59 protein-coding genes and 1 pseudogene (1 of these 60 only partly in view) are annotated in these 55,515 nt (G+C 64.1%); 30 read left to right on the top strand and 30 right to left on the bottom strand.

Annotated features, from left to right (window positions below; all coding sequences use genetic code 11):
* Positions 1–128 precede the first annotated feature (128 nt).
* The 3 genes from FHS84_RS14220 to recA all read right to left on the bottom strand — a co-directional run bounded on the left by FHS84_RS14220 (position 129) and on the right by recA (position 5,337).
* On the bottom strand, positions 129–1,370 hold the full coding sequence (locus FHS84_RS14220) for an ion transporter (RefSeq protein ID WP_166935452.1): 1,242 nt from the start codon (positions 1,368–1,370) through the stop codon (positions 129–131).
* Positions 1,371–1,375: 5 nt separating this feature from the next.
* Positions 1,376–4,021: an alanine--tRNA ligase gene (gene alaS, locus FHS84_RS14225; protein WP_166935454.1), complete on the bottom strand. Its 2,646-nt coding sequence runs from the start codon at positions 4,019–4,021 to the stop codon at positions 1,376–1,378.
* A 236-nt stretch (positions 4,022–4,257) separates the two neighbouring features.
* On the bottom strand, positions 4,258–5,337 hold the full coding sequence (gene recA / locus FHS84_RS14230; RefSeq protein WP_166935456.1) for a recombinase RecA: 1,080 nt from the start codon (positions 5,335–5,337) through the stop codon (positions 4,258–4,260).
* A gap of 315 nt (positions 5,338–5,652) precedes the next feature.
* Between recA and FHS84_RS14235 the strand changes: the two genes are divergently transcribed.
* The 4 genes from FHS84_RS14235 to FHS84_RS14250 all read left to right on the top strand — a co-directional run bounded on the left by FHS84_RS14235 (position 5,653) and on the right by FHS84_RS14250 (position 7,869).
* The gene (locus FHS84_RS14235; RefSeq protein WP_166935458.1) at positions 5,653–6,054 is read left to right on the top strand and encodes a bacteriohemerythrin; all 402 of its coding nucleotides are present in this window, start codon (positions 5,653–5,655) and stop codon (positions 6,052–6,054) included.
* 154 nt (positions 6,055–6,208) lie between these two features.
* The gene (locus FHS84_RS14240) at positions 6,209–6,616 is read left to right on the top strand and encodes a bacteriohemerythrin (RefSeq protein ID WP_166935460.1); all 408 of its coding nucleotides are present in this window, start codon (positions 6,209–6,211) and stop codon (positions 6,614–6,616) included.
* 146 nt (positions 6,617–6,762) lie between these two features.
* Positions 6,763–7,170: a bacteriohemerythrin gene (locus FHS84_RS14245; protein WP_166935462.1), complete on the top strand. Its 408-nt coding sequence runs from the start codon at positions 6,763–6,765 to the stop codon at positions 7,168–7,170.
* A gap of 330 nt (positions 7,171–7,500) precedes the next feature.
* The gene (locus FHS84_RS14250) at positions 7,501–7,869 is read left to right on the top strand and encodes a DUF8058 family membrane protein (protein WP_166935464.1); all 369 of its coding nucleotides are present in this window, start codon (positions 7,501–7,503) and stop codon (positions 7,867–7,869) included.
* On the opposite strand, the gene FHS84_RS14255 is transcribed toward FHS84_RS14250, so the two are convergent.
* The 5 genes and pseudogenes from FHS84_RS14255 to FHS84_RS14270 all read right to left on the bottom strand — a co-directional run bounded on the left by FHS84_RS14255 (position 7,844) and on the right by FHS84_RS14270 (position 13,939).
* Positions 7,844–8,983, bottom strand: a complete 1,140-nt coding sequence (locus FHS84_RS14255; RefSeq protein ID WP_341801831.1) for a PepSY-associated TM helix domain-containing protein — start codon at positions 8,981–8,983, stop codon at positions 7,844–7,846. The two genes, FHS84_RS14250 and FHS84_RS14255, sit on opposite strands and share 26 nt — an antisense overlap.
* Positions 8,980–11,064, bottom strand: coding sequence for a TonB-dependent siderophore receptor (locus tag FHS84_RS14260; RefSeq protein WP_166935469.1), 2,085 nt, complete (start codon positions 11,062–11,064; stop codon positions 8,980–8,982). The genes FHS84_RS14255 and FHS84_RS14260 overlap by 4 nt, the downstream gene beginning before the upstream one ends.
* Before the next feature lie 229 nt (positions 11,065–11,293).
* On the bottom strand, positions 11,294–11,653 hold the full coding sequence (locus FHS84_RS23100) for an SH3 domain-containing protein (RefSeq protein WP_425061566.1): 360 nt from the start codon (positions 11,651–11,653) through the stop codon (positions 11,294–11,296).
* 9 nt (positions 11,654–11,662) lie between these two features.
* Positions 11,663–11,860, bottom strand: a pseudogene (locus FHS84_RS23105) (DUF4236 domain-containing protein); the annotation flags it as partial.
* A gap of 3 nt (positions 11,861–11,863) precedes the next feature.
* Positions 11,864–13,939 (bottom strand): ATP-binding protein, encoded by a 2,076-nt coding sequence (locus FHS84_RS14270; RefSeq protein ID WP_166935473.1) that lies wholly within the window; start codon positions 13,937–13,939, stop codon positions 11,864–11,866.
* 137 nt (positions 13,940–14,076) lie between these two features.
* On the opposite strand from FHS84_RS14270, the gene FHS84_RS14275 reads away from it, so the two are divergent.
* Both FHS84_RS14275 and FHS84_RS14280 read left to right on the top strand, forming a co-directional pair.
* Positions 14,077–15,306, top strand: coding sequence for an SGNH/GDSL hydrolase family protein (locus tag FHS84_RS14275; RefSeq protein WP_166935475.1), 1,230 nt, complete (start codon positions 14,077–14,079; stop codon positions 15,304–15,306).
* Positions 15,303–16,202 carry a polysaccharide deacetylase family protein gene (locus FHS84_RS14280; RefSeq protein ID WP_166935477.1) on the top strand — a complete coding sequence of 300 codons (900 nt, stop codon included), beginning with the start codon at positions 15,303–15,305 and terminating at the stop codon, positions 16,200–16,202. The genes FHS84_RS14275 and FHS84_RS14280 overlap by 4 nt, the downstream gene beginning before the upstream one ends.
* Here FHS84_RS14280 and FHS84_RS14285 read toward each other — a convergent pair whose 3' ends face one another.
* The 7 genes from FHS84_RS14285 to flgB are packed head-to-tail and all read right to left on the bottom strand — an operon-like array spanning position 16,203 to position 20,578.
* Positions 16,203–17,165 carry a nucleoside hydrolase gene (locus tag FHS84_RS14285; protein WP_166935479.1) on the bottom strand — a complete coding sequence of 321 codons (963 nt, stop codon included), beginning with the start codon at positions 17,163–17,165 and terminating at the stop codon, positions 16,203–16,205.
* Positions 17,166–17,225: 60 nt separating this feature from the next.
* Entirely contained in the window at positions 17,226–18,302 is a 1,077-nt protein-coding gene (gene flhB, locus FHS84_RS14290) for a flagellar biosynthesis protein FlhB (RefSeq protein WP_166935482.1), read from the bottom strand.
* A 12-nt stretch (positions 18,303–18,314) separates the two neighbouring features.
* Positions 18,315–19,082: a flagellar biosynthetic protein FliR gene (gene fliR / locus FHS84_RS14295; RefSeq protein ID WP_166935484.1), complete on the bottom strand. Its 768-nt coding sequence runs from the start codon at positions 19,080–19,082 to the stop codon at positions 18,315–18,317.
* A gap of 22 nt (positions 19,083–19,104) precedes the next feature.
* Complete coding sequence (locus tag FHS84_RS14300) at positions 19,105–19,368, bottom strand: flagellar biosynthetic protein FliQ (RefSeq protein ID WP_166935486.1); 264 nt, start codon at positions 19,366–19,368, stop codon at positions 19,105–19,107.
* Positions 19,369–19,378: 10 nt separating this feature from the next.
* Positions 19,379–19,699, bottom strand: a complete 321-nt coding sequence (gene fliE / locus FHS84_RS14305; protein WP_208393883.1) for a flagellar hook-basal body complex protein FliE — start codon at positions 19,697–19,699, stop codon at positions 19,379–19,381.
* An 8-nt stretch (positions 19,700–19,707) separates the two neighbouring features.
* Positions 19,708–20,118: a flagellar basal body rod protein FlgC gene (flgC, locus tag FHS84_RS14310; protein ID WP_166935488.1), complete on the bottom strand. Its 411-nt coding sequence runs from the start codon at positions 20,116–20,118 to the stop codon at positions 19,708–19,710.
* Between the two features lie 34 nt (positions 20,119–20,152).
* Positions 20,153–20,578 (bottom strand): flagellar basal body rod protein FlgB, encoded by a 426-nt coding sequence (flgB, locus tag FHS84_RS14315; RefSeq protein WP_166935490.1) that lies wholly within the window; start codon positions 20,576–20,578, stop codon positions 20,153–20,155.
* 144 nt (positions 20,579–20,722) lie between these two features.
* Here flgB and FHS84_RS14320 point away from each other — a divergent pair, with 144 nt between their 5' ends.
* From FHS84_RS14320 to FHS84_RS14345, 6 genes are all read left to right on the top strand, one after another.
* Entirely contained in the window at positions 20,723–21,034 is a 312-nt protein-coding gene (locus FHS84_RS14320; protein WP_166935492.1) for a flagellar biosynthetic protein FliO, read from the top strand.
* Positions 21,031–21,825, top strand: coding sequence for a flagellar type III secretion system pore protein FliP (gene fliP, locus FHS84_RS14325; protein ID WP_166935494.1), 795 nt, complete (start codon positions 21,031–21,033; stop codon positions 21,823–21,825). The genes FHS84_RS14320 and fliP overlap by 4 nt, the downstream gene beginning before the upstream one ends.
* Before the next feature lie 312 nt (positions 21,826–22,137).
* Positions 22,138–23,088: a CDF family Co(II)/Ni(II) efflux transporter DmeF gene (gene dmeF, locus FHS84_RS14330; protein WP_166935496.1), complete on the top strand. Its 951-nt coding sequence runs from the start codon at positions 22,138–22,140 to the stop codon at positions 23,086–23,088.
* Positions 23,089–23,135: 47 nt separating this feature from the next.
* Complete coding sequence (locus tag FHS84_RS14335) at positions 23,136–24,062, top strand: ABC transporter ATP-binding protein (protein ID WP_166935498.1); 927 nt, start codon at positions 23,136–23,138, stop codon at positions 24,060–24,062.
* Complete coding sequence (locus FHS84_RS14340; protein WP_166935500.1) at positions 24,059–25,570, top strand: ABC transporter permease; 1,512 nt, start codon at positions 24,059–24,061, stop codon at positions 25,568–25,570. The genes FHS84_RS14335 and FHS84_RS14340 overlap by 4 nt, the downstream gene beginning before the upstream one ends.
* 38 nt (positions 25,571–25,608) lie before the next feature.
* Complete coding sequence (locus FHS84_RS14345; RefSeq protein ID WP_208393884.1) at positions 25,609–27,894, top strand: glycoside hydrolase family 31 protein; 2,286 nt, start codon at positions 25,609–25,611, stop codon at positions 27,892–27,894.
* Here FHS84_RS14345 and FHS84_RS22260 read toward each other — a convergent pair whose 3' ends face one another.
* The 3 genes from FHS84_RS22260 to rpsU form a co-directional block, all read right to left on the bottom strand.
* Complete coding sequence (locus tag FHS84_RS22260; RefSeq protein WP_166935504.1) at positions 27,895–29,220, bottom strand: DEAD/DEAH box helicase; 1,326 nt, start codon at positions 29,218–29,220, stop codon at positions 27,895–27,897. It abuts the gene before it with no gap.
* A gap of 183 nt (positions 29,221–29,403) precedes the next feature.
* Positions 29,404–30,804, bottom strand: a complete 1,401-nt coding sequence (locus tag FHS84_RS14355) for a nucleoside hydrolase-like domain-containing protein (RefSeq protein ID WP_166935506.1) — start codon at positions 30,802–30,804, stop codon at positions 29,404–29,406.
* Between the two features lie 259 nt (positions 30,805–31,063).
* Positions 31,064–31,276 carry a 30S ribosomal protein S21 gene (rpsU, locus tag FHS84_RS14360; protein WP_166935508.1) on the bottom strand — a complete coding sequence of 71 codons (213 nt, stop codon included), beginning with the start codon at positions 31,274–31,276 and terminating at the stop codon, positions 31,064–31,066.
* 209 nt (positions 31,277–31,485) lie between these two features.
* Between rpsU and def the strand changes: the two genes are divergently transcribed.
* From def to FHS84_RS14385, 5 genes are all read left to right on the top strand, one after another.
* Positions 31,486–32,043, top strand: a complete 558-nt coding sequence (gene def / locus FHS84_RS14365; protein WP_166935510.1) for a peptide deformylase — start codon at positions 31,486–31,488, stop codon at positions 32,041–32,043.
* Between the two features lie 103 nt (positions 32,044–32,146).
* Positions 32,147–32,746, top strand: coding sequence for a hypothetical protein (locus tag FHS84_RS14370; RefSeq protein WP_166935512.1), 600 nt, complete (start codon positions 32,147–32,149; stop codon positions 32,744–32,746).
* 132 nt (positions 32,747–32,878) lie between these two features.
* Positions 32,879–33,388, top strand: coding sequence for a COQ9 family protein (locus tag FHS84_RS14375; RefSeq protein ID WP_166935514.1), 510 nt, complete (start codon positions 32,879–32,881; stop codon positions 33,386–33,388).
* Positions 33,388–33,810 carry a cupin domain-containing protein gene (locus FHS84_RS14380; protein WP_166935516.1) on the top strand — a complete coding sequence of 141 codons (423 nt, stop codon included), beginning with the start codon at positions 33,388–33,390 and terminating at the stop codon, positions 33,808–33,810. The genes FHS84_RS14375 and FHS84_RS14380 overlap by 1 nt, the downstream gene beginning before the upstream one ends.
* Positions 33,811–33,819: 9 nt before the next feature.
* Positions 33,820–34,272, top strand: coding sequence for a cupin domain-containing protein (locus FHS84_RS14385; protein WP_166935518.1), 453 nt, complete (start codon positions 33,820–33,822; stop codon positions 34,270–34,272).
* A gap of 9 nt (positions 34,273–34,281) precedes the next feature.
* On the opposite strand, the gene purE is transcribed toward FHS84_RS14385, so the two are convergent.
* Positions 34,282–34,761 (bottom strand): 5-(carboxyamino)imidazole ribonucleotide mutase, encoded by a 480-nt coding sequence (gene purE, locus FHS84_RS14390; RefSeq protein ID WP_166935520.1) that lies wholly within the window; start codon positions 34,759–34,761, stop codon positions 34,282–34,284.
* A gap of 122 nt (positions 34,762–34,883) precedes the next feature.
* Here purE and FHS84_RS14395 point away from each other — a divergent pair, with 122 nt between their 5' ends.
* Complete coding sequence (locus FHS84_RS14395) at positions 34,884–35,606, top strand: GGDEF domain-containing protein (RefSeq protein ID WP_166935522.1); 723 nt, start codon at positions 34,884–34,886, stop codon at positions 35,604–35,606.
* 95 nt (positions 35,607–35,701) lie between these two features.
* On the opposite strand, the gene FHS84_RS14400 is transcribed toward FHS84_RS14395, so the two are convergent.
* A complete protein-coding gene (locus tag FHS84_RS14400) occupies positions 35,702–35,914 on the bottom strand; it encodes a YdcH family protein (RefSeq protein WP_166935524.1) in 213 nt (70 codons plus the stop codon).
* The gene (locus FHS84_RS14405) at positions 35,904–36,536 is read right to left on the bottom strand and encodes a UbiX family flavin prenyltransferase (protein WP_341801832.1); all 633 of its coding nucleotides are present in this window, start codon (positions 36,534–36,536) and stop codon (positions 35,904–35,906) included. Before FHS84_RS14405 ends, FHS84_RS14400 begins: the two co-directional genes overlap by 11 nt.
* A gap of 115 nt (positions 36,537–36,651) precedes the next feature.
* Between FHS84_RS14405 and FHS84_RS14410 the strand changes: the two genes are divergently transcribed.
* Entirely contained in the window at positions 36,652–36,825 is a 174-nt protein-coding gene (locus tag FHS84_RS14410; protein WP_166935528.1) for a YdcH family protein, read from the top strand.
* 63 nt (positions 36,826–36,888) lie between these two features.
* On the opposite strand, the gene FHS84_RS14415 is transcribed toward FHS84_RS14410, so the two are convergent.
* Together FHS84_RS14415 and FHS84_RS14420 are read right to left on the bottom strand one after the other, a co-directional pair.
* Positions 36,889–38,109 (bottom strand): TCR/Tet family MFS transporter, encoded by a 1,221-nt coding sequence (locus FHS84_RS14415; protein ID WP_166935530.1) that lies wholly within the window; start codon positions 38,107–38,109, stop codon positions 36,889–36,891.
* 231 nt (positions 38,110–38,340) lie between these two features.
* Entirely contained in the window at positions 38,341–38,940 is a 600-nt protein-coding gene (locus FHS84_RS14420) for a PAS domain-containing protein (RefSeq protein WP_166935532.1), read from the bottom strand.
* A gap of 286 nt (positions 38,941–39,226) precedes the next feature.
* Between FHS84_RS14420 and FHS84_RS14425 the strand changes: the two genes are divergently transcribed.
* Complete coding sequence (locus FHS84_RS14425) at positions 39,227–39,844, top strand: YqaA family protein (RefSeq protein ID WP_166935534.1); 618 nt, start codon at positions 39,227–39,229, stop codon at positions 39,842–39,844.
* 51 nt (positions 39,845–39,895) lie between these two features.
* Positions 39,896–41,131 (top strand): MFS transporter, encoded by a 1,236-nt coding sequence (locus tag FHS84_RS14430; RefSeq protein WP_166935536.1) that lies wholly within the window; start codon positions 39,896–39,898, stop codon positions 41,129–41,131.
* An 18-nt stretch (positions 41,132–41,149) separates the two neighbouring features.
* Here the strand turns inward: FHS84_RS14430 and FHS84_RS14435 are convergent, their stop codons facing one another.
* From FHS84_RS14435 to FHS84_RS14450, 4 genes are all read right to left on the bottom strand, one after another.
* Entirely contained in the window at positions 41,150–41,593 is a 444-nt protein-coding gene (locus FHS84_RS14435) for a chemotaxis protein CheW (RefSeq protein ID WP_166935538.1), read from the bottom strand.
* Positions 41,594–41,596: 3 nt separating this feature from the next.
* Complete coding sequence (locus FHS84_RS14440) at positions 41,597–43,462, bottom strand: methyl-accepting chemotaxis protein (protein ID WP_243851088.1); 1,866 nt, start codon at positions 43,460–43,462, stop codon at positions 41,597–41,599.
* A gap of 369 nt (positions 43,463–43,831) precedes the next feature.
* On the bottom strand, positions 43,832–44,497 hold the full coding sequence (locus FHS84_RS14445) for a DUF1013 domain-containing protein (protein ID WP_208393885.1): 666 nt from the start codon (positions 44,495–44,497) through the stop codon (positions 43,832–43,834).
* Between the two features lie 118 nt (positions 44,498–44,615).
* Complete coding sequence (locus tag FHS84_RS14450; protein ID WP_166935542.1) at positions 44,616–45,590, bottom strand: NAD(P)H-quinone oxidoreductase; 975 nt, start codon at positions 45,588–45,590, stop codon at positions 44,616–44,618.
* Positions 45,591–45,659: 69 nt separating this feature from the next.
* Between FHS84_RS14450 and FHS84_RS14455 the strand changes: the two genes are divergently transcribed.
* Together FHS84_RS14455 and rcdA are read left to right on the top strand one after the other, a co-directional pair.
* A complete protein-coding gene (locus FHS84_RS14455) occupies positions 45,660–45,857 on the top strand; it encodes a DUF1192 domain-containing protein (RefSeq protein WP_166935544.1) in 198 nt (65 codons plus the stop codon).
* Positions 45,858–46,083: 226 nt separating this feature from the next.
* On the top strand, positions 46,084–46,593 hold the full coding sequence (gene rcdA / locus FHS84_RS14460) for a protease adaptor protein RcdA (RefSeq protein WP_166935546.1): 510 nt from the start codon (positions 46,084–46,086) through the stop codon (positions 46,591–46,593).
* 305 nt (positions 46,594–46,898) lie between these two features.
* Here rcdA and rpmE read toward each other — a convergent pair whose 3' ends face one another.
* Entirely contained in the window at positions 46,899–47,123 is a 225-nt protein-coding gene (gene rpmE, locus FHS84_RS14465; RefSeq protein ID WP_166935548.1) for a 50S ribosomal protein L31, read from the bottom strand.
* Positions 47,124–47,254: 131 nt separating this feature from the next.
* Between rpmE and FHS84_RS14470 the strand changes: the two genes are divergently transcribed.
* Together FHS84_RS14470 and FHS84_RS14475 are read left to right on the top strand one after the other, a co-directional pair.
* Positions 47,255–49,090: an ABC transporter transmembrane domain-containing protein gene (locus FHS84_RS14470; protein WP_166935550.1), complete on the top strand. Its 1,836-nt coding sequence runs from the start codon at positions 47,255–47,257 to the stop codon at positions 49,088–49,090.
* A 183-nt stretch (positions 49,091–49,273) separates the two neighbouring features.
* Positions 49,274–50,221: an SMP-30/gluconolactonase/LRE family protein gene (locus FHS84_RS14475; RefSeq protein WP_166935552.1), complete on the top strand. Its 948-nt coding sequence runs from the start codon at positions 49,274–49,276 to the stop codon at positions 50,219–50,221.
* Here the strand turns inward: FHS84_RS14475 and kdoO are convergent.
* Positions 50,218–51,048 (bottom strand): Kdo hydroxylase KdoO, encoded by an 831-nt coding sequence (gene kdoO, locus FHS84_RS14480; RefSeq protein ID WP_243851107.1) that lies wholly within the window; start codon positions 51,046–51,048, stop codon positions 50,218–50,220. The genes FHS84_RS14475 and kdoO overlap by 4 nt on opposite strands.
* A 117-nt stretch (positions 51,049–51,165) precedes the next feature.
* Positions 51,166–51,861 (bottom strand): response regulator transcription factor CtrA, encoded by a 696-nt coding sequence (gene ctrA / locus FHS84_RS14485; protein ID WP_166935556.1) that lies wholly within the window; start codon positions 51,859–51,861, stop codon positions 51,166–51,168.
* A 262-nt stretch (positions 51,862–52,123) separates the two neighbouring features.
* Between ctrA and fliI the strand changes: the two genes are divergently transcribed.
* The 5 genes from fliI to FHS84_RS14510 all read left to right on the top strand — a co-directional run.
* Entirely contained in the window at positions 52,124–53,449 is a 1,326-nt protein-coding gene (fliI, locus tag FHS84_RS14490; protein WP_166935558.1) for a flagellar protein export ATPase FliI, read from the top strand.
* Between the two features lie 6 nt (positions 53,450–53,455).
* The gene (locus FHS84_RS14495) at positions 53,456–53,884 is read left to right on the top strand and encodes a flagellar FliJ family protein (protein WP_166935560.1); all 429 of its coding nucleotides are present in this window, start codon (positions 53,456–53,458) and stop codon (positions 53,882–53,884) included.
* A 159-nt stretch (positions 53,885–54,043) separates the two neighbouring features.
* On the top strand, positions 54,044–54,469 hold the full coding sequence (locus tag FHS84_RS14500; RefSeq protein WP_166935562.1) for a DoxX family protein: 426 nt from the start codon (positions 54,044–54,046) through the stop codon (positions 54,467–54,469).
* The gene (locus FHS84_RS14505) at positions 54,470–55,177 is read left to right on the top strand and encodes an alpha/beta fold hydrolase (RefSeq protein ID WP_208393886.1); all 708 of its coding nucleotides are present in this window, start codon (positions 54,470–54,472) and stop codon (positions 55,175–55,177) included.
* Between the two features lie 81 nt (positions 55,178–55,258).
* Positions 55,259–55,515 carry the 5' end (the start) of an AraC family transcriptional regulator gene (locus FHS84_RS14510; RefSeq protein ID WP_166935564.1) on the top strand. It continues 643 nt past the right edge of the window, so the window shows 257 of its 900 coding nt (coding positions 1–257); its start codon is at positions 55,259–55,261; its stop codon lies off the right edge, out of view.

The raw sequence follows: 55,515 nt of genomic DNA on the forward strand, positions 1-55,515 counted from the left end.
CCCCACGGGCTCTTGAGGCCCCAGGTGGACACGATCTTCCGTCCGCCACCGCGCCGGTCAGCTTAACCGATCTGCGGGACTTCAAGTTACAAGGTGGATCATCGCGAAGCGATGAGACGGAGGGGGCGTCAATCGTCTTCGCGGTATTCGTAACGGCGTTGGGCGGCGGCGGCGATCTCCACCGAGGCGATGTCGCCGCGTCCGGCGCGGGCCAAGTGCTCCTTGGCCGCTTCCGCGATGTGCTGGCGTAGTTCGGGGTGTTTGCGGGTCAAGGTGGTGAAATCCTCGGCCGATAGCGCCAGCAACCGGCAGTTCGACAGTGCCACGATGGTGGCCCGCCGATGGGTGTCGTGTAACAGCGCCAGTTCGCCGAAGAAATCGCCCGGCCCGAACTGAACGCGGCGGCTGGCGAGTTCGACTTCGACCTCGCCCGACACGATGAAATACATCGCGTGCGCCGGCGCGCCCTTGACCGAGATGATGGTGCCGCGCGACACGCTTTGCGAGCGCAGCACGTTCATGATCTCGCCCAACAGGCGGGCATCGAGATCCTTGAACAGCGGCACCCGCGCCAGCATGCCGAAGGTGACGATGAATTCGCGCTGGTGGATGGTGTTCATGAAGCCGTTGGCGACGATGCCGACCGGCAGCGCCAAAATGCCGAGCCCCGTCACCATGGTGCAGCCGGCGATGATGCGGCCGAGCAGCGTCACCGGCACTTCGTCGCCATAGCCTACGGTCGTCAGCGTGGTGATCGCCCACCACATCGAGCCGGGAATGGTGCCGAACTTGTCCGGCTGCACGGCGCCTTCGGCGGCATGCATGGCGGCGGCCGCGAACACGGTGGTGCAGATGATGAGAAGCAGGGTGCCGACCAGCGCGCGGCGTTCCGACATCAGGACGCGGCCAAGGTTCGACAGCGCCGGCGAATAGCGCGCGATCTTCAGGAGCCGCAGCAAGCGCACCATTCTGAGGAAGCGCAAGTCGAGGAACGGGAAGAAGACCGTGAAGTAGACCGGCGCGAAGGCGAAGAAGTCGATCACCATGGTCGGCTTCAGCGCGGCGGACAGCCGGCCTTTCCAGCGGCCTTGGACGGCGACCAGCGGGTCCTCGATCGTCACCCACAGTCTGAGCACGTATTCGATGGTGAACACCGCCACCGAGAAAATCTCGAAGGCCTCGAGGTCGAACCAATACGGCTCGCGGATCGACGGTACGCTTTGCAGCGTGAACGCCACCACGTTGGCAATGATGAGGACGATCAGGAAGACTTCGATCAGCGCGCCGAGCGTGCCGTGTGCCGGCCCGCCTTCGAGCACGAGATACACACGGCGGCGGAACCCTTTGTAGCGGTCGCGCGCCTGTTTCACTCCTGTCACCCGGCGGCGAGCTTGGCCTCGATGGCAGCAAGCGCCGCGGCCGCTTTGGTGCCGTCGGGACCGCCGGCCTGGGCCATGTCGGGACGGCCGCCGCCGCCCTTGCCGCCCAAGGCTTCCGCCCCCGTCCGCACCAGATCGACCGCACTGACCTTTTTCGTCAGGTCATCGGTGACGCCCACCACGATCGAAGCCTTGCCGTCGCTGACCGCCACGAAGGCGACCACGCCGGAGCCGATCTTGGTCTTGGCCTCGTCGGCCAGCCCCTTCAAATCCTTCGGCGACACGCCTTCGACGACGCGCGCCACCAGCTTGAGACCGCCGACCTCTTTGACGTCGCTCTCGGCGCCGCCTTGGGCCGGACCGGCCAGTGCCAGCGCCTTCCTGGCTTCCGTCAGTTCGCGTTCGAGACGGCGGCGTTCGTCGGCGAGTTGCGCCACGCGCGCCGGCAGTTCGGCCGGACTGGTCTTGAGGGCCGCCGCGGCTTCGCGCGCCAATTCGGACTGATGCGCCAGATACCGGCGGGCGCCTTCCGAGGTCAGCGCCTCGATGCGGCGCACGCCCGATGCCACCGCGCTTTCCGAAAGGATCGTGAACAGGCCGATGTCGCCGAGGCGATGGACATGGGTGCCGCCGCACAGCTCGACCGAGTACGGCTTATCGCCGTCCACACCCATCGTCAGCACGCGCACTTCGTCGCCGTATTTCTCGCCGAACAGCGCCATGGCGCCGGAACTGATCGCCTGCTCGGTCGGCATCAGCCGGGTCGCGACGTCGGAGTTCTGGCGGATGACGGCATTGACCATGTCTTCGACCCGCGCCAGCTCCTCCGCCGTTACCGGCTTGGGATGGCTGAAGTCGAAGCGCAGGTGTTCGGGGCCGACCAGCGAGCCCTTTTGCGCCACATGGGGGCCGAGGACGCGCTTCAGCGCGGCCTGCAGCAAATGGGTCGCCGAATGGTTGGCGCGGGTGGCGCGGCGGCGTTCGCCGTCGACCTTGAGATCGAGCGAGTCGCCGACGGCGATTTCGCCTTTGGTCACTTCGACCACATGCACATGCAAGGCGCCGAGCTTCTTCTCGGTGTCGATCACCGTGCCGGCGGCCTTGGGCGAAGCGACCGTGCCGTGATCGCCGACCTGGCCGCCGGATTCGCCGTAGAACGGGGTCTGGTTGGTCAGGATGAGCACGGTATCGCCCGTCTTGGCCGACGTGATGCGCTCGCCGTCCTTCAGGATCGCCAGCACCGTGCCTTCGGCCTCTTCGGTGTCGTAGCCGAGGAACTCGGTCTTGCCGAATTCGTCCTGCAGCGCGAACCACTGGGTATCGGTCGCCGCTTCGCCGGAGCCGGCCCAGGCCTTGCGCGCTTCGGCGCGCTGGCGGTTCATCGCATCGGTGAAGCCGGTGACGTCGACACCGATGTGGCGCGCCTTCAAGGCGTCCTGGGTGAGATCGAGCGGGAAGCCGTAAGTGTCGTAAAGCTTGAAGGCGGTTTCGCCGTCCAGCGTGTCGCCTTTGCCCAGCGTGGTGGTGGCTTCGTCGAGCAGCTTGAGGCCGCGTGCCAGGGTTTCGCGGAACCGGCTCTCTTCCAGCTTCAGGGTTTCGACGATCAGCGCCTGGCCGCGGGGAAGCTCGGGATAGGCCTCGCCCATTTCGGCGACGAGGGCCGGCACCAGGCGGTACATCAGCGGGTCTTTGGAGCCGATCAGATGGGCGTGGCGCATGGCGCGGCGCATGATGCGGCGCAGCACGTAGCCGCGGCCTTCGTTCGACGGCAGCACGCCTTCGGCGATCAGGAACGAAGCGGCGCGCAAATGGTCGGCGATGACGCGATGGCTGGCGCGGATTTCGTCGGTATTGCCGCGCGCGCCCGAGAACTCGACCGATGCCGCAATCAGATGGCGGAACAGATCGGTGTCGTAATTGTTGGTGACGCCTTGCAGGATGGCGGCGATACGCTCCAGTCCCATGCCGGTGTCGATCGACGGCCGCGGCAGCTCCACGCGGGTGTTCTCGTCGACCTGCTCGAACTGCATGAAGACGAGGTTCCAGAATTCGAGGAAGCGGTCGCCGTCTTCTTCCGGCGAGCCGGGAGGGCCGCCCCACAGGCTGGGGCCCTGGTCGATGAAGATTTCCGAGCAATAGCCGCACGGGCCGACCGGACCCATGGCCCAGAGATTCGACTCGTGGCCGATGATGCGGTCGTCGGACAGGCCCGAGATCTTCTTCCACAAGCCGCGGGCTTCCTCGTCCTTCGGATAGACCGTGACGAAGAGCTTGTCCTTCGGCAGATCGATCGTCTTGGTGACGAAGTCCCAGGCGAAGGTGATGGCCTGTTCCTTGAAGTAGTCGCCGAACGAGAAATTGCCCAGCATCTCGAAGAAGGTGTGGTGCCGGGCGGTGTAGCCGACATTGTCGAGATCGTTGTGCTTGCCGCCGGCGCGGACGCATTTCTGCACCGAGGTGGCTTTGGTGTACGGCCGCTTTTCCGCGCCCGTGAACACGTTCTTGAACTGCACCATGCCGGCATTGGTGAACAGCAACGTCGGGTCGTTGCGCGGCACCAGCGGCGAGGAGGGGACCACGGCGTGATCGCGATCGGCGAAGAACGCCAGGAATGCGGAGCGGAGATCGGCAAGACTTGTCATGGAGACCTTTTAGCCGTGGCTCAAATCCTTGTCATCCCGCGCTTCGTCCGAGCAGCCGGGCCGCGGCAAAACGGCCGTTCGGCCGCAGGCGCCCCCGGAACGGGAAGGGGCGCAGCGGTCGCCCGCTACGCCCCCGGAGTCGCTCCCTCATGCCAACAAGGGAACAGACACTTTTTTGGGTCGCGCAGCCGGGCGGAAAACCGCTCTACACTTTTCCTGGCTGTCGCTCCCGGAAATTATCCTTCCGCCGCCTCCGAATCTTCGCCGCCGAGGGCCAGAGCCTGACCGATCAGACCGGCATTCTGGCGGATTGCCGCCTCGATAGCGTTCGCTACGTCCTGGTTGGCGCCGAGATAGGCCTTGGCGGCCTCGCGGCCCTGGCCGATGCGGGTGCCGTCATAGGAGAACCAGGAGCCCGACTTCTCGACGATCCCGGCCTTGACGCCGAGGTCCAGAAGCTCGCCGGTCTTGGAGATGCCCTGGCCATACATGATGTCGAACTCGACCTGCTTGAACGGCGGGGCGACCTTGTTCTTGACCACTTTGACGCGGGTCTGGTTGCCGACCACTTCGTCGCGGTCCTTGATGGCGCCGATACGGCGGATGTCGAGGCGCACCGAGGAATAGAACTTGAGGGCGTTGCCGCCCGTCGTGGTCTCCGGGTTGCCGAACATGATGCCGATCTTCATGCGGATCTGATTGATGAAGATGACGATGGTGTTCGACTTGGAGATCGAGCCGGTCAGCTTGCGCAGCGCCTGACTCATCAAACGGGCCTGCAGGCCGGGGAGCTGGTCGCCCATCTCGCCTTCGAGTTCGGCTTTCGGGGTCAGCGCGGCGACCGAATCGACCACCACGATGTCGACGCCGCCCGAGCGCACCAGAGTATCGGTGATTTCGAGCGCTTGTTCGCCGGTATCGGGCTGGGAAATCAGGAGTTCGTCGACGTCGACACCCAGTTTGCGGGCATAAATCGGGTCCATGGCGTGTTCGGCGTCGATATAGGCCGCCGTGCCGCCCCTCTTCTGGACTTCGGCCACCGCATGCAGCGCCAGGGTGGTCTTGCCCGAAGATTCCGGACCGTAAACTTCAATGACGCGGCCGCGCGGCAGGCCGCCGATGCCGAGCGCGATATCGAGCCCGAGCGAGCCGGTCGAAACCACGTCGGCCGAGGTGACGGGCTCCTTCTGGCCGAGCTTCATCACGCTGCCTTTGCCGAAGGCGCGATCGATCTGCGACAGCGCCGCCTCGAGGGCGCGCTTCTTATCGGTATTGGTGTCTTCCTTGCCCACGACGCGCAACGGTGCCTGACTCATCGGTTCCGCTCCCTATAGACCACGGCTCGGTGCCCATTCCCAATGAATTTCGCACCACCGCGACAGGGCTCAAAGTACACGGTTTGTTCTAATTGGCAAGCCGCTACATACAGGGCTGATTCACCTGCGGAATACCCCATCATGTTCGCATCGTGTTCTTGAGAATGAGCAGCAGGGGGAATATCCCTTCTTGGCGGTCGGGTTCATAGGGGAAAGTCCCAATCGGGCCGACTCGGCTGGGGAGCGATTCCGGTAAGTCTCCGGCAAGAGTCGCAAGCCTAAGGTGTGGCCTCAATGTTCGAGCCGGAGTCCGCCATGGCGGTCCATCTTGCGCCTATCGGAATTTGTACGCTCGACGAGCAGCATCTGGAGATGGGCGGCATGCTGCGCGCCTTCCAGATTGCCGTCCTCCGGGGCCGGCCGGCGGCCGAAATCCGCGTCATGATCGAAACCTCGATGGCCGCGCTGCGTGCCCATTGCCGTCAGGAAGAAGCCCTGATGACCAAAAGCGCCTATCCGGACGCAGCGGCACACCGGCTCGATCACGAGCGGCTGGTGCTGGCGGCGTCGGCGTTCAGCGAGGACGTGCTGCATCACCGCCAGCCGCCGGAGATCCTCAACGAACATGGCGATCTGCTGCGGTCCATCTTCGTCGCCCACATGGATCGCGACGATCGCGCTTTGGCGCAGCACCTGATGCGCGTAGGATTAGGGTAAGCCGGCGGTTAACGGCACGCCGAAACTTGTAACGGCCTCTCGCGCAATTCCGCCTTTTCGGGTCGCGATAGTGCCAACATGCTCTGCTTGTTCAGTAAGCACTGCGCAACCCGATCGCCGTTACCCTTTGCGCGACCTTTGGTGGGAGTGAAGCATGGATCGGTACGACGATGCGCTCGCGCTCGGCGTGGAATCGATGGACAGCGAACACCGCCGCCTCGCAGCGCTGTTCGACCAGTTCGTCGCCTGCATGAAAGACGATGGAGCCCAGGGGCAAGTGCGTGCCATTGTCGAGGAGGCGTTGGCCCTCACCAACGAGCATTTCGACCATGAAGAACAACTGATGGCCGAAACCGCTTATCCCGGTGTCGACGAAGAAAAGCGCCAGCACCGCATGCTGCGCCTGAAGCTCACGACGATCGCCGGCGAAATCCTCAACACCGGCGTGTGCGATCAGATCACGATCGCCAACATCGGCGAGATGCAAAAGCTGCTCTACGATCACATGATCGGCCCCGATCGCGATCTCGCCAATTACCTGATCGCGCACGGCATACGGTAAGCAGAACTGATCGTTTCCGGCTTGCGGCGCCACCGGCGCAATGCGCCTGCGCCGGTTTTCGGAAAATACCTATTTCCGCGGTAAACACCCTGCAACTTGTCGGCACCATGCTGGCTGCGCGTGAAACCGGAAGTAGGGAGCACCGCATGGACCAGGCGTCGGATACGCTGGCTTTGGGTGTCAACGCGATCGACCGCGAACACCACGCCCTCATGAGCCTGATTGCGAAGTTCATCGCTTATCTCAAAGCCGAAGCCGACGCCGAGGTGGCGCTGGCGGCACTGCGCGAAGCCATCATGGCGGGCAACGCCCACATGGAGCACGAAGAAGAACTGATGGCCCAGTCGGATTATCCCGGCGCCGAAGAGCACAAGCTCCACCATCGCACCGCACGGCTCAACTACACCACGCTGATGAGCGATGTGTTCGCATTTCAGGCGCACGACCCGGCCTTGCTGGAACAGTCCGCCCGCATCGAGGCGATGTTGCAGCATCATATCAGCGGGCCCGACCGGCAGTTCGCCGAATATCTGAAAGCCCGCGGCGTCAACTGACGCGCCCGCGCGGGAGCAGCGCCGGGGTTCGCGACTTCCTCTCTCGAGGAAACCCGAACCCGGCGTGCCGCATGCCCGATCCGTCCGTTCGCACCGCGCGCGTTGGGAGTGCGGACGGGGCGGTGCGCTGGTCAGTATCTCGGCGACGCGAGGCTGAGCGTCCCATTTCCGCACAGAATCACAACCGCCGCGCAATGTTTGCAATGATACCCAATGAATTGCTCAATTCGTACGCATTGCAGCCTTGGTTGCGCCACAACCGGGAGGCATTTCCCCCTCTGCCGAAACGGGGGGCTCCCGCTCGGTTATCCAGGAAGCGGGAAATCCGGAATGAAGACGATTGTCGCTGTCTATTCGGTCATCGTCGGTATCGCGATGCTGGTGTTGTGGACGTGGTTCTGGGCCGCCGGCACGATTCCCGACATGGCGACCAAGCCGTGGGAAATCGCCATGCATCTGACGGCGGAATTCACCACCGCCGGTCTTCTCATCGTCAGCGGCGCCGGTCTCTGGTTCGGCGCGGCGTGGGCGCGGCAAGTCAACGTCTTCGCCTCGGGCATGCTGGTCTATAGCCTGATCCAGAGTCCCGGCTATTACCTGCAGCGCAACGCCTTGCTGCTCGTCGCCCTGTTCGTGGCGGCGTTCTTCGTGACGCTGGCGATCTCGCCCGCCTTCAAGCCGCAGCAGCCGACGTCCTGAGACGCCGCACCATCCGGGCGTGGCGTTTCCTCAGCCAGATCACGACGCCGGTCACCGACAGCATCGCCACCGCCAGTCCGGCCAACGCCACCAGAATGCGCCCCGGCCAGCCGAGAATGCGGCCCGAATGAAGCTGGTACTGCATGCCGGCATAAATGTCGGCGAGCCGTCCGTGGCCCGCTTGCTGGTGCAGCACGCGGGCGCCGGTCTGATCATCAAACACGATGGTCGAAAGACCGAAACCATCGAGGCCTTTGTCGCCGCGCGCACCGTAACTGACGCCGACGGTGCCGGGCGCGCGAAACACCCATTGCGGCCGGTCGGCCTCGCGACGAGCCAGATGCAGCGCATCGTCGAAGGATAATTTCGGCGTGCGCACCACGGCGGGCGGACGCAAGTCTTCATACGACGGCGACAAAGTGGTGAAGGTCTTGAGCAGCGGACGGAACACCTGTTCGGGCAGATTCAGCGCCACGCTGCTGGTCGCCAACACGAACAGCACCGCCCACAGCCACAGCCCGCCGGCGCGATGCAGATCGAACTGGACGCGATAGGCACTGGCGCCGGGCTTGATCCGCCACGCCGGTCCCCATTTGGTCCAGAACGGCACCCCTCGCGGCAAGGTCAGCACGAAGGCGACGAAACAGTCGATGCTCCACAGACACGCGATGACGCCCATCAGCACGATGCCCCAGACGCCGGGCAGCTTCAGCGAATAGTGGAAGAGATAGATCATCGGCATCAGAGCCGCGCGGGATAGTCCGGCTTTGCCCCATTTGCGCTGGCCCAACACCTTGCCGGTGGCCGGATCGGCGAACACCTGATCGTAAGCGAGCGACTTGCCGCTGACCCAGACTTCGCTCGCCCGTCCCGGTGCCGGAATCGACATCAGCGTGACGTGCGTGCCCGGCAATTGCGCTTCCACCCGCGCCGCCAAGGCCGAAGGCGATAGGCGTTGTGATGTCACCGGCACATTGAACAGGTCCGGATTCAGCGCCCGGTCCAGCTCCTGATAGAACACGATCAGGCTGCCGGTGAGGCCGGCGACAGCGAGAAATCCCGCCATCGTCAGCCCCACCCAGCGATGCAGCCGGGTGAAAACCGCGCGTATCACAGCCGGTAGCTCAGCTTGGCTTCGAGCGTGCGCGGGAAGCCGGGCTGGACATAGGTGTCGTTGTACGAGCCCGAGAAATAACGTTCGTTGAAGAGATTCTTGAACGAAAGCTGCAATTGGGCGTCGCCGTAGACGTAGGCGATATCGGCGTTGACGAGCGTGTAGGCGGGCAGGCGGAAACTGTTGGGCAGATCGCTCGCCATGCCGGAATAATGATAGACGCCGCCCGCCACCGACAATCCCTCGAGCGTGCCGTCGAAGGCATAGCGCGTCCAGGCGCCGATCGAATGCTTGGGCGCATTGCGCAGCTGATCGCCGATCATCGCAGGATCGGTGTCAGCGATCACCGCCGCATCGGTATAGGCATAGGTGAAGATCGCCTGCCAATTGGCGTCGATCTGGAAGCGGCTGTCGAATTCGAAGCCGCGGCTGCGCTGCTTGCCCGCCTGCGTATAGAAGAACGGATGGGCGATGTCGGAGGTCGAGACATTGTTGCGCGTCAGGTAATAGAGCGAAGCGGTGAGATCGATGGTGCCGTCCATCAGGCTCGCTTTGACGCCGGTTTCCCACTGGCGGCCGGTTTCCGGCTTGAGCGCGTCGCCGCCGAACGTGGTGCCGCTCTGCGGCAGGAAGGATTCGCTGTAGCTGGCGAACATCACCGTCTTCGGCACCACTTCGTAGGTCACGCCAAGGCGCGGGGTGAAGGCGACATCGGTGACGCGCGCCGCGCCGAGGCCCGATTGCGCATCGTCCCAGCGCAGCGAACCGGTGAGGGTGAAATCGCCGTAGCTGACATGGTCCTGCAGATAAACGCCAAGATCGTGCAGGCTGTCGTCGGTCGCGGTGAACAGCGAATAGGCCGGCATCGGCCGGTGATAGGTGGGGTGGAAGAGATCGAGCGACATGTAGGCGCTGGGATCGCTGTAATCGATCTGCTGCGAATGCGAATGGCCGTGGGTGATGGAATAATCCGATCCCGCCAGCACGTGATGCGTCAGTGGCCCGGTGGCGAAATCCGCCGACAGCGACGTATCCGTCGTGATCATGGTGCCGTAGCTGTCGTAATCGTACGGGTACTGTTTCAGCGTCAGCGTGGTGCCGTCGTCGACCACGCTCGAGGTGTAGAGAATGTTGGTCCAGCGCTGGTCGTTGAAGGTGGCGCGCTGGCGGTGGTTCAGGCTGAACACGTCGTTGAAGCGGTGGCTGAACTGGTAACCGAGCTGGGTGCGGCCGACCTTGGACCGGTTGTCGTTGCCGAGATTGCCGGTATAGGTCTTGAGCGAATAGGTGCCGTAGGCCGACGGAATGATGGTGCCGAGCGCGGTCAGCGGCATCGCCATGTTCATGTCGTCGTGCTGATGGGACGTGAGCAGGGTCAATGCCGTGTCGGCGTCGAGGGTCCAGGTGAAGGACGGCGCGATATAGATGCGGTCGTTGCCGCTCGCATGGTCGACGAAGCTGCCGTCGTGGCGGTAGGTCGCCACCAGCCGGGCGCCGAGATCGGACGCGAACGGCCGGTTGCCGTCGAGGGTGAATTCATACGAGGCGTAGGAGCCGTACGCGCCGCTGAGGGCGAGAAACGCTTCGTCGGTCGGCCGCTTCGACACGAAATTGACGAGACCGCCGAGGGCGCCTTGGCCGTACAGCGCCGACGCCGGACCTTTCACCACCTGGATCTGTTCGAGGCCGGAAAGCTCGGCGTTGACGTCGACATAGGAGTCGAGCCGCATGCCGTCGAGATAGATGTAGCCCGAGGCATCGAAGCCGCGGATGCGGAAATAGTCGTAGGAACTGTAATAGCCGCCGCCGGAAACCCCGGCGACGTTGCGCAAGGCTTCGTCGAGCCGGGTGACGTTCTGGGCTGCCAAGAGGTCGGCCGACAAGATCTGGATGTTCTGCGGCGTTTCCAGAAGCGGGGTCTGGCCGCGGACGTCCAGTTCGATCGATTGGCCGGTAACGGTGACGGTTTCGCCGACGTCCGCGGCCGTGGCCACAGCGGGCGAAAATCCGAGAGCCAGGATCGATACGGACGCGGCCCAGAACGTCCTTCGTGATGCCGTGAGATTGTGACGCGTTCTCATTTTACCCCTCTAAAAGTTCCTGTTGAGAGTGTGTCGCATTCTCACGTTAACAGCAGAAGCGGGGCGGTTTGGCAAGTAGCGCTACCACGGGCGCACAGTCGCGGAAAAAGACCGTTAAATTTCCATAGCTTGGAGCTTTTGATTCCCTTGGGGAATCATCGCGCGGCAGTTGCCTCAAGGGGCGCGGTAGCGCCGGAGGTGACGCGCCGTCGCCGGATTTCGACGATTTTCAGGGCCTGGTGGCGCTGGCGGCGATCCAGCCTTCCGGCCGGTCATGGCCGACCTCGAGCCAGACGCCTTGGCGGGAAAAGACGGTGAAGCGATCGCCCTGTTTCGCCGTGCCGAGCTTTTCGGATTTGCGCGACGGCGCTGCCCGCACCGCCGTGCTGCGCTTGGCGATGGTCACGCTTTCTGCGGCCGGCTTTGCGACGGGCGCGGCAGCAACCGGGGCCACTGGCGCGGCGGCAACCGGAGTTGCCGGTTTGGAGGCGGGCGACGTCAGCGCTTGGTACGCCAGCACCCCGCCGCCAGCCAATGCGAGGACCAGGATCAAGGGAAACGGCGAACGCTTGCGCCCGCTGACCGGCACATGCGGCTCAGCGGTTTCCGTCTCGCCGTCGATCCTTGTGCGATAGGACACGCCGCTGCCGGGCACGCCGACATTGGCGTAGGTGCCCTTCTTGCCGACTGTGACCGAGGCGCCACGCACGCCGACCGTGGTCGACACCCCGCTGCGGCTCAAATTCAGCCGCACGCCGGGAAACAGTTTCACCGTTCGACGAAAACGCAGACCCATCACTTACCCCTGCCGCTTCGGCACCGGCGCGCCGGACAGGACCTCTTTCACCTTCGCCGCCAGCTGCTTGAGGCCGAACGGCTTGGGCAGGAAGTGGAGGTCTTCGGCTTTCTCGTCGTTGCGGCGGAAGGCTTCTTCGGCATAACCGGACATGAAGATGATCTGCATGTCGGGGCGGATGCGGCGGACTTGGCGTACCAGGGTCGGGCCGTCCATGTTGGGCATCACCACGTCGGTGATGAGCAGGTGGATCGGCGCCTTGCCGCTGCGCACCTCTTCCAGCGCTTCTTCGCCGCCCGAGGCCTCGATCACGTTGTAGCCGCGCAGGCGCAGCGCGCGTGCCGCAAAGCTGCGCACCGCTTCTTCGTCTTCGACCAACAGGATGGTGTCCTGACCGGTGACGTCGCGCGGCGCGGTGCGTTCCTTTTCCTCGGCGATGGCGTTCTGGTCGATGTCGTGGCGCGGCAGCCAGATGCGGAAGCTGGTGCCTTTGCCGACTTCCGAATCCACCGTGATGAAGCCGCCGGTCTGCTTGACGATGCCGTAGACGGTGGCGAGGCCGAGGCCGGTGCCCTGGCCGACCGGCTTGGTGGTGAAGAAGGGATCGAAGATCTTACCGACGATTTCCGACGGAATGCCGGTGCCGGTGTCGGCGACTTCGATGCGGACGTAATCGCCCGGCGGCATGATGGCGGTGCCGAGCGCGACCGGGTTCTGCGCCGTCTCGTTGGCGGTGCGGATGGTGACGGTGCCGCCGTTCGGCATGGCGTCGCGGGCGTTGACGACGAGATTGATGATGGCGTTCGACAGCTGCGCTTCGTCGGCATGAACCGGCCAGATGTCGCTGCCGTGTTCGAGCTGGAGATCGACGCCTTCGCGCAACAGCCGGCGCAGCATCAGGGCGAGTTCGCCGACCACGTCGCGCACGGCGAGGACCTTGGGCTGCATGGTCTGCTTGCGCGAGAACGCCAGCAACTGGCCGACCAGCGTCGCCGCGCGCAGCGCGTTCTGGTGGATTTCGTTGATTTCCTTGAACGAAGGATCGCCCGCCTGATGGCGCATCAGCAAAAATTCGGAGTTGCCGATGATGACCGTGAGCAGGTTGTTGAAGTCGTGTGCCACGCCGCCGGCGAGCTGGCCGACCGCCTGCATCTTCTGGCTTTGGGCGAACTTGATCTCGAGCGCCTTCTGCTCGGAGATGTCGAGCAGATAGAGCACGGCTTTGCCGCCCGGCGCCGGATGGGCGAACAGCTCGGCCATGCGGTCGCCCTGGCCGACGCCGCGCACTTCGACGGCGCCGAGATTGGTTTCGCCGTTGGCCGCCTTGGCAATCAGGTCGAGAGCGCGGCCGCGGTCGTTGGTGTCGATCAGGTCGGCGAGCGGGCGGCCGATCTGGGCGGCGGCGAAGAAATGGCGGAACGCGGCATTGGCTTCGGCCAGCTTGCCGGTGCCGTCGGTGAAGGCCACGCCCATCGGGGCATCGCGGAACACGTCGCCGGTGACGGCCGGCTTGGTGTCTTCGAGCTTGGCGCGCTGCGAGGTGGGGGCGAGGCGGGGCGTGAACCACCACACCGCCTGGGCATCGGCGAGCGGGCGCACGGCGGCAACGATTTCGAGGCCCGGCGCCACCGGGAAAGTCTCTTCGCGGATTGTCGCTTCGTTGGCCGCCTTGGTCAGGCGGTAGAGCACGGCCGCCGAGGGTTCGCCGGCCAGCGCCAGTTCGGGCGGAGCGGGGGCGGCGCCGTCTTCGGTCCCGGCCATGCGGCGGTAGACGTCGTTGCATTCGAGTACGGCGCCGTCGGGGGCGGTCACCGCCCAGGCCACATTGGCGCGCGCCGCGGCTTCGGCGATGCGGCGGACATCGCTCTGCGACAGCCATTTGCGCTGGGCCATGCCGAACAGCATCACCAGCCCGAGGACCGCGATGCCGAGAAGAAGGGCGAACCCCGCCCACTGCGCCTGCGCCGGAACGGCGATTGCCAGGATTGCGGCCGCCAGGGCCAGGGTGACGAATGCCGCTGCTACCCAGCGCCATTTGCCGCTCGGCACGCCAAGAGACGAGTCGATGATGCTTGCCATGCTGATTCGGACCTCTGGCACAGTATGTATGGATTTTTCCCGCCACGGGAAAGCACGGACGAATCGCGGCATTCTCGTTGCGGTCCAAGCGGGTTATGATTGGTACCGGTATCAGAAAGCCGATCAAGGGGAATAGGATGCGTCGAGCTGGATGGCTGGCCTTTGCGGCCGTGATGTGGACCGCGGCGGCGGTGGCGGCCCCCTCGTGGGTGACGAGCTGGTCGACCGCGCAGCAGATCGTCGAGCCCAACAACATGCTGGCGCCCGCCGACATGACCGGCGCCACGGTGCGCCAGGTCGTGCGCCTGTCGATCGGCGGATCGGCGTATCGCCTGATGCTGTCGAACACGTTCGGTACCGCGCCGCTGCACCTGAAAGCCGTCCATATCGCCAAATCGCTCGGCGGCGACGCCATCGATCCGGCCACCGACCGCGCCCTCACCTTCGACGGCAAGCCCGATGTCACCATTCCCGCCGGCGCGACCTGGCTGTCCGATCCGGTGACGGGACCGCTGGCGGCGTTCGCCGATGTCGCCATCTCGATCCAGTACGATACCGCCCCGGCGGTCGAAACCGGTCATCCCGGCTCGCGCCAGACCTCCTACGTGTTGGCGGGCGACCACACCGCCGAGGCGCACCTGACCGGCGCCAAAGCGGTCGACCACTGGTACCAGATTGCCGCCATCGAGGTGCTGACGGCGGTGCCGAAGGCCTCTGCCGTGGTGGCGCTGGGCGATTCCATCACCGACGGCCGCGGCTCGACCACCAACGGCAACGACCGCTGGACCAATATTCTGGCCGGGCAGCTGGCGGCGAATAAGAAACTGCCGGCGACGGCGGTGCTGAATGCCGGCCAAGGCGGCAACTGCGTTCTCAGCCAGTGCCTGGGGCCGAACGCGATCTCGCGGATCGGGCGTGACGTGCTGGCGCCGGTCGGCGTCAAGGCAGTGATCGTGCTCGAAGGCATCAACGATCTCGGCCGTTTGACCATCGATCATCCGGTGCCGGCGGAGGAGCATGCCGCGCTGGTAACGAATCTGATCGCCGGCTACCGCCAGATCGCGGTCCGCGCCCACGCCCGCGGCCTCAAGGCCTATATCGGCACCATCCTGCCTTATATGGGGGTGGCCTATTACCATCCCGACGCCGCCAACGAAGCCGACCGCACGGCCGTCAACACCTGGATCCGGACCCAGAAGGAGTTCGACGGCGTGATCGATTTCGACGCCGCCTTGCGCGATCCGGCCCGCCCCGATCATCTCTTGCCGGCCTACGACTCCGGCGATTTCCTGCATCCCTCGGCGGCGGGATATCGTGTTATGGGAGCGCTGGCGGCCAAGGTGCTGGGCGCGAAGGGGAAGAAATGAAACGGGTGTTGCTTGCGGCGGCGCTGCTGTCGTCGGTGTCCGCGGCGGCCGGACCGAAAATCGCCGTGACGTTCGACGATCTGCCGTCCCATGGCGCGCTGCCGGACGGCATGACCCGGACCGGAATTGCGCAGCAGGTGATCGATGCCCTCAAGGCCGGCGGCATTCCGCCCACCTACGGCTTCGTCAATGCGGCGCTGATCGGCAAGGAGCCTGCGGCGGAACCGGTGCTGAGCCAGTGGCGTGCCAGCGGCAATCTCCTCGGCAATCACACCTTTGCCCATCCCGGCCTGTCGCAGATCGCGACCGCCGATTTCGAGGCCGAGATCGTCCGCAACGAGCCGGTGCTGGAATCGGCGGCGGGCACCAGCGATTGGCACTGGTTCCGCTATCCCTATCTCGACGAAGGCAAGGACGCGGTGCAGCGGGCCGAGATCCGCGGATTTCTCGCCGGACGCGGCTATCGCATTGGCACCGTCGGCACCGGACTCAACGATTGGGACTATCCCGCGCCGTATGCCCGCTGCCTTGCCAAGAACGACACCGCGTCGATCGCCAAACTGGAAGAGATGTATTTGAAGCGGGCGGAAGAAGGCTTCGCCTATTCGCGTTCGCTCGCGACCGCGCTGTACGGGCGCGACGTTCCTTACGTGCTGCTGCTGCACATCGGCTCGTTCCAGGCCCATATGCTGCCGCGGCTGATCGCGATGTACCAAGCGAACGGAGCGAGCTTCGTCACTCTGGAGGAGGCCGCCGCCGACCCGCTGACCCGCGCTTACTTTGATCCGACGCAACCGGCGCCGCCCGCGATGGAGAAGGTCGCCGCCGACCGCGGCGTCGCCGTCCCGCCGAAACCCTCGGACGAAACCGCGGCGCTCGACACGATCTGCAAATAATCAGCGCAACGCCGCCTTCATGCAGCGTCGGAAAGCATCGAGGTCGACGCCTTTGATCACGCGCGCGTTGGCTTCGCGGGCTTTGCCGAGCGAAGGATCGGCGATTTCCTGTTTGGGAACGCGTGGGCTGGACACGCTCGAATACGCCCGCGTCAGCAGCGAATCGAGTTCGATCTGGACAAGGCACTCGGCGGTTTCGGTGACGACGCCGGGAACGAGGGCGCAGGCGCTGGTCAGGGCATCGGGATGCACGGTCCCGGCATGGCCGTAATGATCGCGGGAGAATTGCACCTGGGACTCGTTGACGGTGGTGAAGAAGTCCGATTTCGCCGTGCCCATCGCCGCCACCTCGGCGAGATCGCCTTCCGTCATCAGGCTGGAGGACAGCGACAAGGTCCAGGTGACCAGCGAGATGTCGAATCCGGCGTTGAACACCATCGCGGCGGCTTCGGGATCGACATAGAAATTGTATTCCGCCGCGGGCGTGACATTGCCGACGCCGTTGTCGGTGCCGCCCATGATCCAGAGGTGCTTCACCGCCTTGGCGATGCGCGGCTCCATGGTGGCGGCGACCGCGAGATTGGTCAGCGGCGCCTGGGCGATGATGGTGATCTCGCCGGGATTGGCCAACACGGTTTCGATGATGGCGTCGACCGCGTGCTTCTTCTCCGGCCGCTGCCGGGTACGCGGGAAACCGGCGTTGCTCATGCCGTCGGCGCCGAACACGTAGGCGGCATTGACGTGCTCGCGCAAAAGCGGCTTGGGGCAGCCGGGATAGACCGGCACCTTGCCGCCGAGACCGGCGACCTCCAGCGTCTTCAGCGCGTTCTCGATCTGCTGCTCGAACACGATGTTGCCGTTGCAGATCGTCACCGCTTCGATGGTGACGTCCGGCTGGGCCGCCGCGACCAGGATCGAAAAACAGTCGTCGCCCGCCGTGTCCGTATCGATGATGAGCCGCATAGGTCCGCTGCCGTGATTGCGCGCCGACCCTGCCGCAGCCGGTGACGCGACGCAACGGTGCTAATTCGCCCGCAACTTGCCGGTGAGTTTCATCACATAGCCGATGACCTGCGCCACCGCCTTGAAGTGCTCGACCGGGATCGCTTCGTCGACCTCGACGGTGGCATAGAGCGCGCGCGCCAGCGGCGGGTTTTCGACGATCGGCACCTGATGTTCCTTGGCGATTTCGCGGATGCGCAAGGCCAGCGAGTCGACGCCTTTGGCGACGCACAGCGGCGCCTGGGTCTTGCCGGATTCGTATTTCAACGCCACCGCGAAATGGGTCGGGTTGGTGATGACCACGGTCGCCTTGGGCACTTCGGCGATCATGCGCTTCTTGGCGCGCTCCATCCGGATCTGGCGCAGGCGGCCCTTGACCATCGGATCGCCTTCGGTCTGGCGGTATTCCTCCTTGACCTCCTGCTTCGACATCCGGTTGCGCTTGGTGAACTGGTAGCGCTGCAACAGGAAGTCGCCGCCCGCGATCACCGCCATGGCGGCGAGGCTGGCGATCATCAGCTTCATCCAGAGATGATTCATGTCGTCGGCGATGGCGGCGGGCGACTGGGTCAGCATGCCTTCGAGGGTGCCGCGCTCCGGCCACAACTGGGTCCAGATCGCGAGTCCGACGATGGCGATCTTGATGAGGCCCTTGAGAAGGTTGGTCAGGCCGTCGATGCCGAACATGCGCTTGAAGCCGCTCAGCAGCGACAGCTTGGACAGGTTCGGCTTGAGGCGCTCGAAGCTGAGTGTCGGCTTGTGCTGGACCAGATTGGCGGCGACGCCGGAGAGCATCAGAAAGCCGAGAATGGGTCCGGCGATCATGCCCAGTTTCATCATCACGTCGCCGAGCAGGATCTGCAGCGCACCGGGATCGACGGCGATCTGATCGGGCTCGGCCAGGAAGGTGCGGAACAGGGTCGCCAGTTCGTGCGAGGCGTTCCTGGCGAAAATCGCGATGGCGAGCGTGCCGCCGAGCAGGAGAATGAGCGTGGTGACTTCGCCGCTGGTGACGATGTCGCCCTGCTCGCGCGCCTGCTCCAACCTGCGTTGGGTCGGCTCCTCGGTCTGCTGGGATTCGTCGCGATCGCCTGCCATGCCCGCCGTCCCCTAGAGGAACGCCCCCATCTGGGCACTGTAGAAATTGAGGAACAGCGTCATCATGGTGCCGAGCAGCAGCGTCATCACGACGAAGCCGACCAGCACGTTGAGCGGGGTCACGACGAAGAACACCTGCAACTGCGGCATCATCCGCGCCAAGACGCCGAAGCCGGCGTTGATGGCGAAGCCGAACACGATGAACGGCGCCGCCAGCTGGAAGCCGAGCGCGAACGAACTCGACACGATGCGGATGGCCAGTTCCGCCATGTCGCCGGTCGGCAGCGAGGTTCCGGGCGGGATCAGGTGATAGGAGCCGGTCACCGCGCCGATGGCGAGATGATGCAGATTGGCGGAGAAGATCAGCACCACCGCAAGCAGCGAGAGGAAGTTGCCGATCACCGCGCCTTGCTGGCCGCGCGACGTGGGATCGAGGGCTTCGGCATAGCTAAGGCCGATCTGGGCGGCGATGATGGTGCCGGCCACCGAGATCGAACTCATGATGATGCGCGCCAGCGTGCCGATCATGATGCCGACGACGACTTCCTGGACGATCAGCGACACCAGCGCGGCGGTCGTCTGCGGCGCGGTCTGGGGATAGGAGGACTGCACCACCGGCGCGAGGGCGAGGGCAACGCCGAGCGCCAGCATCAAGCGGACGCGCGCCGGCACGTTGGCTTCGCCGATCGGCGGCAGCAGCATCAGCATGGAGCCGGTGCGGGCGAAGACGAGCAGGTAGACCAGCACCACTCCGGAGAGGCTCGAGAGAGTGATGGTCATGACGTGCGCGCTCCCAGTAACGTTAATAGGAGGCGATACGTTGCGTGATGTCGGACCACAGTCCGCCCATGGCCGCGCCGGCGAACGGCAGCGTGATCAACAGCACCACGAAAATGGCGATGATCTTGGGCACGAACACCAGGGTCGCTTCCTGGATCTGGGTCAGCGCCTGCAACAAGCCGATGGCAAGGCCGACCACGAGCGCGGTCAGCATCGCCGGGGTGATGACTTCCAAGAGCACGTAGATCGACGACCGTGCAAAATCGATGGCTTCGGGACCGGACATATTCTCCCCGTCAAATCGGCATGTTCATGATGGCCTGATAGGCGGCCACGACCTTGTCGCGAACGGCGACCACCGTATCGAGGGTGATCTCCGCCTGGTTCACGGCGTTGACGACGTCGACGATGTCGGCCTTGCCGCTGACGTGGGCGGTGGCGGCCTGTTCGCCTTTCTTCATCGTCGAGACGGCATCCTTCATCGCGTCCGACAGGAAATCGCCGAAGCTGCCGGCCCCCACCGGTGCGTTCGCGGTGGCGGCGGTCGACGCCGTATTGGCGCCCATCGCGGCGATCGACTGGTATGCGGCGGCAGCCGCAGCGGGAAGGATGGCCATTTGTCAGCTCACTTCTTCAGAAGATCGACGGTGCGCGAAAGCATCGCCTTGGTGGCGTCGATCACGGTGAGATTTGCTTCGTAGGACCGCTGCGCTTCGCGCATGTCCATGATTTCGACCAGGCTGTTGACGTTCGGCAGCTTGACGTAGCCTTTCGAGTCGGCGAGCGGATTGCCGGGATCGTATTGGGTGCGGAATTCGCTCTTGTCTTCGACCGGCTTGCCGCTCTTGACGATTTCGGCGCCGAGTTCGCGGTCGAAGCTCGATGTCATGGTGGGAACCTTGCGCCGGTAGGGTTCGCCGCCCACGGTCGAGGCCGCGCTGTTGGCGTTGGCGATGTTCTCGGCGATCGTCTTCATGCGATCGGACTGGGCCTTGAGACCCGCGGCCGCGACGGTCATGGAAGTCGAGAAATCCATTTTCAGCTCCCTGTGAGTCCTTGTTCAGCCGCCATCAGGCGCCACCGCGGCCGATCGCGACTTTCATCATCGTGACCGCCTTGGCATAGAGATTGGCCGCCGCCTGATACTGCGCCTGGGTCTCGGCCACCTTGATCATTTCGGATTCGAGCGACACCGAATTGCCGCCGGCCGGAGCCGCGACATCGGGCGTGTCCTTGTACTCGAACGAGCGCGACGACGCGGTGGTGGCCGACGCCGGAATATGGCGCGGATTGGTAATGGCGAGCGACGTGGTCGATCCCGAGCGCGACATCGTCGAGCGCAGCGTCTTCTCGAAGTCCTGCGGTTTCAGATCCTGCGGCGTATAGCCGGGCACGTCCGCATTGGCGACGTTCTTCGACAGGACGTCCTGCCGCTTCGACAGCCAGCTCATGCGGTCTTTCAGCATCGACATCAATGGAATGTCGTCGATCTGCATCGTGTGCGGTCTATACCTGATTGTTTCGTCGGCTATCGTGGGTCCAACACATTAAGCTCCGATTAACACAACGGGAAAAAGCTGCCGGGCAAAAAAGTCCCGGTTTTAACGAGCGATTAACGTTGATCGGTTTTTGATGGCGTTATGGATGTGCTCGATTTCGCCCGCTACTTCGCTGCCCTGCTTCTGGTTCTCGGCCTGATCGGGGCCGCCGGTCTTGCCACCCGCAAGTTCGGCGTGCCGGGCCTTGCCAAGCCCGCCAAGATCCGCCGGATTCAGATTGTGGAAACCTTGATGCTGTCGCCGCGCCAGAAGATCGCGCTGATCCGTCGCGACGACGTCGAGCACATGGTGATGATCACGCCGACCGGCGCCACGGTGATCGAGTCCGGCATCACGCCGCCTCCGCCGCAACCGCAGGTGCAGCCTGCGCCGCAGACGGACGCCGTGCCATGATCCGCCGCATCCTTCTCGCGCTCGTTGCGCTGGTTGTCGTTTCCGGCGCCGCCTATGCGGCCGCTCCTCACTTGACGCCGGCTGCGGCCGCTGCGGCGACGGCGGCGAACGGCGGCCTCTCCATCGATTTGAACGGCGGCGGTCTCTTCACCGACAAGATGATGCAGATCATCGCGCTCATCACGATTTTGAGCGTGGCGCCGTCGATCCTCATCATGATGACGAGCTTCGTGCGCATCGTCGTCGTGCTGTCGCTCTTGCGGACCGCGATGGGTCTTTCGCAGAGCCCGCCGAATGCGGTGCTGGTGTCGCTGGCGATGTTCCTGACGCTGTTCGTGATGACGCCGACGCTGAAGGACGCCTATGCGCAAGGCATCGAGCCGCTGGTCAACGGCCAGATCTCGACCACGGTGGCGCTCGACAAGGCTTCGGTGCCGATGAAGAAATTCATGCTCGGCCATGTGCGCCAATCCGATCTCAAGCTGTTTGTCGATATGAGCGGCAAGAAGACTCCGGCGACGCCGGAAGCGGTCCCGATCACCACCATCGCGCCGGCCTTCATGCTGTCGGAGCTCAAGCGCGCCTTCGAAATCGGCTTCCTCGTGTTCATTCCCTTCCTCATCATCGACATGGCGGTCGCCTCGATCCTGATGAGCATGGGCATGATGATGCTGCCGCCGGTGGTGATCTCGCTGCCGTTCAAGCTGATCTTCTTCGTGCTGGTCGACGGCTGGCGGCTGATTGCCGGCTCGCTGGTCGAGAGCTACATGCACGGCCCACCGCCAGGTTGAAGACGTCCGGTTGAAGCTTCCCTTTCGGCACCGCCGGTTTTGCGCCTTTGGTCGATTCTGCTAGCGTTTTCAGCGATTCGACCAAAGCTTGTGCGACCGGAAACCGCGTTGCGCGGCCGCAGGCCAAAGCGGACTACTTATGCCAAGAACAAGCGTCGGCGGCTTTGATCGTCGGCGCCGCGTCAAACTAAAAGCCGTTGAACTCCCCATCGATTTTGACGGCTTCGTAAGGGCCGCAGGGTTCCCAGACTCTGCGGCCCGTTTGTTTTGGGGCCCGTTTGTTTTTGGACGTTACGGCCGTATTGTTCCGGCATGGATCACGCCCACGCCCATACCCGCTTTACCCACGATCATGTTTTCCTCGGCCACGGCCACGAAAAGAGCGAAGCGCGCGCCCGTCTCGTGACGTTGCTGACGGCTCTCTTCATGGTGGTCGAAATCGTCGCCGGGTTGTGGTTCGGCTCGATGGCGCTCTTGGCCGACGGCGTTCACATGGCGACCCATGTCGGTGCGCTGGGGCTGGCTGCCGGAGCGTATTGGCTGGCGCGCCGTCACGCCGCCGACAGCCGCTTCTCCTTCGGTTCGGGAAAGTTCGGCGATCTCGCTGCGTTCGCCAGTGCCATCGTGCTCGGTCTGTTGTCGCTCGGCGTGGCGGTGGAATCGGTGCGCCGCGTGATGCAGCCGGTGACGGTCGAGTACGGCGAGGCGCTGGTCATCGCGGTGATTGGGCTTCTGGTCAACATCGCTTCGGCCGCGATCCTGCACGAAGGTCACGACCATCATCACGACCATGAGCATGGTCACGACCACGACCACCTGCATCGCGACAACAATCTGCGCGCCGCCTATGTCCATGTCCTGGCCGATGCGGCGACCAGCGTGCTCGCCATCGTGGCGCTCGCCGCCGGCATGGTGTTCGGGATTGCCTGGCCCGACCCGGTGGTCGGCATCGTCGGCGCGGTGATGATCGCGCTATGGGCGGTCGGTCTGATCCGCGACAGCGCCTTGGTACTGCTCGATGCGGTCGACGATCCCGACATGGCGAGCGACATCCGCGCCACCGTCGAGCACGAGCTTCACGGCAAAGTGTTCGACCTGCATCTGTGGCGGCTCGGCCCCGGCCATCACGGCCTGATCGTGTCGTTCGCCGGCGAAGCGGCCGACGGCGAGCGGCTGAAAGCCCTGCTCACCCGGCGTTATCCCAGCCTCAGCCACGTCACGGTGGAACTGGCCGTCTGTGCCGATTGCGCCCGCCAGCCTTGACGGCGCCGCCTCGGACCGGTTTCCTGGCCGGGAGCGGGAGAACTTCCATGCCGGAGTGGGCGGTCGAACTAAGGGGCGTCACCAAGCGCTTCGGCGATTTCACGGCCGTCGACCGGCTCGACCTGAATTTGCCCAAAGGCGGCATTCTCGGTTTCCTCGGCCCTAACGGCGCCGGCAAGACCACCACCTTGCGCATGCTGCTCGGGCTTTACGCGCCCGACGAAGGCGCAGTGCGGGTGCTCGGCGGCCCGGTCGGCAAGATGCGGCCGCGGATCGGTTTCCTGCCCGAGGAACGCGGCCTTTACCGCCGCGCCCGTGCCGACGAGGCCATCGCCTATATCGCCACTCTGAAAGGCCTGCATCGCCGCGAGGCGCTGAGGCGCGCCCGTGCGCTGCTCGACCGCTTCGGCCTCGGCGACTTTGCCAGGGTCCGCATCGAGGGCTTGTCGAAAGGCATGGCGCAGAAGGTCCAGCTTCTCGCCGCCGTGGCGCACGATCCCGATGTCGTCATTCTCGACGAGCCGTTCGCCGGGCTCGATCCGGTCAACCAGACCGATCTGCAGGCCTTCCTCATTTCGCTCGCCGCCGAGGGCAAGACCATTCTGTTCTCGACCCATACCATGGAACATGCCGAACGGTTGTGCGATCGGCTGGTGATCCTGGCCAAAGGCAAGAAGCGCTTCGAAGGCACGCTGGCCGAAGCGCAACGCCTGTTGCCGCGCCGCGCCCGCATCGGCGCCGCGGACGATCTCACCTTCCTCGCCGCGGTCGAGGGCGTGGCCGGCGTGCTCGCTCCGGCGCCGGGGCAACCGCATTGGATCGTCGAATTGAAAGAGGGCGCCGACGGGCGGTTGCTGCTGCAAGCCTGTTTCGAGCGCGGCGTGGTGCCCGATTTCTTCGATCTCAATCCGCCCGGTCTCACCGAAGTGTTCGTCGCGGTGGTGGAGAAGGCGAACGCGGAGGGCGCGGCATGATCCGGCGCACGCTCCTCATCGCTTGGCAGGAATTCGTCAAATACGTCACCCGCCGCGGCTTTCTGATTTCGCTGTTGATGGTGCCGGCGATCCTGGCGCTGTCGATCGGGATGTCGAGCTTCACCGCCAATCACGCCCGCACCAATGTGATGACCGTGGTCGATCTCGAAGGCGGCTATGCGGGCGCGATCGAGCAGGCGGTGGTGCGTGAAAACGCCCGTCGGGAGTTGTCCGCGCTCGCAACCTACGCCCATGCCAATGTCGACCGCATGGTGCTGCGCCGCAAAGCGCCCGATCTCGACCGGCTGTTCGAGGCCCCCGACCGTATCGCCGCCATCAAGGCGTTCGCGGCCGGCGGCGGCTGGCAGCCGGTGTTTGCGCGCCTTTCGCCGTTGCTCCGGGCCGGGGCCCCGGTCTTCACGCCGCCGCGGCCGGATTTGGTGCTGGTGCCGCCGCCCGAAGATCTGGTGCGGGATTTCGCCCAGGACCGCGGCGATGCGGCTTACGCCTATCTCAGCGGCGGCGCTGCCGTCACCGCGCTCGGGCGGCCGAACCGTCTCAACACGATTGTGGTGATCCCGAAAGGCTTCGCACCGGGTGCCGGGGTGGAGGCCAAGTATTGGAGCATCGACAGCGATCAGTCGGTCGATCTGGTGCGCTGGGCGCTGACCGATGCCTTCCGCCTCAAGCTTAATCAAGCCCTGGTGCCACCCGAGGTCCGTTCCAAGGTCACGCTCGACGTCGATGCCGGGGTGAAGATGATCGATCCCACGGCGGGGCGGGAGACGAGCTGGAAAGACCGCGTCGCCCAACTGGTGCCGATGGGGCTCGCCTTCCTGCTCTTCATGGTCGCCTTCTCGGATGCGGCGCTCCTGCTCCAGGGCGTGGTCGAGGAGAAATCCACCCGCATGATCGAGGTGCTTTTGTCCTGCGCCAGTCCCTCCGAGATCATGACCGGCAAGCTGATCGGCGTGGTCGGTCTGGCGCTGGTCACCATTCTCGGCTGGGGCGTGATCGGGCTTGCCATGGCGGCGGGATTTTCGAGCGAAGCCTTGGCGGTGATCGGGGTCGGGCTCAAGTCCATCCTGCCGATGCTGCCGCTGATCCTGGTCTATTTCCTGTGCGGGCTGATGATCTATGCCGCGATCTTCCTCGGCATCGGCGCCACCACCACCTCGCTGCCCGACGCCCAGGCGCTGATCGGACCGGCGTCGATGATCATCTTCCTGCCCAACATGCTGATCGGCGCGCTGGTCCAGGACCCCAACGGGACGCTGGCCCAGGTGTTGTCGTGGATTCCGATCTACACCCCGTTCTTCATGCTGGTGCGGCTGCCGTTCCATCCCGCCCCGATCGAACTGTGGGCGACGGCCGGCCTGACGCTCCTCACCACAGTGCTGCTGGTGCGCCAGATGGGCCGCGTCTTCGCCCGCCATGTGCTGACCACCGAGCGCCCGCCGAGCTTCGTCGGCCTCATCCGGCAGGTGTTCGGCCGCGCCAAAGTGTGATAGGAAGCGCTATCATCATATAAATGAGGAAGCGTTCCATGCGGCTGGCGGCATTCTCCCTGGCTTTCACGGCATTGGCGGCGTCGGCTTCGGCGGCGCCGCTCTCGGTTCTCGATCGCAACGGCGCCAGTGTGGCGGTGGAGGCCTACGGCCCCAACGTGGTCCATGTCGTGATCGCCTCCGACAAGGCCAAAGCGGCCGCCGGGCCGGGCTACGGCATCCTGGCCAAGAATGCCGACAACAAGCCGTTCAAGCACGCGGCCGATGCGGCGGGCGATCATTTCGCCTCGGCGGCGCTGAAGCTCACCATTCCGGCCGAGCCGCCGCACACCCCGAGCGCGATGGAATTGCGCTTTGCCCCGCTCTTGCCGTCGGTCAGGGTGGAAGTGGCGGACGCCGCCGGCAAGCCGCTCGCCAATATGACCGGCTGGGAAATGGCGCCCACCGAGGTCACCGGCGAGAAGACGTTCCAGATCGGCGCCCGTTTCGCGGCCGCGCCCGACGAGCATTTCTACGGTCTCGGCCAGAACCAGGACGGCATCCTCGATCTCAAGGGCCGCACCATCGACTGCAAGCACTGGTACGACGCCCCCACCGGCGAAACCGTCTGCGTGCCGTTCCTCTATTCGTCCAAGGGCTATGCCATCGTCTGGGACAACCCGTCCGAGACAGTGGTGTCCGCCGGGATTTTCGGCTCGACCCACATCACGTCCAAAGTCGGCGAACGGGTGTCGTTCTTCATCATCACCGGCACGCCGAAAGAGATTTATGCCGGCTATGCCCGCCTCACCGGCAAGACCCCGATCCCGCCCAAGGCCGCGTTCGGCCTGATCCAGTCCAAGGCGCGCTTCGAGAGCCAGGGTGAGGTGCTGGCGGTCGCCGATACCTATCGCAAGAAGCAGTATCCGCTCGACGTCATGGTGGTGGACTGGTTCTACTGGACCAAGATGGGCCAGCTCGACATCGACCCGGCGCAGTTCCCCGATGCCGATGCGATGAACAAGCATCTGCACGAGAGCGGCATGCGCTCGATCATTTCGGTGTGGCCGCGGTTCGAAAAGGACGGGCGCTATTTCGCCGAGCTCGACAAGAAGGGCTGGTTCCTCAAAGACAAGGATGGCAAGACCCAGGACGGCCTGCCGTTCCGCTCCGACCGCGTCGGCGCCCTGATCGATTCCACCAGTCCGGAAGCCCGCAAGTGGTTCTGGGAGCACATGCGCGACAACGTCCTGGCGCACGGCTTCGATTATCCCTGGCTCGACGAGACCGAGCCGGATCTGGTGCCCGACGGGTTCTTCTATTCCATCGGCACCGGCGACCGTTTCCACAATCTCTATCCGCTGGTGCATGTCGAAGGCGTCGCCGACGGCATGCGCGCCTGGAAGCCCAACGAGCGCGTCCTGATCCTGTCGCGCGCCGCTTATCTCGGCAGCCAGCGTACCGGCGCCTTGTTCTGGTCGTCGGACATTCCCTCGACCTGGGAAGCCTTGCAGCGGCAGATTCCGACCGGTCTCAACATGACCGCCTCGGGCATCGCCTATTGGGGCAACGATATCGGCGGCTGGCAGAACGTGCCGCCGGTGGCCTCGACCGACCGCGCGCCGCTGATCGATCCCAAAGGCTCCGAAGCGGTGGTCGGCGCCAACCACGACTATCCCGAACTGTTGGTGCGCTGGTTCGAATACGGCACGTTCCTGCCGACCTTGCGCATCCACGGCCAGCGCAGCGCCACCGACATCTGGTCTTATGGTCCGGCGGCCGAGCGGATTCTGGCGAGCTACGACAAGCTACGCTACCGCCTGATCCCCTATCTCTATTCGGCGGCCAAAGAGACCTACGACACCGGCATGCCGTTCATGCGGCCGCTCTGGATGGACTTCGCGTCCGATCCCAATGTCGCTACTCTCGGCACCGAATACATGTTCGGCCCTGCGCTTCTTGTGGCGCCGGTGACCGAGCAGGGTCAGACGACCAAACAGGTTTATCTGCCGGCCGGCACCGATTGGTATGATTTCTGGACCGGCAAGAAGGAAGCCGGCGGGCGCTGGGTCACGGTGGCCGCGCCGATCGATCGCATTCCGGTGTTCGTCAAAGCCGGGTCGATCCTGCCGCTCGGCAGCGACGTGCAGTCGACCGCCGAGAAGCAGACCATCGCCACGATCAAGGTTTATCCCGGCGCCGACGCGAACTTCACGCTCTACGACGACGACGGCCACACCTATGCCTACGAGAAAGGCAAAGGCGTCACCACGGCCAAGCTCGTCTGGAACGACAAGACCCAAAAGCTTTCGGGATCGCGCGCGCCGGTCGAGATCGTGAAGTAATCAGGCGGCGGCGTATTTTTCCCTGCGGCGGCCTTGGCGCTGGCCATGGCCGCCTTTGTTTTGCTCGCTCCGGCTCTGGCCGCTCCGGTTTTCGCCGCTCCGGTTCTGGCCGCCTTTGCTGGGGGCGCCGTGCGGCTTGCCGCGGAACGGGCGCTTCTTGGCGTAATCGCGTTCCTGTTTGGGTTCGGGCGGCAACGGCTCGCCCGCCGCGACGGCGATCTTCTGCTTGGTCAAGCGTTCGATATCGCGCAGGAAGGCGGTTTCCGAGCCGTCGCAGAAGCTGATCGCCACGCCCGACGATCCGGCGCGCGCGGTGCGGCCGATGCGATGGACGTAGCTTTCCGGCTCGTTGGGCAGATCGAAATTGATGACGTGGCTGACGTCGTCGATGTCGATGCCGCGCGCCGCGATGTCGGTGGCGACCAGCACCCGCACGTCACCCGACTTGAAGCTCGCCAGCGCCCGCTGACGGGCGTTCTGGGATTTGTTGCCGTGGATGGCGTCGGCGGCGATGCCGCTTTTCTCCAGTGCTTCGGCGACCCGATTGGCGACATGCTTCATGCGGGTGAAGACGATTACGCGCGACAGGCTCTTGTCCTGCAACAGCTTCACCAGCAGCGTGCGCTTGTCGCCGGCCGGCACGAAATAGACGCGCTGCGCGATGTTTTCCGCGGTGCGCTGGGGCGGCGACAGGTCGATGCGATGCGGCTGATGCAGCAGGAAGCGGCCGAGTTCCTCGACGTCCGCCGGCATGGTGGCCGAGAACATCATCGAGTGACGCTGCTTGGGCAGCGCCGCTTCGATCTTACGGATATCGCGGATGAAACCCATGTCGAGCATGCGGTCGGCTTCGTCGAGCACCAGATGGGTGACACCGTCGAGCCGCACCGTGCGCTGGTTCATGTGATCCAGAAGACGCCCCGGCGTGGCGATGAGAATGTCGACGCCGGCTTCGAGCGCTTTCTTCTGCGGCCCGATCGAAACGCCGCCGACCGTCACCACGGCGCGCACATGCGAATGGCGGCTATAGGTGCGGATGTTTTCGAAGATCTGGATCGCCAGTTCGCGCGTCGGGGCGAGAATCAGGGCCTTGGTCGATTTCGGCACCCGCGTGCCGTGCTGGCGCATCAAGAGCGCCATCATCGGCAATGCGAAAGCGGCGGTTTTGCCGGTGCCGGTCTGGGCGAGCGCGAGCACATCGCGCCCTTTGAGGATTTCGGGAATGGCGGCGGCCTGGATCGGCGTCGGCGTGGTGTAGCCGGCGTCGTCGAGCGCGCTGAGAATGGTATTGGGAAAGCCGAAAGCCTTGAAATTGGCTTCAGTCACAGAAAGTCCTTCATACGCCTGAATTTCGGGCGGCCGTCAGGCGCGCGCGGGATCAGCGTGGTTGCCGCGTCCCATGCACGAAAGGATGAACGGAGGTTTTTTTGATACTCGCAAAAGCCCGCAAACGGGCGACGTGCACCGCGAGTGGAGTAGGCTGTAGCCTTACGACGTATGTTTTGTCAACTAAGGCCGAACCGTGACCACCGCGCGGCGATAGGTGGTGAGCGCCGGTTTGCCGTCGTCGCGCACTTCGAGGATCACATGCACCTCGCGCTCCGGCCCATAGCCGGGATAGGGCGCGGCGGGCGGAACGGTGAGCGTTGCGTGCTGCGGATCGCGCACCGTCAATTGCGGAGTGACGCCGGGCGAACCGGCTTCGTTGTAGATCCACCACTTATAGGTGAGCGCGTTCTTGTCGGGATCGCGCGAGCCCTCGGCCGACAGCGCAATCGTTTCGCCGTACTTCGCTGTGATGCGCACCGGCGCGAAGGACGTATCGCCGTTGAGCACCGCCACCGGCGCGTGATTGGCGGCCTTGAATTTCGAGCTGAGGCTCCAGGCGATGCGGGCGGCGAAATCGTTCTGATAGCCCGCGCGCCAGCGCCAGATCGAAGCCTGGTTGGAATTGTATGCTTTGCCGTCGACCCCGGTCGCGGTGTCGTTGGCGTTGGAATAAAGCCCGTATTGCGGCGCCACTTTGCCGTAGCGTCCGCCCCAGCCGCCCCATTCGGGATGCTCGGGATCGGCAAGACCGCGCGCGATCAGATTGAGGAACGACGGCGTGTCGCCCTCCATCTGGTATTTCCAATTGGGATAAAGCGTGCCGAGCGCGCCTTGGCGGATATTGGCGTCGATCCATTCGTTGGTGACGAGGCGGGTGTCGGGTCCGGTCGGGTGCTCGCCGTGCGGATCGCCATAGGTATCGCTGGAAATGCCGGTCCAGGTGGCGCTGCCGTATTGGCTAAAGGCGTTGATCGAGGCGATCCAGACGAGATCGGGGAAGTTCACCCGCGCCCACGGACCGGCATCGTCCTGATCGGAGATCGAATAGACGCGCAGCTTGGCGACGAAGGCTTTGACTTGTTCCGGCGTCCGCGTCGCCCGCACGCGATAGAGCGCCTGGGCGAGATCGACGCTGCCGCCCCAGTTCACCACCCATAAGGGCCGCGGATCGGGCTTGTCGGCTTCTTGGATGATCTGGCGCGAGCCTTCGGTATCGAAGCCTTCGCCGACATAGGCGACGCCGTAATGCGGCTGGCCTTTTTTCACCAGCGCCCTGAGCGCCTCGGCATCGGGATAGGCCTTGTCGTGGGCGCGCAGATTCTTCAGCACCTTGGCGTAGCCGTCGATGCGCTCATAGAAGAGTTCGGGATGGATCGCCTCGCGCTGCCAGGTCGAGGTGGAGGCGATGAGACCTTTGACGTCGATCTGATTGGTGTAGGTCAGAAGCCGCACGAAGCTCTCGGAATCGTCCGGCTCGTTGCCGATGTCGGAAACCACGATCAGGCGGGGCTTGGCGTCTTCGGCCGCAGCCGGGGCCGCCAGGGTGGCGATCAATCCGAAAAGAACCGCGGCAGTTTTCATGGCCCGTCTCCTGATCGGTGGACCTTAACCCTGAGGTCCGCAAAGATGAAATCGGCGTCACCGTCTTGAAGTCGGCGCCAGCCGCTCCCATCTTTTGGGGGCTGTAGTTCCGTGGGTGTCGCCCGTCCCTTTGTTCGCTGCTTAGGGGCGGGCGACGCTTATGTGGGGATCACGCAGGCGATCAGGCAAACGAAAAGGCCGCCTGACGTCCAGACGGCCCCTGTATGCACAGCGGCTTTAGCCCAAAGAACGGGCGTGCCTATTTCGGCAGCAGGCCTTCGCGCTGCAGACGCTTGCGCTGGAGCTTGCGATAGCGGCGGATCGCTTCGGCGCGTTCGCGGGCCCGCTTCTCGCTCGGCTTTTCATAGTGGCCGCGCAGCTTCATTTCGCGGAAGATGCCTTCGCGCTGCATCTTCTTTTTCAGGGCTTTGAGCGCCTGGTCGATATTGTTGTCGCGAACGATGATCTGCAAAGGCCAACTCCTGAAGCCGTTTCTGTGAGGGGCGGCTATATAACGGAAGGGTTATCACGAGTCCACACGACCGCGGCAAAACGTCTGTCTTTTTCCGGGGTTTGGCGTCGCGGTGTGGCGCAAATCCCTGGTTTGCGGGAGGCTCGGTGCAGGGTCCACCGGCGGCCTCGGGTGTGTTAGGCTAAGTCACTGAAACATAAGAGATTACCATGGCTATTTTGAAGATCGCACGAATGGGCCACCCGGTCCTGGCCGAGGTCGCCAAGCCGGTCGGCGACCCCACCACGCCCGAAATCCGGCGTCTGGTCGCAGACATGCTGGAAACGATGATCGACGCCAACGGGGCGGGATTGGCGGCGCCGCAGGTGCATGTGCCGCTGCGCGTGGTGGTGTTTCAGGCGCCCGCCGACCGCAATGATGCGCTCTCGGAAGAAGAGCGCTTCGAAGCCACCGCGCCGCTCACGGTACTGATCAATCCCGAAATCGAAATCCTCGGGCCGGAGCGCGAAGCCGGTTGGGAGGGCTGTCTGTCGGTGCCGGGCTTGCGCGGTCTGGTCGAACGCTCGAGCCACATCCGCTACCGCGGTGTCGATCACGAAGGTCATCCGATCGAGCGCATCGCCAAGGGCTTTCATGCCCGCGTGGTGCAGCACGAATGCGATCATCTCGACGGCGTCTTGTACCCGCAGCGGATGGGCGATCTCAAAAAGCTGATCTACGAGACCGAAGTCCGCCATTGGCTGCCGCGGGGAGAGCCCGAAGAGTAGGCGCTATCGGCTTTCGCGGCTTGCATGCCGGCAGTGCGGCCGCGATGCTTTCTTTGCGGCAGCAACAGGCGCACACTCGCTTCGCTCCAAGGGGGAGGCTGGTATGCGCGTTCTCAGGAACTGCCTGGGTCTCGCCGCGTGCGCATTGGTCCTTTGTCCGACCAGTGCGATGGCCCGACAGCTGGCAGTTGCCACGGTTACACCACAAGGCGTCGCTTGCATTTTCACTCCGGCCTGTGCGGTCACGGTGACCGATACGACCGGCTATTTCACCCTGTTCGGCAATGGCGGACACGGCAGTCTTCTGGTCCGCACCTATCCCGGCTTGCCGGGGACGCGGGCGGCCGGGCTGACCGGCTATTCGCTGTTCATCAACATGCGCGGGGACACTTCGCTCGGCACGGCCAACTGCGTCGAGAAGCTGACGATCGACGCCGGTCCGGTCGAATCGGTGAACTACGCCGGTCCGCCGGCGGAGGTGTTCGTGGTCGGTTCGTCGGGCGGTGCGGGACTTTCGCGCGTCGATCAGACCGGCTCGAAGGTGACGTTCACCTTCGCCAAGCCGATCTGTCCGTCGCCAAGCCGTTTGACCGAAAGCCTCTATTTCGGCTTTGCGGCCAAGGGCGCGCCGGTTGCCGGCAAGGTCCAGATCACCGGAACGCACGGCACGGCCGACGTCCCGGTGCGCATTCCCAAGCACTGAGCCGGAAGCGCTTTCGGGAGCCGGTAGCGCCGGCGTGTCGGCGGGCACCGGTTCGAAAGCGCGCCGGAAAAGTGTGCTGGCGTTTCCTCGAACGGACACGGATAATCGCCGTGTCCGAGGAAGGATGCGTCTGTGCCGATCGATCCTGCGCTTCACGATGCTTTGAACGAGGCGGCCGAAAAAGGCTTCAGCGCAGACCTGATCGAACGGTGGTCGCATGCCGTCGATGCCGATATGACGGCCGCGCTCGAAGCGCTCGATCTCAAATCGATGCCGGTGCGAAAGCGTATCCGTACCGCGGTGCTGACACGGCTGGCGATTTTGAAGCCGCACAAACAGATCGCCCGCAAGGCGGCGCTGTTTCTGTCCTCGCCCGTACACGTGCCGCTGGCGGTGCGTCTGGTGGCGCGGACCGCGGATACGATGTGGCGCACGGCCGGCGACACCGCCACCGATTTCAACTGGTATACGAAACGCACGATCCTGGCGGCGGTCTACACGGCGACCGAGATCGCCTGGTTCGGCGACGACACGCCGGACGAGAATGCCACCGCGCAGTTCCTCGACGCCCGCATTGAAAACGTGCTCCAGTATGAGAAGCTGAAAGCGCGGTTCCGCCCCCAGCCGACAAGGACCTCGTGATGAAGATATATGCCGCAGCGCTGTTGGCGCTGATTTCTGTTACCGGTAACGCCATGGCCGACGATCTGAGCCAGTCCAAAGTGTTCCACCGCGATGACGCGCCCGCCCGTGCCTTTGCCAACGGTGGTGGCGCCCGCGACCTGATTCTTGGGGTGCTGAAAAGCGGCGAAGCCGTGAAGGTGCATGAATCGATGCAGCCCGAAGGCGCCGAACCCAATCCGTCCCATGTCATCGCCCATTCCGAATTCATCATTGTCGGTGAAGGCACACTTGCCTTCATTCACGACGGTGTGACCGAGACCGCCGGGCCGGGCGACGTGATCTATGTCGCTCAGGGTACGGATCATCAGGTGCGCAATGTCGGCAAAGGCCCGGTGCGCTACGCCATCGTCTCGATCGGCGGCGACATCAAGCCGAAATAGGATTCAGCTATGGAAAACCTCGACCGCCGCAATCTTTTCGCCGTGTTCTCGGCTCTTGCCGCCGCCGGTCTGGCCGGATCCGCCGGGGCCGCCGAGCCGACGCTGTCGCAATCAAAAGTGCTGCGCTATGCCGATCTGCCGGTGCGCAAGTTTGCCAACGGGAGCGAGCAGCGCCGCGTGTTGATCGGCACTTTGCCGACCGGCGAATTTCTCGAAGTGCACGAAACCCTGATGCCGGCCGGCGAGACGCCGCATCCGCCGCACAAGCATCCCAACAGCGAGATGCTGTTCATCCAGACCGGCGCGGTCGAATATATCGACGAGACCGGCAAGCACATTCCGGTCGGTCCCGGCGACATTGTCTTCACCGCCTCGAACCAGATGCACGGGCTGGTCAACACCGGCTCGACGCCGGCGACCTACATCGTGGTCTCGGTCTCCACGCAGTTGCCCGAAGGCTGACCTCGCCTCTTATCCTTCCGGCGATTCCGGAACCGAGTCGGTCTGCTTCTGCCGCCAGTCCTTGAGGCGCTGGTTCAGCTCGGCGTCCGACAGCGCCAGCATGGCGGCGGCGAACAGCGCGGCGTTCTTGGCGCCGGCTTCGCCGATGGCGAAGGTCGCGACCGGAATGCCGCCCGGCATCTGAACCGTCGACAGCAGGCTGTCCATGCCCTTCAGAGCCTTGGATTCCATCGGCACGCCCAGCACCGGCAGATGGGTGAGACCGGCCATGACGCCGGCCAGATGGGCCGCGCCGCCGGCCGCCGCGATAATCAGTTTGAGGCCCCGGCCTTCGGCGCCGCGGGCATAGGCGAACGCCCGGTCGGGCGTGCGGTGGGCGGATACGACCTTGACTTCATAGGATATTTTCAAGGCATCGAGAGTCTCGGCGGCCTTTTTCAGGACCGGCCAGTCCGACGCGCTTCCCATGATCAGTCCAACCTGCGGCATTCTTTCACCTCCGAATCGGCGACCGGCTTTATAGGGTCGGTCCGAGAGCGGGGGAAGCGCTGTTGTTAACCTTTTCTTGGTGATCTTGAGCGAAAAGTTAACGCTGCGGGGCAGAGGTCGAGATGAAGGTCGAGAAAACCAGCCCGTATTCCGGGGTACGCGCCGTCGGTGCGGCGGCGTATGCACGCCGGGCTGAAGCGACCCAGGCGGTGCAACCGACGCCGCCGATCGCGGCGACCGCCAGCGTGCTCGGCATTCCCGAAGACGAATTCACGCCCAGAGTGCGCGATGCGATTCTCACCCTGATGGGCGAAGTCGACAATCTGCGCCACGAGCTGCAGGCGACGCGCGAGCGTCTCGAACAGGCCGAACGCACCGCCGATCAGGATCATCTGTTGCCGCTTCTGAACCGCCGCGCCTTCGTGCGCGAGCTGACGCGTTACATCTCGTTCGCGGGCCGTTACGGCACGCCGGCGACGCTGCTCTATTTCGATCTCGACGGCTTCAAGCAGGTCAACGACACCTACGGCCATGCCGCCGGCGATGCGGTGCTGGCGCATTTCGCCGACACACTGCTGGCTCAGACGCGCGACAGCGACGTGGTCGGCCGTCTCGGCGGCGACGAATTCGGCGTGCTGTTGGCGCACGCCAATCTCGAGCAGGGCCGCAAGAAGGCCGACATTCTCGCCGAGAAGCTCAAATCGCAGCCGACGATGTGGCACGGCCAGCCGATACCGATGGGCTTCTCTTATGGCGCCTTCGAACTCAAAGGCGACGACACCCCCGATCTCGCCATGGCCCGTGCCGACGAAGCGATGTACGCCCACAAGAAGAACGGCCGCTGATCTTTCCTCCCTCGCGGAGCGCTACTTTTCGAGCCGCACCCCGAATGAATAGCGGGGGAGGTGGCTCGACGCGTCAGCGGCGAGACGGAGGGGGGTTACGCGATGATGTCGGGCAGAAGCTGATTCTCGATCTTGGTGATCTGGTCCTTGAGCTGAAGTTTTTTCTTCTTCAGCCGGGTCAGTTGCATGATGTCGTGGGTCGGGCCCATGGCCTCGATCGCGGCGTCGAGATCGCGATGTTCCTGGATGAGTTCGGCCAGCTTGGCCCTGAGGGCGACCTGTTCCGGACGGGTGACTTCAGATGTCATCTTTTGCTTTCCGGGTGTTCGAGGAGACCGGGTTCCAGCGCTTGGCCGGGGCCCAATTATAACCGAAACAATCAAGAATGCGCCCGACGAAATGATCCACCAGGTCTTCCAGGCTGTGGGGCGAAACATAGAAGGCGGGCACCGGCGGCAGGATGATCGCCCCCATTTCGGTGAGCGCCGTCATGGTCCGCAAATGGCCGAGGTGAAGCGGGGTTTCGCGCACCGCCAGCACCAGCCGGCGCCGTTCCTTTAAGGTGACGTCGGCGGCACGGGTCAGTAGCGATGCGGTGACGCCGGTGGCGATCTCGCTCATCGAGCGGATGGAACAGGGCACCACGGCCATGCCGAGCACCGGAAACGAGCCCGACGCGATCGAGGCGCCGACATCGCCGGGGGCGTAATGGGCGTCGGCCTTGGCCAGAACCGCCTTGAGCGGGACGTCGGCCTCGAGGCCGATGGTCAGTTGCGCGGCCTTGGAAACCACCAGATGAGATTCGATCCCAAGGTCTTTACAGGCGTCCAAGAGGCGGATGCCGTAGATCACGCCGGAGGCGCCCGAAATGCCGATCACGAGGCGCGGCGGAACCGCTTCGGCACGCTCGTTTTTTCCGGCCTTTGACACTTTATTCCCCATGGTTGAACGTCTTTACAGGTCGGAAGGGATGGGAGGAAGAGCCTCGTGACAGAACGGTGACTTGGTGCTTTACTTTCTTCACCGATAAGCAAGAGGTGCATGAATGGCACTCCAGGGACATATCGAAGAGTTGTCCGAAAAGCATAAGAAACTTGAAGAACTTATCGAAGACGAGATGACCCATCCGGACTGGAATGAATACCGGGTGGCGGCACTCAAAAAACAAAAACTCAGATTGAAAGACGAAATCGAAAAGCTACGAAGCGACGTGCACTGAGTCTGGCACTGAGCGCTTCGGTTCAGGCCTGAACGCCGATCGGCGGAACGGAGTTTCGCGTGCTCAATTACCGGCACGCATGCGGTTCCGGATGATCGCGAACAGCCCCGCGGCCAGCACCAGAAACATGGCCGAGGCCGCGAACGCGGCGCCGGGAAAATAGACCGGCGCCTTCGGGCCTGAGAACCACGCGAACAGATAGCCGAGCAACAGTGGCGCGAACACGCTGGTCAGACTGCCTGCGCTGGTCAAGGCGCCTTGCAGTTCGCCCTGGCTCTTGGGGCCGACGGCTTCCGCCAGGATGGCGTTGATCGACGGCATCACCAGGCTGACGAGCCCGAACGGCAGCATGAAGGCGTAGATCATCCACGCATGGCTCGCGATGGCGTAGCCGAAGAACGACAGCGCGCCGCCCGCCAGCCCGATATGGACCGAGCGGTCGGGACCGATGCGGCGGGTCAGCCGCGGCAGCAGCGAATAGGATGCGGCCGTCACGATGCCGACGCCGACCAGCGCCCAGCCGACTTCGCGCGGGCCCCAGCCGAATTTGAGCATGGTGTAATAGCTGAATACCGTCGGGTTGGCGTCGTGCGCCATCCGCATCAGCACCAGCACGCCGCACAACGGCAGCACCACCGGATAGCGCTTCAGCACCATCAAGGCGCCGAGCGGATTGGCGCGCCACAGCTCGAATTTGCGCCGGTGATTTTCCGGCAAGGTCTCTTTGAGGACGACGAGACCGTAAATCGCATTGGCGGCCGCCAGCCCCGCCGCCACGAAGAACGGCAGCCGCAAGCCGTAATGGCCGAGCATGCCGCCGAGCGCCGGGCCGATGATGAAGCCGAGCCCGAAGGCGGCGCCGATCATGCCGAAATTCTGCGCCCGCTTTTCCGGCGTCGAGATGTCGGCAATATAGGCCGCGGCGGTGGTGAAGCTGGCGCCCGCCATGCCCGACAGGACGCGGCCGACGAACAGCCAGCCGAGCGTCGGCGCCAGCCCCATGATGATGTAGTCGATGCCGATGCCGATGAGCGACAGGATCAGCACCGGCCGCCGTCCGAAGCGGTCGGAGAGATTGCCGAGCAGCGGCGAGAACAGGAACTGCATCCCGGCATAGGCGAACATCAACAGCGCGCCGATGCGGGCCGCTTCGTCCATCCCGGTATGGCCGAGGGTTGCGATCAGCTTGGGCAGGATCGGCAGGATGAGGCCGAGCCCCATCACGTCGATCAGCATGGTGATGAAGATGAAGACGATCGCGTGCTTGTTGGCGGGCTTTTCCATGTCTCGTGAGTCGCTAGAGCGGCGTGCGCAAAAGTGTAGGCGGTTTTGCGCGAATACGCCGCGACAATCAAATAGAGCGGCGTGCGCAAAAGTGTAAGCGGTTTTGCGCGAAAACGCCGCGACAATCAAATAGAGCGGCGTGCGCAAAAGTGTAAGCGGTTTTGCGCGAAAACGCCGCGACAATCAAATAGAGCGGCGCACGCTGGCAGAGCCGTCCCGGCGACGCAAGCCTCAACCGGCGGTCGCGGCGAGCCCGAGTTTGGCGCGTGCTTCGGCTTCGACCACGCTCCACGGCCGTTTGCCGTCGAACACGATGCCAACCAGGATGAATTTGGTGAGGCCGCTGTCGGAAACCAGCGGCGCGCATAGATATTCGGCGACCATGTAGGACTTGTCGAAGGTGTCGGCGCGCAACAGGAGGCGCACCGGCTTCAGCGACTTGAGCGCGAGGTCGGCGAACCCGTACCAGCGGTCGAGGAATTTCTCCGGCACCACTTCGTCGACATATTTGCCGGTCAGCTCGCCGTAATATTGCACGATGCCGCTGCCCATCAGGCGGACGCGATAGCGCCGCTGGACGCCTTCGCCGATGCGCTCGTAGATGGCGATGTTGCGCATGAAGGGCTGCAGCTTGCGCGCCGTCATCGCGCCCCGCGCCGGAATGCCGTCCTTGGCCTCGCTCTGCCACAGCGCCAGGAGTTCGGCGAGCATGGCGTGGTCGAAGCCGCAGCTTTCGTCGGCGAGGATCGGCCACGCGCCATGGGCGGCCGCGGCGTTGAAGTCTGCGGCGGTGGCGATTTCGGGCGGGACGATTTTCGGTAAGTGTGCCATACGAATATCCGGGACGGCATACCGCATCCGGACGATTTTCCGGAAATGCGTTATCGCCGCAGTGCTGCGACGTTCGCGTACGGCGTGCAGCGATGCAAGTCTGCAGCGGCCCGGTCCCGCCGCCCCGGATGTCGCGCGCGGCCGGGCGTTGCAGCGAGAACACGATGGGCGCCGGGCGCCTCGAACATTGCAATGGAGACAGGTGCTTGCGGACGGCGGCACCGCGCGCCATGGACGAACGGCGTCGCGGTTGCTAGGAAGAATGCAACCACTGAGGGACTGCGGAATGGTTGACGGTACGGCGGGTGCCAAGCGCGTCGGGCTCATTCGCCGGGGCTACGCCTGGATGATGCAGAAGGCCCAGGGCCGCAACGCCCTGTGGGCGCTGGCCGCCTTCGCCTTCGCCGAAGCCTCGTTCTTCCCGATCCCGCCCGACGTCATGCTGCTGCCGATGATGGTGGCCAACAAGAAGCGCGCCTTCCGCCTCGCCGGCTGGTGTGCCTTGTGGAGCGTGATCGGCGGCTGCTTCGGCTATGCCATCGGCATGTTCTTCTGGGATACCGCGGGGCAGTGGATCATCCACGCCTTCCATATTTCCCAGACCAAGGTCGATCACGTGCGCGACCTCTATCAGTCGAACGCCTATTGGATCGCGGTGCAGGGCCTGACCCCCATTCCGTTCAAGCTGGTGACGATCTCGTCGGGCCTGGCGGGCGTATTCTTCCCCTATTTCCTGTTCTTCGCGGCGCTGGCGCGCACCGTGCGCTTCGTGGTGATCGAAGGGCTGCTGGTCCACTATTTCGGCGATCAGGCCAAGGCGGTGCTCGACAAGTACATGGAGATCGCGTTGGTGATTTTCCTGATTGCGGTGGCGGCGGGAATCCTGCTGGTTGTGCTGGTGTAGAACCCGCGCCGGCCATCAAACCGCCGCGAAAGCGGAGCAGTGGACCGCCCCATGGTGCCCCAACTGGCCTCCATTGCCGCCATCCTGTTCACGACGCTGATTTTCCTCAGCGGCAACGGGCTTCTCAATACGCTGATCCCGGTGCGGGCGAACATCGAGGGCTTCTCGACGCTCGCCATCGGCGTCATCGGCTCGGCCTATTTCGCCGGGTTCCTGATCGGCTGCTTCACCGGTCCGCGCTGGCTGGCGCGCGTCGGTCATGTGCGGACGTTTTCGGTCTGCGCCGGGCTTTGCGCCGCCGCCACCCTGACCCAGTCGATCATCGTCGCGGTTCCGGGCTGGATCATTTTGCGGGCCGCGTTCGGTTTTGCCGCCGCGAACATCTACATCACGCTCGAAAGCTGGCTGAACGATCGCGCCACCAACCAGACGCGCGGCGCGATCTTCTCCTCCTATCTCGGGGTGAATTTCGCCGGCCTGATGATCGGCCAGCTCCTGTTCGCCACCGCGCGGCCGTCGAGCTTCGTGCTGTTCTCGATGGCGTGCATCTTTTACGCCCTGTGCCTGGTGCCGGTCGGCCTCACCGACCAGAAGCAGCCGGCGCCGGCGCCGGTGCCGAAGCTCAGGCCGCTCAAGCTGTTCAAGATCTCGCCGGTCGGCGTCGCCGGTTGCATCGCGGTGGGGCTCGCCAACAACGCGGTGTGGGCGATGGCGCCGGTCTATGCCCAGTCCGAGGGACTGTCGCCCGGTGGCGTCGCGCTGTTCATGGTCGCCTTCACCTTCGGCGGCACGCTGGTGCAGTTGCCGGTGGGGCGGCTGTCGGATCACGTCGACCGGCGCTGGGTGATCGCCGGAACCTGCGCCCTGGCCTCGGCGGCCGGTGTCGCCATCGCCCTGTTCGGCGGCCACGGCAATCTCAACCTGATGTGCGCCATGTTCGGCGTGTTCGGCGTTTTGATGCTGCCGCTTTATGCGCTGTCGGTCGCCCACGCCAACGACCGCATACCGCGCCAGTCCTTCGTCGAGGCTTCGGCGACGCTGCTTTTGATCAACTCGGTTGCGTCGGTGATCGGCCCGACCTTTGCCGCCTCGGTGATGGACCGCTTCGGCGCGCCGGCGCTGTTCTTCTTCACCGCCGCCGTGCATGCGGCGATGCTGGTGTTCACGCTGATCCGGCTCGGCCTGATGAAACCGGCCGGCATCCGGGCACGCTTCACGCCGATGCCGCCGTCGCCGGTCGCGGCCGAACTCGATCCCCGCAAGGCCGAGAAGGAAGACGCGGTTTAGCGTTTTGCCGGTCGCGCTTCAGTTCACCGTCTGGGTCAGTTCGGCGATGCCGAGCAGGGTGACCATGCGCCCGTCGCGCACCGCGATGCCTTCGACGTAGCGGCTGGCGCCGTCGTTCTGCATCATTTCCGGCGGCGGCTGAATCTCTTCGCCTTTGACCGTGATGATGTCCGACACCGCATCGACCAAGAGGCCGGTCTGGCGGTGTTCGGTATCGATCACGATGATGACGTTCTTGGGGGTGGCTTCGGTGCGTCCGAGTCCGAGCCGCGCCTTGAGGTCGATCACCGGCAGCACCGTGCCTCTGAGATTGATGATGCCGCGGACGTAGTTGGGCACGTTCGGCAGCGGCGTGGTGTCGGCCCAGCCGCGGATTTCGCGGATCGCCATGATCGGCGAGGCGAACTCCTGGCCGTTGGCGAGGAAGGTGATGTACTGACGGCTATCGGTTTTCTCGGTCATGGCTCAGAACTCCGTCCAATCGCTGTCGGGTTCGGACGCAAGCGGGGCGGCTGCCGTCGCAACCCGCGCCCCGCCCGCTGCCGCGCGGCGCGCCTGGGGATGGCGCGGCGGCGGCGTTTTCGTGGGTTTGGCGGCGGCCGGGAGTCGAGCCGTATCGCCGACGTTGAAGAAGCCCACGAGGTCCGAAAGAGTGACAGTTTCGTTGGCCAGATTGCGCGAGGCGGCGGTCGATTCTTCGACCATCGCCGCGTTCTGCTGGGTGACGCGGTCCATCTGGCTCACGGCCGCGTTGACCTGTTCGATGCCGGTCGACTGCTGTTCGCCCGCCATGGCGCTGTCGCGCGCCAACGCGTTGATGGCGGCGACCTGCTCGACGATGCGCTTCAGCGCCTCGCCGGATTCGCCCACCAGCTTGACGCCGTCTTCGACATGCTCGCCCGAGGTATTGATCAGCGCCTTGATCTGCTTGGCGGCTTCGCTCGAGCGCTGCGCCAGCGAGCGGACTTCCGAGGCGACCACGGCGAAGCCCTTGCCGGCCTCGCCGGCGCGCGCCGCTTCGACGCCCGCATTCAAGGCGAGCAGGTTGGTCTGGAAGGCGATCTCGTCGATCACGCCGATGATGTCGGTGATCTGGCGCGACGACTGGGCGATGGCGTCCATCGCCTTCACCGCGGCTTCGACGATCTGGCCGCCTTCTTCGGCGACCTCTTTGGTATGGCCGACGGCGTTGCTCGCTTCGTGCGCGTTGGAGGCGGCCTTCTTGACCGAGGCGGTGATTTCCTCCAGCGCCGCGGCGGTTTCTTCGAGCGAGGCGGCCTGTTCTTCGGTGCGATGGGAGAGGTCGTCGGCGGCGGTCGAGATTTCGTTGGCGTTGTCGGCGATCTGGCGGGTCGAACCGAGGACGTTCTTCATCGTGTCCTGAAGATGGTCCATCGCGGTGTTGAAGTTGTGCTTCAGCGTGGCGAAGGCGCCGCTGAGATCGGCGGTGATGCGATGGGTGAGATTGCCCTTGGCGAGATGCTCGAGGCCGGTGCCGATCGAGCCCACGATGGTCCGGGTCTGCTCGTCCTTGGCGTGCTCGGCGGCGGCGAGCTGGTTCTTGAAGCTCGTCATGGCTTCGGCGAGCTGGCCGATTTCGTCCTGCTGGTCGGCATGCGGCACGCGGGCATCGAGATGGCCGGCGGCGAGTTCGCCCATCGCTTCGGTCATGGCGCCGAGCGGTTTCGAAATCCCGCGCACCAGCACGACGCCGGCGGCGATGCAGATGGCGATGGCGATGACCAGGGCGAGCAGGATGGCGGTGCGGGCGGTGGCGTAGGTGGCTTCGCTGCGGTTGCCGGAGGCGATGCCGGAGTCATGGTTGTAGGTCACGTCGTCGTCGGTCGCCGCGATGATGTCGCCGAATTCGCGCTTCATCGGCCCCATGAAATAGGCGATGGCGGCGTCCTTGCCCTGCGACTTGAGGATGTCCTCCAGTTTGGACTGCATCGGGTCGTAGTCGGCCCGCTCGGCGAGGATCTTTTCGACCTTGGCCTTTTCCACGGCGGTGTCGGCCGTCGGCATGTATCGGTTCCAGGCCTCGTCCGCCTGGCTTTGGTAGCCGCGCATATCCTTGAGGGCGGTGGCGCGCTGGTCCTCCGAAGTGGACATGACGAAGTTGGCTTCGGCGACCCGGTAGCGGGTGAGGAAGTACTCGAAGCGGCTCAGCGAGCTGATGGCCGGCATCCAGTTGTCGCGAACGTCTCGCGATGACGCGTTGAGGGACGACAGACTGACGATCGCGAACACCCCCAGCGCCGCGGTGATCGCCAGAACCCCCGCAAACACGCCAACAAGTTTCTTGCTCACGGACAAATCTTTGAAGCGCATGACTTTTCTCCCCGCCCGGCGAGATGGGATGCCCGTTTTCGCCGCTTGCGGGTGGATATTCGCGCTTGAAATTTAATGACCGGTAATGATGAACACCGCGGTTCGCCTGTGAATTCGCAACGCGTGTTAGCCGAAATTTCTCAAGGCAATTCAAGCGTGTAGCGCAAAGCTTCCGGGTCCGGTCCAGGATGGACCGGTTATCCCGTTGGTTAAGCTGTGCAATTTTCAGCAAATGCGAACGAGACGCAAACCCATATCGCGGCGGGTGCGCCTGCTAGAATTTGTGCAACTGTAAAACGTGTGGCGATCAACCACAGAGATTCCGGCCGGACCCGGCGTTGTAAGCCGGGCCTCGTCCGCTCCTGCCGTTCAGGCCTCGCTGTCCTCGCCGGTTTCGGCGACCGGCTCTGCCGCGGGCGTCTCGGCCGCCGGGGCGCCCGGCAGGTCGTGCAGCGGCAGCAGGGTCGTGCCGGCCTTGGCGGCGCGCTTTTCGGCGCGTTCGCGCTTGGCTTCGGCGCGGGAAACCGCAAGGTCGAGTTCGAGCTGGCTGCACAGGCCGAGCGTCACCGGGTCGACCGCCTTGATGTTGGTGGCGTTCCAGTGCGAGCGCTCGCGGATCTTCTGGATGGTGGCCTTGGTGGTGCCGATCAGCTTGATGATGTCGGCATCGGGCATTTCGGGGTGATTGCGCAGAATCCAATAGACCGCATCGGGCTTGTCCTGGCGCTTCGACACCGGGGTATAGCGTGGCGCCTTCTTCTGCTTGACCACCGGCATTTTGTGCTTCGGCGGGGCCATTTTCAGGCGGACTTTGGGATCCTTCTCGGCGGCTTCGATCTGCTCGCGCGTCAGCTGGCCGGCCGAAACGGGGTCCATGCCCTTGATGCCTTTGGCGACGTCCTCGTCGGCGATGCCTTTCACTTCGAGCGGATGCAAGCCGCAGAAATCGGCGATCTGGTCGAAGGAGAGTGAGGTGTTGTCCACCAGCCAGACGGCGGTGGCTTTCGGCATCAAAGGCTTCTGTTCGGCGGCCATGATAATTTTCTCCCATTGCCGGGGAAGGTCTTCATCCCTCCACCCGACCTCGTGAAGCGTGAAGCTTTCGAGGAATGTACGAGGTTGTAACCGGGAAGAAGACGGAAGGGAAGGGGGTTTACACCGTCAGCAGAATCTTCCCGAAATGGCCGGTTTTGGCCATATGGGCGTGGGCGGCCGCGGCCTCGGCGAGCGGGAAAACGCGGTCGACCACCGGCTTGATGGCGCCGATTTCGATCAACGGCCACACCGTCTTCAACAGGGCATCGCGCAACGCCCGTTTTTCCTCGGGACTGCGTCCGCGCAGCGTCGTTGCCGTCAAGGTCAGGCGCTTGGCCAGCATCAGGCGGAAGTCGACCGTGGCCGTCGAGCCTTTCTGGTAGGCGATGTTGACGATCCGTCCTTTGGTCGCCGCCGCTGCGAAATTGCGGACGATGTAATCGCCGCCGACCATGTCGAGGATGACGTCGGCGCCGCGCCCGGCGGTCGCCGCCAGCACTTCTTCGACGAAATCGTCCGTATGATGATCGATCGCCAGCATCGCGCCCAGCCGTTCGCATTTTTCGCAGCGCTCGGCGCCGCCCGCGGTGGTCAGCACTTTGGCGCCCAGCGCCGCCGCAAGCTGGATGGCGGCCGAACCGACGCCGCTCGATCCGCCGTGGATCAGCACGGTTTCCTTGCTCCTGAGACCGCCGGCATCGATCAGATTGGTCCAGGCGGTGAAGAGGGCTTCCGGCAGTGCCGCGGCCTCGATCAGATCGACGCCCGCCGGCAGCGGCAGCACCGAGCCTTCGTCGACGCGGGCATATTCGGCATAGCCGCCGCCGGGAAGCAGGGCGCACACCTTGTCGCCGATGCGGAACGGCGAGTCCGCCGCCGCTTCGGCAATCTCGCCCGAGACTTCGAGACCCAATGTGTCGGGTGCGCCCGCGGGCGGAGGATACTTGCCTTTGGCTTGCAACAGATCGGCGCGATTGAGGCCTGCGGCGGCGACCTTGATCAGGACTTGGCCGGGACCGGGCACCGGCGTTTCGCGCTCCGCCAGCGTCAGCGTGTAGTCGGGTCCGGGATTTACGACGGTAACGGCGCGCATTTTTGTGGTCTTGCGAACGATCGTTTCCAGGCTAGAAATTAGCAGCGTTCGAGGAGTGTGCAAAACGCCATGGCGATCGATCCTGAAGAATTGCTGCCGCGCAAGAAACCGGCCGAAATCGTGCTCGGCGAGGATCTTTCCGCAATGTCGGAATTCGAGCTGGCGGCGCGCATCGGCATGCTGGAAGCCGAAATCGCCCGCTGCCGCGACGCAATTGCGGCCCGCCAGGCGACGAAATCGGCCGCCGACGCGTTCTTCAAGCGCTAGAGTTGAGCGCCAGCGTATGCGGCGATTTCCCGTCCGAAAGCGCGACAATCCTGGAATCGTAAAATCGCGCGAAAGATCCTTAACGGGATCGTCATCATTAATATCGACAACTATCCGTTGCCTTGATGCCACCGGCTATAGTGTTAACCGGCGGAATGATGCATCTCCATCTTGCGCGGACGAAGCGAGTTGATAGCTTTATGCGCCGGTGGAGCGGGGCGTACACATGAACACTCTCGACGACGAGGCCATTCGCGATCTCACAGTGCAGTCGTTCACCGGTTCGGTGCTGTTTCAGCGCACCTTCGACGAAGGCATGAGTCTGGTGGAAGAGACGGCGCGTTATCTCGACGGGCCGGGCCGCGAAGAGCAGCGTCATCTGCCGCGCAAGACCGCGATGCTCTATGCCGGCGAATCCATGCGCGTCACCACGCGTTTGATGCAGGCCGCTTCGTGGCTGTTGGTGCAGCGTGCGGTGTCCGAAGGCGACATGAAGGTCGAAGACGCCCAGAGCGATCGCTATCGCCTCGGCTCCAAGGAAATCTGTTTCGGCGGCGGTCCGTCGGATGCGGTGGAAGGACTGCCGGTAAAGTTGCAGGATCTTCTCTCCCGCAGCGACGATCTCTACCGCCGCATCGCCCGTCTCGACGATGTCCTGTTCGGCAAAGCCGAAATCCCCGCCGGCGCCCGCGGCGCCATGGCGATGCTCGAACGCGCGTTCTCCGCGCCGCAGTAACACCACCTGTCATCCCGGACGCGCTGCGTCTTTCCTCCCCCGCGGTGTCGCGGTCGATGAGCCGTACCCTGTTGCAATAGCGGGGGAGGTGCTGATCGAGCGTGAGCGAGAGAAGCGGAGGGGGGATTGCTCTGCTGTCTGTTCGGGCCCCCCTCCGTCCGCTTCGCGTCCACCTCCCCCGCTATTCGCAGAACATGTCGGTCGAGCGTCAAAGCTCCGCGGGGGGGGAAAGAGCTGCCCAAAAACAAAAATAGCGAACAAGGCGTCCCCTGCTCGCTATCTTGCAAACTCGATTTTCGTGTCGATTACGACTTCACGAAATTCCCGAACTTCTTGTTGAAGCGGGTCAGACGGCCGCCGCGGTCGAGCAGCTGCTGCTGGCCGCCGGTCCAGGCCGGATGCGTCGACGGATCGATGTCGAGGGTCAGCTTCTGGTCGGCCGTACCCCAGGTCGTGCGCGTGCGATAGGACGTGCCGTCGTTCAGCTGCACGTTGACGAAATGGTAGTTGGGGTGAATGCCCTTTTTCATGGCTGAGCCTTCTCACGTCGTAAAGAGGCGGGGCTTATAGGGGATCGAAGCTGGGCACGCAAGGCTGACGGGTGCGGTTTAAACCCCCGCAACACATCCTATATTGAGGGCCAACCCAAGAGGCCCAAGCCATGGCGGAATCGGGCGCGGAATACGCCGAACAGGTGCAATACGTCGCACAGGGCAGAGCCAAGGGCCGGTCCCTCAAGCCCTTGAAGACGCTGGTTCCCTTCCTCAAGCCCTACCGCGGTGCGATCGCCGCGGCGGCGCTCGCCATGGTGGTGGCGGCCGGCGCCACCCTGGTGATGCCCGCCATGCTCCGGGGCCTGGTCGACCGCGGCTTTTCCGCCTCCCAGATCAAGGAAATCTCCCATTATTTCTTCCTCTTCCTGGCCGCGGCGGGGGTGATGGGCTTTGCCGGTGCCACAAGGTTCTATTTCGTCACCTGGATCGGCGAGCGGGTGGTGGCCGACATCCGCAAGGCGGTCTACGCCCACGTCCTCGACCTGACGCCCGCATTTTTCGAGATCACCCGCACCGGCGAGGTGCTGTCGCGGCTTTCCGCCGACACCACCCTGGTGCAGACGGTGATCGGCTCCTCGGCCTCGTTCGCCATCCGCAATGTGTTGATGGCGGTGGCGGGCATCGCGCTGATGTTCTTCACCAGCTGGAAGCTGACGGGGCTGGTGGTGGCGGGCGTGCTGGTGGTGATCCTGCCGCTGATCCTGTTCGGGCGCTGGGTGCGCAAGCTCAGCCGTCTCAGTCAGGACAAGCTCGCCGATACCTCGGCCCATGCCAGCGAAACCTTGAACGCGGTGGCGACGGTGCAGGCCTTCACCCGCGAAGGCGACGAGCGCAAGCGCTACGGCACCGCGGTGGAAGACGCCTTTGTGGTTGCGATCCTGCGCACCCGTGCCCGCGCGGTGATGACCGCGGTGGCGACGTTCGCCGTGTTCGGCTGCATTGTCGGCGTCGGCTGGGTCGGCGCCCAAAGCGTGCTCGACGGCACCATGACCCCCGGCCAACTGGTGCAGTTCATCATCTACGCCATCCTGGTCGGCGGTGCGTTTGCCGCGGTCAGCGAGTTGTGGGGCGATCTGCAGCGCGCCGCCGGGGCCTCCGAGCGTCTGGTCGAACTTCTCACCGTGCCGCCCGCCATCGTGGCGCCGCTCCATCCCAAGGTTCTGCCGAGCCCGGCTCGCGGTGTCGTGCATTTCGAAAACGTCGAGTTCCGCTATCCCTTGCGCCCCGACACCGCGGCGTTGAACGGGTTCTCGCTGCATGTCGAGCCGGGCGAAGCGGTGGCGCTGGTCGGTCCTTCCGGCGCCGGCAAATCGACGGTGTTTCAGCTTCTGCTCCGCTTCTATGCGGCGCAGCAGGGCCGTATCGCCTTCGACGGTCTCGATATCGCCGATCTCGATCCGCACGATCTGCGCCGCGCGATTGCCATGGTGGCGCAGGACCCGGTGATCTTCTCCGGCACCATCGCCGACAATATCCGCTACGGCCGTCCCGAAGCCTCCGAGGCCGATGTGCGGGCTGCGGCCGATGCCGCCGCGGCGCTCGAATTCGTCGAAAAGCTGCCCGACGGTTTCGCCACCCGTCTCGGCGAACGCGGCGTGTCGCTGTCGGGCGGCCAGCGCCAGCGCCTCGCCATCGCCCGCGCCATGCTGCGCAACGCGCCGCTGTTGTTGCTCGACGAAGCCACCTCCGCGCTCGACGCCGAGAACGAACGGCTGGTGCAGCAAGGTCTCGCCAATCTGATGGAAGGGCGTACCACCCTCGTCATCGCCCATCGCCTCGCCACCATCCAGCGCTTGAAGCGCATCGTGGTGATGGACCAGGGCAAAGTGGCGGACGCGGGCAGTCACGACGATCTTGTGGCCAAAGGCGGCCTTTACGCGCGATTGGCAAGCCTGCAGTTTTCGGGCGCAGGGGCACAAAAAGAGGATGTCATTCCCGGCTGAGCCAAGGCGCGTCAGCGCTGAGCGAAGGGAAGGGAACCCAGGTGAAAATCACCGCACCCTTTAGCCGAACGAGTGACATTGCCGGTTCTTTAACGCCGGAGCATTGTAGGCACCTGGGTCCCCTTCCCCTCGCTGCGCTGCGCTGGCTCAGCCGGGGATGACAGGGTTTAGCGGGAAATGACCATGCACAAATCACTTTGGCGCCGTATCGCCATCACCGTGTCGGCGATGCTGATCGTGCTGCTCATCGCTGCGAGTTACCGCTTCGTGGCCTCGCGCGGGTTCTTCGCGTCGGTCGACGACAAGACGCCCGCGTCGTGCCGCGCCGTGGCGGGAATCGCCGGCGTGCGCGATATCGCCATCGACGGTGCCGGCATTGCCTATCTCGCCGCCAAGGACGGGCTTTATGTCTTCAGTGGCAGCAGCGCCAAGCGGCTTGCCGGGACACCCAAAGCGTTCGATCCCGCGGCGCTGGCGATCGGGGCCGACGGTGCCTTCACCGTGCTGTTCCGCCAGGACGGGCTGTGGGAAGTCTCGGTGTTCGGCGCGCCCGCACCCGGTCAGGTCCGGGAAATGGGACGGCTCTCCGCCGACATCCTCACCGATCCTGCCGATCTCGCGGTGCTGCCGGCGGGACGCTTCTATTTCGTCAACACCCATTCCACCCGCACGGCGCTCGGCCGCTGGCTCGACGATTCGTTCCTGATTCCGCGCGCCGAAGTGACCTATTTCGACGGCATGAAATTCATTCCCGTCGCCAAGCGCCTGACATCGCCCGCGGGCATCGCGGTGGCGATGGACATGAGCCATCTTTACGTCGCCCAGGAACTGCCGCGCAGTATCGTCAGCTTCACGCGCAACGATTTCACCGGCGCGCTCAGCAACGCCACCCTGTTCGATCTTCCCGCTGCGCCGACGAAAATTACCGTCGCCAAGGACGGCAGCCTGATCGTCGCGGCGTGGCCGAAGCAGGGCGCCGGCGCGGTCTATCGCGTGCGCGTCGCCGATGGCGTGCCGCAAAGTGCCGAGCTGCTCTATGCCGCGAAGAGCGAACCGGTTACCGCCGCCGCCGAAGCGAGCGGCCATCTCTTGATCGGATCGGACAAGAAACTCTTGGATTGCCGGCTTTAAACCAGCCGCCGTCCCGTCATCCGTTCCAGAATCCGTAGCGGCGAGCGGTCCGGTTCGGCCATGGCTTCGACCGGCAGCAGGAATGTCTGTTCCAGCGCGTGCTGGCCTTTGAGCGCGGCGTGCAGCACCACGTCGGTGTAGCAGATCCATACCGTTCCGGCTGCGAAGGTCTGCGGCCGTTTCGGGCATTGCGCTTGGTAGTCGGGATCGCGCTTGAGGGTGTCGTGCAGGCCGAGCATCAGATCGTCGTAGGGGCTGCGCCGTCCTGTGGTGGCGCCGACCGCGGCATAAAGCGCATTCAGGATCGGCGGATTGGGCGTCAGGTCCGGCAGGAAGCGCGCCGCCATGTCGGCGAACGGCTCGCCGGTGGTCCAATGCCGCGGCGCGTGCGAGTGGACGTTGGCGAACACCCGCAGGATGCGTTTGCCGCGCGTCGGATTGGCAGGGAAGGCGTCGACATGCAGACGGGTGTCGTCCTTCAGCGGCGACACTGCGCGCCCTTCGATTTCGGCGGGGCGGAAACTGGTGCGGCCTTTGACGAGCGCGCCGCGATAATGCGGGGCGATGGCTTCCACGGTGTCGCGGGCGAACGCGGCAAAGCGCGCCATCATGGTTTTAAGCCGCATCCGTACCGCTGCGGACCCTGCGGCATGTTTGAGGCGCCGGTCGGGCGACAGGCTGATGTTCTTGGCGCCGCTGAGCAAGGCCGGATCGCGCAGGGCGAGTTCCTGGGGATGAAGGGCAAAGCCGCCCGGCAGCATGACGATCCGCCCGCCCTCGAGGGCTGCGGTGGCCGAACGCGCATCGGGGGCCCAGACACACACCATCACCGACGATAATGCGCCGCGGCCGATTTGGTGCCGGGAACAATGCCCCCTAAACCGGCACGCCAATAAAAAGGGCGCCTTGCGGCGCCCCTTTTCACTGCCCCCTGAACTTGGCTTTTACGATGCCAATGCTTCTTCGGAGGGATCGCGCAGCACGTAGCCGCGGCCCCAGACCGTTTCGATGTAATTGTCGCCGTTGGTGGCGGCGGCGAGCTTCTTGCGGAGCTTGCAGATGAAGACGTCGATGATCTTCAGTTCCGGCTCGTCCATGCCGCCGTAGAGATGATTGAGGAACATTTCCTTCGTCAGGGTCGTACCCTTCCGCAAGGAGAGTAGTTCCAGCATCTGATATTCTTTGCCGGTGAGGTGTACGCGCTGGCCGTCGACTTCGACGGTCTTGGCGTCAAGGTTAACCACCAGCTTGCCGGTGGTGATCACCGACTGGCTGTGGCCCTTGGAGCGGCGCACCACGGCCTGGATACGGGCGACCAGCTCGTCCTTGTGGAACGGCTTGGTCATATAGTCGTCGGCACCGAAGCCGAGGGCCTTGACCTTGGCTTCGACGATCGCGTTGCCCGAGAGAATGAGCACCGGCGTCTGCACTTTGGCGACGCGAAGGCTCTTCAAGACCTCGAAGCCGCTCATATCCGGAAGCTGCAGGTCGAGTATGATGATGTCATAATCGTACAGCTTGCCGAGATCGATCCCCTCCTCGCCCAGATCCGTCGTGTAGACGTTGAAGCCTTCCGACCGCAGCATCAACTCGATGCTGCGTGCCATGGCGCTATCGTCTTCGATCAGGAGCACGCGCATGTCAGACCCCTTTTGGTCGTGAAGCCGGCGACTTTTTTCGACCGGACTGGTTAACCACTCTAATCAAGGTAACCGACAATGGTTAACATCCTCTTTTTGTCACAGCAAAAGTTTCAGAGAATGCGAACGGGACTTAACAGCCCTTCAGGAACCATACCGGAAAGCGGGAACCATCCCCTTGATTCAATTTATTAACTTTACTCTCACTTAAGGGGCTTGCGGGCAAGATGGGGTTTCTACGACGCGCAGAAAGGTCGCGGGAATGCAGTCTTTGCTTCAAGAAATCGAGGCTATTGCCCCTATGCGGCGGTTCGGCCGGGTGGCGCGCGTCGAAGGCCTGATGGTCGAAGTGACCGGCGCGATCGGCGCCGTGAGCATGGGCGGAACGGTCCGCCTCAACCCCTCCAGCGGGCACTCGATTCCGGCCGAAGTGGTCGGTTTCCGCGACGGCAAAGCGCTCGCCATGCCGATGGGCGTCCTTGACGGTATGTCCTTGGGCGCGCGAGCAGATTTCGAAAACCGGCCGTCCGTGATCTTCCCCTGTCTGGGCTGGATGGGGCGCATTCTCGATGCTTTCGGCAACCCCACCGACGGGCTCGGCCCCTTGCCGATGGGTCCGACCGCCTATCCGATCAAAGCCCAGCCGCCTGCGGCGCAATCGCGCAACCGGGTCGGCGGCAAGCTCGATCTCGGGGTGCGGGCGCTCAACGCCTTCGTGACCTGCTGCGAAGGCCAGCGCATGGGCATCTTCGCCGGTTCCGGCGTCGGCAAATCGACGCTGATGGCGATGCTGGCGCGTTATTCCGAAGCCGACGCCATCGTCATCGGACTGATCGGCGAACGCGGCCGCGAATTGAAGGAATTCGTCGAAGACGATCTCGGCGTTGCCGGCATGAAGCGCTCGGTCGTCGTCGCCGCAACCTCCGACGAGCCGCCGCTGGTGCGCCGTCAGGCGGCGTACACCGCGATGACGGTCGCCGAACAACTGCGTGACTCCGGCCTCAATGTGCTTCTGATGATGGACTCGATCACCCGCTTTGCCATGGCGCAAAGAGAGATCGGTTTGTCCGCCGGCGAGCCGCCGTCGTCGAAAGGTTATACGCCGACCGTGTTCGCCGAACTGCCGCGCCTCTTGGAGCGCGCCGGTCCCGCGCAAGCGGGATGCGAAGGTTCGATTACCGGTCTGTTTACGGTTCTGGTCGAAGGCGACGATCACAACGAACCGATTTCCGACGCTGTTCGCGGCATTCTCGACGGCCACATCGTGCTCGATCGTGCCATTGCGGAACGGGGCCGGTTTCCGGCGATTAACATCCTGCGCTCGGTCAGCCGTACCATGCCGGGCTGCAACAACGAGCAGGAGCGCGAGATCATCCGGGAATCGCGCAAGTCGATCGCGACCTATGAAGACATGGCCGAACTGATACGCCTCGGTGCGTACAAATCCGGGACAAATCCGGAAGTCGACCACGCCATCCAGCTGCATCCGCTTTTCGAAAAATTTCTCGGTCAGCGAAAGGACGAGCGCTGCTCGTTAACCGAAGGGTATCAGGAGTTGGGCACAATACTCGCGGGTGGGCAAAGGTAAGGCGATATGAAGAAACAGGACACGCTTCTCCGTCTCAGGCGCTTTCGCGTCGATGAGCTCAAGCGCCGTATGGCGACGCTCGACGGCATGAAGGCCGATATGGAGAAGAAGCTCGCCGATCTCGAGGACAGCGTCGCGCGCGAACGTCAGCGTGCGTCCGACACCGACATCGGCCGTCTTGCCTTTCCGTCGTTCTTGAAGTCGATCGAAATCCGGCGCGAGAAGCTGAAGGACACGCTCAGGGATCTCGATCGCGAACGTGCCGCCTGCCAGGAAGAATTGACCAGCGCCTATCAGGATCTGAAGAGCCTCGAATTCGCCAACGAACAGCAGGAAAAGCGCCTCGCCGAGATCGAGGCCCGCCGGGCTCAGGCGCGGCTCGACGAAATGGCCCTGGTCCGCCATCTGCGCAAGCACGCGCTCCGGGCCGGGTGAAACACGCAAATTGCGAATACGAATAGCGAGCAGGGGACGCCCCGCTCGCTATTTTTGTATCTGGCCCCCCCTGCGACAATCCCGATCCCCACATCGCTATCCGCGCTCCGCACGGTCAACTAAAATGTCCCGTCTTGGGACACGTTTTCGGGGTTCGTCATGTCCATCTCGGATACCCTTAGCCCCCTCATCGGGCGGCTGGCTTTCGGCTGGTTTTTTCTCAGCCAGGTCGCGATTTACGGCGGCAACTGGGGCGGCACGATCGATCTGATGACGTTTCGCGGCATTCCCGGTGCGCCGTTCATCCTGATCGTGGCCCTGCTGCTCGTCACCATGGGCGCGATCTCGCTGATCTTCGGCTTCCACGCCCGCTACGGCGCCTTGATCCTTTTCACCGTCACTGCGGTGACGATGGTGGTGCTGCACGACTGGTGGCGGATCTACGACAACCCGAGCGAGCGCGCCCGCGAGTTCGAACTCTTCGCCTGCCACGCCGCCATCGCCGGCGGCCTCCTGATGCTGATCGGCTTAGGCCCCGGCCCCGTCGCCGTCGACAACCGCGGCAGAGGCGGGGGGCGGAAGTAAGTGGGAGTTTTGCCGAGGCAGGCCGCGATCACCATCGACGGTATTCCGGCCGTCCTGTGGGGTCCGTCCAGCGCGCATATCCTGATTGCCGTGCACGGACTGATGTCGCGCAAGGACGACACCGTCATCGCCGTTCTCGCCGAAGCGGCGGTGGCCAAGGGCTATCGGGTGCTGAGTTTCGATCTGCCGGAGCATGGCGCGCGTGCCGGCGAAGACTGCGCCTGTACTCCAACCAACGGTGTGCGTGATCTTCTGCGCATTGCTTCATACGCTGCGGGCTTGGCGCCGACCGTCAGCCTGTTCGCGTGCAGCCTGGGCGCCTATTTCGGTCTGCGCGCCGTTGCGTCGTTCAAGAAGGCCTTCTTCCTGTCGCCGATGGTGGACATGCAGCGCCTCATCGCCGGGATGATGGCGGCGGCCGGTGTCGACGAAGCCCGCCTTGCCGCGGAAAAGCACATCCCGATGCCGCAAGGCCCGGCGCTGGATTGGGACTACTATTGCGACGTCAAATCCCATCCCATCACGGATTGGGCCGTACCGACTTCCATTCTCTACGGCGGCCGCGACGCCTTGATGCCGCGCGAGATCATTGCGGCGTTTGCGCACCGCTTCGGCTGCGATCTCCGCATCCTCGAAGACGCCGAGCACTTCTTCCACACCTACGAACAGATCGCGGGCTACCGGAAGTGGCTTGGTGATGTGCTCTAGAATTGCATACCCCTATTGCGCTTGCCGCGTTTTCATCGGTCTTGCGGTGGGCGATAGTGCGCCGTCATCACCGGTGCCCGCATGCAAGTCCTCACTCCCACCGCTCAGGAATACCGGCGCCGCATTTGTCTGGCGATGAACTACATCAGCGCCCATCTCGACGCCGATCTGTCGCTCGACGACATCGCCCGCCACGCCGCGTTCTCGCCGTTCCATTTCCATCGCATCTTCAAGGCCGTCACCGGCGAGACGGTGGCCGAGTTCACCCGCCGCCTGCGCCTCGAGACGGCGGCGAACCAGCTTCTCACCCAGCGCCGCCAGCCGATCACGGCCATCGC

The organism is Rhizomicrobium electricum (assembly GCF_011762045.1).
In the GTDB taxonomy this organism is placed as follows: domain Bacteria; phylum Pseudomonadota; class Alphaproteobacteria; order Micropepsales; family Micropepsaceae; genus Rhizomicrobium; species Rhizomicrobium electricum.

Coding starts and splice junctions, on each gene's coding strand:
- FHS84_RS14235 (WP_166935458.1), top strand. CDS start 5,653: ATGGCGGTCCATCTTGCGCCTATCGGAATTTGTACGCTCGACGAGCAG.
- FHS84_RS14285 (WP_166935479.1), bottom strand. CDS start 17,165: ATGCGGCTCATCATCGATACGGACACGGCGGGCGACGACTGTTTTTCG.
- purE (WP_166935520.1), bottom strand. CDS start 34,761: ATGCCGCAGGTTGGACTGATCATGGGAAGCGCGTCGGACTGGCCGGTC.
- FHS84_RS14240 (WP_166935460.1), top strand. CDS start 6,209: ATGGATCGGTACGACGATGCGCTCGCGCTCGGCGTGGAATCGATGGAC.
- dmeF (WP_166935496.1), top strand. CDS start 22,138: ATGGATCACGCCCACGCCCATACCCGCTTTACCCACGATCATGTTTTC.
- FHS84_RS14430 (WP_166935536.1), top strand. CDS start 39,896: ATGGTGCCCCAACTGGCCTCCATTGCCGCCATCCTGTTCACGACGCTG.
- flgC (WP_166935488.1), bottom strand. CDS start 20,118: ATGGATTTCTCGACTTCCATGACCGTCGCGGCCGCGGGTCTCAAGGCC.
- FHS84_RS14470 (WP_166935550.1), top strand. CDS start 47,255: ATGGCGGAATCGGGCGCGGAATACGCCGAACAGGTGCAATACGTCGCA.
- FHS84_RS14340 (WP_166935500.1), top strand. CDS start 24,059: ATGATCCGGCGCACGCTCCTCATCGCTTGGCAGGAATTCGTCAAATAC.
- FHS84_RS14250 (WP_166935464.1), top strand. CDS start 7,501: ATGAAGACGATTGTCGCTGTCTATTCGGTCATCGTCGGTATCGCGATG.
- FHS84_RS14500 (WP_166935562.1), top strand. CDS start 54,044: ATGTCCATCTCGGATACCCTTAGCCCCCTCATCGGGCGGCTGGCTTTC.
- kdoO (WP_243851107.1), bottom strand. CDS start 51,048: ATGGTGTGTGTCTGGGCCCCCGATGCGCGTTCGGCCACCGCAGCCCTC.
- fliI (WP_166935558.1), top strand. CDS start 52,124: ATGCAGTCTTTGCTTCAAGAAATCGAGGCTATTGCCCCTATGCGGCGG.
- FHS84_RS14400 (WP_166935524.1), bottom strand. CDS start 35,914: ATGACATCTGAAGTCACCCGTCCGGAACAGGTCGCCCTCAGGGCCAAG.
- ctrA (WP_166935556.1), bottom strand. CDS start 51,861: ATGCGCGTGCTCCTGATCGAAGACGATAGCGCCATGGCACGCAGCATC.
- FHS84_RS14495 (WP_166935560.1), top strand. CDS start 53,456: ATGAAGAAACAGGACACGCTTCTCCGTCTCAGGCGCTTTCGCGTCGAT.
- fliP (WP_166935494.1), top strand. CDS start 21,031: ATGATCCGCCGCATCCTTCTCGCGCTCGTTGCGCTGGTTGTCGTTTCC.
- rcdA (WP_166935546.1), top strand. CDS start 46,084: ATGAACACTCTCGACGACGAGGCCATTCGCGATCTCACAGTGCAGTCG.
- FHS84_RS14420 (WP_166935532.1), bottom strand. CDS start 38,940: ATGGCACACTTACCGAAAATCGTCCCGCCCGAAATCGCCACCGCCGCA.
- alaS (WP_166935454.1), bottom strand. CDS start 4,021: ATGACAAGTCTTGCCGATCTCCGCTCCGCATTCCTGGCGTTCTTCGCC.
- FHS84_RS14280 (WP_166935477.1), top strand. CDS start 15,303: ATGAAACGGGTGTTGCTTGCGGCGGCGCTGCTGTCGTCGGTGTCCGCG.
- FHS84_RS14425 (WP_166935534.1), top strand. CDS start 39,227: ATGGTTGACGGTACGGCGGGTGCCAAGCGCGTCGGGCTCATTCGCCGG.
- FHS84_RS14345 (WP_208393884.1), top strand. CDS start 25,609: ATGCGGCTGGCGGCATTCTCCCTGGCTTTCACGGCATTGGCGGCGTCG.
- def (WP_166935510.1), top strand. CDS start 31,486: ATGGCTATTTTGAAGATCGCACGAATGGGCCACCCGGTCCTGGCCGAG.
- flgB (WP_166935490.1), bottom strand. CDS start 20,578: ATGCAGATCGACGACATTCCATTGATGTCGATGCTGAAAGACCGCATG.
- FHS84_RS14385 (WP_166935518.1), top strand. CDS start 33,820: ATGGAAAACCTCGACCGCCGCAATCTTTTCGCCGTGTTCTCGGCTCTT.
- FHS84_RS14320 (WP_166935492.1), top strand. CDS start 20,723: ATGGATGTGCTCGATTTCGCCCGCTACTTCGCTGCCCTGCTTCTGGTT.
- FHS84_RS14395 (WP_166935522.1), top strand. CDS start 34,884: ATGAAGGTCGAGAAAACCAGCCCGTATTCCGGGGTACGCGCCGTCGGT.
- fliE (WP_208393883.1), bottom strand. CDS start 19,699: ATGGCCATCCTTCCCGCTGCGGCTGCCGCCGCATACCAGTCGATCGCC.
- FHS84_RS14450 (WP_166935542.1), bottom strand. CDS start 45,590: ATGCGCGCCGTTACCGTCGTAAATCCCGGACCCGACTACACGCTGACG.
- FHS84_RS14260 (WP_166935469.1), bottom strand. CDS start 11,064: ATGAGAACGCGTCACAATCTCACGGCATCACGAAGGACGTTCTGGGCC.
- FHS84_RS14335 (WP_166935498.1), top strand. CDS start 23,136: ATGCCGGAGTGGGCGGTCGAACTAAGGGGCGTCACCAAGCGCTTCGGC.
- FHS84_RS14435 (WP_166935538.1), bottom strand. CDS start 41,593: ATGACCGAGAAAACCGATAGCCGTCAGTACATCACCTTCCTCGCCAAC.
- FHS84_RS14415 (WP_166935530.1), bottom strand. CDS start 38,109: ATGGAAAAGCCCGCCAACAAGCACGCGATCGTCTTCATCTTCATCACC.
- FHS84_RS14275 (WP_166935475.1), top strand. CDS start 14,077: ATGCGTCGAGCTGGATGGCTGGCCTTTGCGGCCGTGATGTGGACCGCG.
- FHS84_RS14300 (WP_166935486.1), bottom strand. CDS start 19,368: ATGTCCGGTCCCGAAGCCATCGATTTTGCACGGTCGTCGATCTACGTG.
- FHS84_RS14475 (WP_166935552.1), top strand. CDS start 49,274: ATGCACAAATCACTTTGGCGCCGTATCGCCATCACCGTGTCGGCGATG.
- flhB (WP_166935482.1), bottom strand. CDS start 18,302: ATGGCAGGCGATCGCGACGAATCCCAGCAGACCGAGGAGCCGACCCAA.
- FHS84_RS14355 (WP_166935506.1), bottom strand. CDS start 30,804: ATGAAAACTGCCGCGGTTCTTTTCGGATTGATCGCCACCCTGGCGGCC.
- fliR (WP_166935484.1), bottom strand. CDS start 19,082: ATGACCATCACTCTCTCGAGCCTCTCCGGAGTGGTGCTGGTCTACCTG.
- FHS84_RS14370 (WP_166935512.1), top strand. CDS start 32,147: ATGCGCGTTCTCAGGAACTGCCTGGGTCTCGCCGCGTGCGCATTGGTC.
- FHS84_RS14440 (WP_243851088.1), bottom strand. CDS start 43,462: ATGCGCTTCAAAGATTTGTCCGTGAGCAAGAAACTTGTTGGCGTGTTT.
- recA (WP_166935456.1), bottom strand. CDS start 5,337: ATGAGTCAGGCACCGTTGCGCGTCGTGGGCAAGGAAGACACCAATACC.
- FHS84_RS14455 (WP_166935544.1), top strand. CDS start 45,660: ATGGCGATCGATCCTGAAGAATTGCTGCCGCGCAAGAAACCGGCCGAA.
- FHS84_RS14270 (WP_166935473.1), bottom strand. CDS start 13,939: ATGGCAAGCATCATCGACTCGTCTCTTGGCGTGCCGAGCGGCAAATGG.
- FHS84_RS14245 (WP_166935462.1), top strand. CDS start 6,763: ATGGACCAGGCGTCGGATACGCTGGCTTTGGGTGTCAACGCGATCGAC.
- rpmE (WP_166935548.1), bottom strand. CDS start 47,123: ATGAAAAAGGGCATTCACCCCAACTACCATTTCGTCAACGTGCAGCTG.
- FHS84_RS14380 (WP_166935516.1), top strand. CDS start 33,388: ATGAAGATATATGCCGCAGCGCTGTTGGCGCTGATTTCTGTTACCGGT.
- FHS84_RS14445 (WP_208393885.1), bottom strand. CDS start 44,497: ATGGCCGCCGAACAGAAGCCTTTGATGCCGAAAGCCACCGCCGTCTGG.
- FHS84_RS14410 (WP_166935528.1), top strand. CDS start 36,652: ATGGCACTCCAGGGACATATCGAAGAGTTGTCCGAAAAGCATAAGAAA.